Genomic DNA, 57,671 nt, shown 5'->3' with positions numbered 1-57,671 from the left:
CAGGTGATCAGCGCCATTGAACCGGGGTTGATGGCACTCGCCGATTTGCTTGAAGCTTTCTCCGGGCGGCCTTTGACCGATGCCGACGCGGCGCGATTGGCCGAGCGATTGGCGGCGTTTAAAGAGGGGCTGCCGGAGCGGGTGCGAAGTCTGCGTGCGGCGCTGGTCGAGACTCAACCTGCCGACGCGGACCTGCTGGATTTCCACACCGCCTATGAGCTGCTGTATCGGTTTGTCGATGACATGCACGGATACGCCCAGACTCATGCCTCGCTGGCCGATCACAACCATGTCCGTGAACAGTGGGATGAACCGTTTACCTCACAGACGAACTGGATGGCCGCTCTCGCCGCCGGTGTTCGAGCCTCGTTCGTCCTTTTGGTGCTGGGCAGCTATTGGGTTGCCACCGCATGGCCGAGTGGTTCCATCATGACCTTGGTCGCCGCCGCCACCATCGGCCTTTCAGCCTCGTCGGCGAACCCCAAGCGCATGGCCTTTCAGATGGCTTGCGGCACGTTTCTGGGAGCCATATTAGGCTTTATCGAAATGTTTTTCGTGTACCCGTTCATCGATGGCTTCCCCTTGTTGTGCCTGGTGCTTGCCCCGGTGTTGGTGCTCGGCTCGTTCCTCTCCTCGCGGCCGCAATTGGCGGGCTATGGCTTGGGATTGTTGATTTTTTTCAGCACCGGCTCGGTGCCTGACAACCTGACGATCTACAACCCTTACGGGTTCATCAATGACTACATCGGGATGGTGCTCGGCATGCTGGTCTGCGCAGCGGCGGGTGCAATTATTTTGCCGCCCAACAGCCGTTGGATGTGGAGCCGGCTTGAACAGGACTTGCGTCAGCAGGTGTTGTACGCCATCAGCGCGCCGTTGCGCGGTTTAGGGTCGAGCTTCGAAAGTCGTACCCGTGACCTGCTGCATCAAGCTTACGGCCTGGCGGCGGGGCAACCGGAGGTTCAACGCAATCTGTTGCGCTGGATGTTCGTGGTGCTTGAGGTCGGTCACGCCATCATCGAATTACGTCGTGAACAGTCAATCATGCCGGTGCACCCGTGCTATGCCGAGTCACAGTCCTGGCGTCTGGCGATCCGGGTGATGGGACGCTCGCTCATCCGCTTGTTTCTGCAGCCCAACCACAGCAACCTGGAACGTGCCCTGATCGCCGTCGATCATGCGATCAGTCGAGTGCAGGCCACTGATGAGCCCTTTGCCCGGCACTTCGACACGTCGGTATTGCGGCGCGTCCAGAGTTACTTGCACTTTATCCGCACTTCGCTGCTTGATCCGCAATCTCCCCTGGCCGCGTATGCCCCGTTACGCAAGCCGCAAGGACTGATCCATGCCTCGTGAAATCGCCTTCCACGGCGTCTATATGCCGACCATGACCTTGATGTTCCTGATCGCGGCAGTCATTGCCTGGACCTTGGGTCGGCTCTTGTCCGAACTCGATCTGTATCGGTTTTTCTGGCATCCGGCGCTGCTGCGTCTGTGCGTGTTTACCTGCATCTTTGGCGCTCTGGCGCTCACCGTTTACCGTTGATGCACTTTTTTTGAGAAACCCTGGATGAAAAAGCTCTTCAGTCTGATTGCTACCTTGCTGGTTCTGGCTCTGGCCCTGTGGATCGGTCGTACCCTGTGGATTAATTACATGGACACACCCTGGACCCGCGATGGTCGGGTGCGCGCCGATGTGATCAACGTCGCTGCCGATGTCTCCGGTGTGGTGGTGGATGTGCCGGTGCGCGACAACCAACTGGTGAAGAAGGGCGATGTGCTGATGCTGATCGATCCAGAGCATTACGAGATTGCCGTCAAACAGGCGCAGGCGTTGGTGGCTTCACGCAAGGCCACGTGGGAAATGCGCAAGCTGAATGCCAAGCGTCGCGCGGACATGGACAGCCTGGTGATTTCCAGCGAAAGCCGTGACGATGCGAGCAATATCGCCAGCTCGACGCTGGCCGACTATGAGCTTGCTCAGGCGCAACTGGACGCCGCCGAGCTCAACCTCAAACGCACCAAGGTGCTGTCTGCGGTAGATGGCTACGTCACCAACCTCAACGTGCACCGTGGCGACTATGCGCGGATCGGCGAAGCAAAAATGGCCGTGGTCGACAAGAACTCGTTCTGGGTGTACGGCTACTTTGAAGAGAACAAACTGCCGCATGTTCGCGTCGGTGATCCGGCCGACATGCAGTTGATGAGCGGCGAAGTGCTGAAGGGCCACGTCGAAAGCATCGCCCGTGGCATCTATGACCGGGACAACCCGCAAAGCCGCGAACTGACCGCCGACGTCAACCCGACCTTCAACTGGGTGCGCCTGGCCCAGCGTGTACCCGTGCGCATCCACCTGGACCAGGTGCCAGAGGGTGTGGTGTTGGCGGCAGGGATTACCTGCACCGTGATCGTGAATCCAGAGGACCATTGATCATCAGCGTTGATGGATGCAGTACCTACAATGTGCCACGCAATCCAAAGCGCTTTTTCAACGCGTAGTCCAACACGCCTTTAGGCAGCAGCCACGCCATCAGCGGCATGGCCCTGCTGCCATTACCCAACCGCAGCAAGCGCGGAGGGTTGTCTTGCGACAAGGCCTTGAGCAGGTCGCGGGCGAAGTCGGCTGCGGGGGTCGGGTTACCTTGTGACGCGTTGGCCCGGGCGCGAATAGCGTCACGCAGCGGCCACCAGGGTGAGGACTCACCGATCAACTGTTCGGCTTCGCGGCTGGCGTTGCTGGCAAAGCTGGAGGCGATGGCGCCAGGCTGCACTTCCATCAGTTTGATGCCGAACGGTGCCAGCTCCAGACGCAGGGCATCGCTAAGCGCATGCACGGCGGCTTTAGATGCGCAATAAGCGCCTGCAAACGGCGTGACCAGCACCCCCGAAACACTGCCGATATTCACTACCAGCCCTTTGCTGCGGCGCAATAACGGAAACAGCGCACGCGTGACGCCGACCACCGCGAACACATTGGTGTCGAACTGTCGGCGCATAGCCTCCACGCCACCATCGAGCAACGGCCCCATGGCGCCGTAACCGGCATTATTGATCAGCACATCAAGGCCGCCTTGTTGCTCAAGCTGTCCCGCCAATCGCTCAAGCGCCGCGCTGTCGTTGACGTCCAGTTCCACCGCGATGAACCCGGCAGCCTGCAACGCAGCGACATCTTCGGTTTTGCGGGCGGTGGCCCAGACTTGATAGCCAGCGGCTTTGAAGGCTTCCGCCAGTGCGCGGCCAATGCCGCTGGAACAACCGGTGATAAGGGCGATGGGCATGTATTTTCCTTAAAGGACCTAGTCCGAGAAACTGCCTTGTAAGTGCTCGGCACGAAACTCCACGGTTTGCGCGCGGTAACCCGGACGCAGCGGCGGCAGGGGTAAGCAGTCTTGCCAATCGCCACCGGCCTGCAATTCGCCAGGGCCGCGATAGCGAGGTGCCGCGTAGACGTTATCGGCCAGGTTGACCGTGTCCCCCGGCATATAAGCCGCAACACGCCACTGCAGGGAGAGCAGCGGCACGTCATTGCCATTGTGTAACTGGATCTGTAACGGACGGTCAGGCGGGCATTGTTGCGGCAAATAAGTCAATCGCAACTCCAGATGCTCCAACCGTCGCGTTTCGCGGCTGTCCTGCCATACCACCCATGCCGCCACGCTCCCCAAACCCAACACCGCCGCCAATGACACCGGCAACGCCTTGGCGGGGTAACGCAAGAGCAGAATCAGCCACGTTAGAATGAGCGCAATGCCGATCAGCATGGGGGGATACCTTGGTCACACAGATGTGGGCATCGTAGCGTTAGCTTCAGGCTTTGTATTGCGGCACTGACGCCTTTGCGAATGAATTCGCTCCTGCGCAGCCACAAATGTCACTGACTGAAGGCGATGTGACTGACATGAAAAAGCCCCCGTAACCCCTCTGCGGATGGGAAATACGCAGAGGGGTTACGAAGGCCAGAGTGTTACGGTTTAAACCGTATCAGCGTGCGATGGTTTTGGTCTTTATGCCCATTTCCACCACGTTATTGGAACGCCCGTAGACGTCTTCGAAACGTTCAATGTCGTCTTCGCCCAAGTAGCTGCCGGACTGGACTTCAATGATTTCCAACGGGATCTTGCCTGGGTTTCTCAAGCGATGGACCGAGGCAATCGGGATGTAGGTGGATTGGTTTTCGGTCAGCAGGAACACGTTTTCATCGCAGGTCACTTCGGCAGTGCCGGAGACGACGATCCAGTGTTCGGCGCGGTGGTGGTGCATTTGCAGGGACAGGCAAGCGCCCGGTTTAACCGAGATGTGCTTGACTTGGAACCGGCCACCCATGTCCACCGAGTCGTAGGAACCCCAAGGTCGGTAAACCTCACAGTGGTTCTGGGTTTCGCTACGGCCCTGTTCGTTGAGGGTGTTGACCATCTGCTTGACGCCCTGAACTTTGTCTTTGTGGGCAATCATCATCGCGTCTTTGGTTTCGACCACGACGATATTGTCCAGGCCAATGACCGAGACCAGTTTGCCGTTGCCATGGATCATGCAGTTGCGGCTGTCTTGGATCACCACATCGCCTTTGGCCACGTTGCCGTGGGCGTCTTTTTCCTGCACGTCCCACAGCGATGACCAGCAGCCGACATCATTCCAGCCAGCGGTGAGCGGAACCACGCAGGCGCGCTGGGTTTTTTCCATCACGGCGTAGTCGATGGAGTTGTCCGGGCAGCAGGCGAAGGTGGCGGCATCAATGTCGATGTTGTCGCCGTCGTGAATGCTGCGTTCGAGGGCCAGCATGCAGGTGTCGTAGATGTCCGTGTCGTGCTTTTTCAGCTCTTCGAGGTAACGGCTGGCACGAAACAGGAACATGCCGCTGTTCCAGAAATAACCGCCAGCGTTGACGAACTCGGTGGCGCGCTTTTCGTCAGGTTTTTCGACGAAGTGCGAGACGCGGCTCACACCCTCGGGCAGTAGCACATCGTGGGTCGACTTGATGTAGCCATAACCGGTTTCAGGTTTGGTCGCCGGTACGCCGAACAGCACCATTTCGCCGCGTTCGGCCGCGACGGTGGCCAGGGCGAGGGCGCGTTGCAGGGCTTTTTGATCGTCGATGACGTGGTCGGCCGGGAGCACCAACATCAGTTCATCACGGCCATCGCTGAGCAGCATCATCGCGGTGATTGCGACGGCCGGTGCGGTGTTGCGGCCGAAGGGCTCCAGCAAGATGGCCTGGGTCTCTAGCTTCAAGGTGTCCAGTTGCTCTGTAACGATGAAGCGGTGGTCCTTGTTGCAGACCACGATAGGGTCCTGCATGCCGTCGAACTTCAGGCGTTCGAGGGTTTGCTGGAACAGGGTGTGCTCACCGGTCAAGGCCAGGAACTGTTTAGGGAACTGTTTGCGCGAAAGCGGCCAGAGTCGTGAGCCGCTACCACCTGACAAGATTACTGGAATCATTTTACTTCTCCAAAAGTCTTCAAAAAGGCTGTACGTCGTTTTCTGTCGTTTCAGTCTTGTTTTTGTTCCGTGACAACCGGTCCTCTCCTGACTACGGAGCCCAGGACCGGCTGTCTCAATGGGTTAGCGCGTGGCGACCGGGGGTTTGACCCAGACCGGCGACACGTTGCTGCCGCTGCCGGTGACATACAGAACGGCGGCTTCACCACGTTCCAGGGCAATCGGTTTCAGATCGCTGATTTTCTTATCGCCGTCGAACAGCGCCAGGCTGACTTTCACCGGGTTGATTTCACGGTCGCCACGGCCTTTGGCGGCGACGGCCGGGATGACATCGGTCTTGCCATCGGCGGTTTTCAGGGTCAGCGCTTTGTCGGTGAGGTTCTGCACGCGCACCAGGGATTTCTGTTTGTTCTTGAACGGCGGCTCTTCCACCAGTTGTGGGGTGCCGCTGGTGTTGCTGACCAGGGTGTAATAGTGATCACTGGCCAGTTTCACCGGTACGGTCTGGCTGCCAACCTTGGCGCTGTAGTCGCCCTGGGGCATGAAGCTGAAGGCGCTGCTGGCCAACGGTGCGATTTCGTTGAGGTTGGTGTTGCCGACGCTGGCGCTGATTTCCGCGTTGCTGGCGTTGTAGACCCGGACGAAGGTCGAGCCTTTAGGGGCCGTCGGGCCATAGAGCGCAGAGTCGCCACCGGCAAAGGCTTGCAGGGAGAACAAGCCGAGGCCTGCAACCAGTGCGCAGGTTTTCAACAGGCTTTTTTTGGCAAAACGATTTGGAGTGGTCTGTAAGGTCATGAGATGTTCCTCTCAGTTTTGCGCCCGGTTGGGCGACTCGGATTTGTTGGCGTTAAGCGCCAGATTTTGTTGCGGGTCGCGAGCCTGTTTAAGTTCGGCGATCCACTGCGGATCGAACTCGCCAAGGTCGTTGTGGGCAGGCAGATAACGTTCTGGGAACTCCCAAATCAGCACTTGCGGCGGGCTGTTCTTGAAAGCATCGGTTTGCAGGTATTTGAGCATCGGCAGAATCGGGCCATGGCCGTCTTCGGCGTAATTGACCACGTCGCTGTGCAGTGCCTGTTTCAAGGCGCCCAGGAAGTTCCAGTTCGGGTTGGCGCTGTAGCTGGTGCCGACCAGTCCTACCGCGACTTCGTTGTCCGCGAACAGGGCATCGCCGCCGTTAGCCTCGGCCTGAGCCGGATTAGTGCTGCGTTGTTGCAGCTGATCGGGTTTAGGCAACAGGTTGCTGAACAGCGGGTCCAGTGGCAGGAAGCTGGTCAGGTCACCCTTGTACGGCGCGGTCTCTTTGGCTTCGGTGACGAACTTTTCAGGCTGGCCGCTCAACGGTGTTTCATTGCTGATGACCGTGCCCAGCTGTTGAGCGACGACTTCGGCACCCATCGGCGTCCAGTGCGTGTCGGTCCTCAGGAACACGGCACCGTTCTGTTTTGCGCTCTGCAGCGGCGTCAGCAGGTCAGGGGCAATAATGCCGGCCTTCGCCATCTGGGCATGGAACTGCTGATACAAATCGGCATGCAGCGCAGCCGGGGTGTTGTCGCCGATGTGCTCCGGGTACAGCCGGGTTTTTGCCGGCACGATGGCCAGCACCAACTGTGTGCCCTGTTTTTTCAGGGTGTCGCGTACACCTTGAATCAGCGCGAGGTTGTCGGCTTCGTTCTGCTCGCCGTTGGCCACAGGGTTGAACTCTTCATCGCTGTACAGCCACTGATCGCGGCCCAGCACGACACCGGGACGGCCTTCGTTGAACAGCTTGAAGTCCAGTGCGGCCCAAAGGTTGGTGCCCAGGCGTTTGATCGGGAACTCATCGTCGTAATGAGTCTCCGCCGCTTTGGTCCAGCGCCCGTTGAGCACGGTGGTCTCGGCGGAAGTCGAGAAGCTGCCGAAACTGCGCAGCGACCAGACACCCAACGCGAGCAGGATGGCGAGGAACAGGACGATGTAGAGGAAGCGTAATGATCGGGTCATGTCAGGCCCCTCAAAACTGGAAGTAAAGGAACGGCGAGAAACTTTGCGCCGAGAGCTTGAGGATCGATGCTACGAACAACAGCAACACCAAGGTGCGCATCGCATAACGCGGCCAGTCGGCGACCCAGAACGCAGGCTGTACCTGAGCATCGGTGCCGACGGTGTAACCCGGCAGGTGAATGCTGTTCGGCTGGTCGCCAGGGACTGCTTTGATCATGCCCGGTTGAGCGGTTGCGGGACCGTTGGCCTCGGTGCTCTCTTCGCCGGCAGCAGGTTTCACACCCTTGATCGCGTTGGCTTTAGGTCGGTTGGCGTAGAAGTCACGCAGACCGAAGAACGCCAGTGTCATGTACGCCACGATCAGTGTTGCCACTTGCAGGCCGGTGAGGCTGGCGCTGTTGAGTTCCGACAGTTGCCATTCGCTGAAGCTGAACATCGCGCCATACATCCGTGCAGCAACGTGCAGGTTTTCCGAGCGGAAAATAACCCAGCCCATGATCACCAGCAGGAAGGTCAGCGCCCAACGAATCGGATTGAAGCTGCGCTGATTGGTGTTCAGGCCCAAGGCTTTTTCGATCGCCAACCACATGCCGTGCCAGGCGCCCCAGACGATGTAGGTGATGTTCGCACCGTGCCACAGACCACCAAGCAACATGGTCAGGAACAGGTTGCGGTAGGTGGTCAAGGTACCGCCACGGTTACCGCCCAAGGTGATGTACAGATAGTCACGCAGCCAGGTGGACAGGCTGATGTGCCAGCGCCGCCAGAACTCGGTGATCGACTGGCTGATGTACGGCTGCTTGAAGTTCTCCATGAAGCGGAAGCCCATCATCAGGCCCAGGCCAATGGCCATGTCGCTGTAGCCGGAGAAGTCGAAATACAGCTGCGCGGTGTACGCCAGCGCACCGAGCCAGGCATCCCCGGTGGTCGGGTGCTGCAAGGCGAAGCAATGGTCGGCGACTACAGCCAGGGTGTCGGCGATGAACACCTTCTTGATGAAGCCCTGCATGAAGCGCGTGGCGCCTTCGGAGAACTTGTCCAGGGTGTGCGTGCGGTTATTGAACTGGTCGGCCAGGTCGCGGAAGCGCAACACGGGGCCGGCAATCAGGTGCGGAAAGATCGCGACGAACGCAGCAAAGTCGATCAGGTTACGGGTGGCCGGTGTGTCGCCACGGTAAACGTCGATGATGTAGCTGATCGATTCGAAGACGTAGAAGGAGATCCCGATCGGCAACAAGACGTGGGTCAGAATGAACGGTTCGAGACCTACCGAGGTCATCATCGCGTTGATGCTGTCCACGCCAAAGTTGGCGTATTTGAAGTAACCAAGGATGCCCAGATCCACCGCCACGCCGAGCAACAGCCAGCGCTGTGCCGGTTTGGTGCGCACGCCTGCCGCGCCGACTTTCAGGCCGATCCAGTAGTTCCACAGGGTCACGCCGATGAACAACGCCAGGAAGTCCACTCGCCACCAGGCATAGAACGCGTAGCTGGCAATCAGCAACAGCAAGTTGCGGTAGCGTTGTCCGCTCAAGTAGTACAAGCCGAGGAAGATCGGCAAGAACAAGAACAGGAACACATTGGATGAGAAAACCATCCTTATCCCTCCGTTGGTTCAACAGTCAAAGGCCGAAGCCCCCCCAAACCCCCCACAAAAAACAGGGGGTGTATTGCATGAAATTTACTGCCACTGCCGTCTGAAGGTCGTACCGACCTTATCGCAGACACGTCAGCTCCTACGGGGTTCGTGGTGCCTCAGGAACCAGAACCTTTATTGCCTTTTTCATGCGCCGGATCGAAAACCTTGGTCAGGTCGCCGCCAAGACGGAAGGTCTTGAACGGTTCCATCTTGTGTTTTTGATCCAGTACTTCGGCCTTGCAGGTGTAGAGCGAGCAGAAGGGTTCGAGCCAGGCGAACTTGCTGTCGATCTCGAGATCGGTCATGTCCTGTTTTTCGCCGTTGCGCTGGGTGAAACTGTCGGCATCCTTGATCCCGCTCAGCACCCGTTCACCCAGACGCTGCAATGCACCGTTGTTTTCCGGACGTACATCGACGCCATTGGCCTGGGCAAAACTGGCAATCATCGCCATCGGTGGCAGGGCGTAGTTGTGATACGCCAGGGCGCGTTGTTTGCGCTTGAGCTCGTTGGGCAGGAAGCCGTCCTTGTCGATCTGATTGGCGCCGACGCGGAACTCCTTCACCGACCAGTCGAACAAGTCACGTCGATTGGTCACCACCGACGTTGCCATCACCGACCAGGCAGCCCAGTAGGTGTGGTTGTTGTTCTTGTCCATCGGCAGGTTGTCCCAATCGCTGACCACCTGATCGGCCAGTTTGCTGAACCAGGCTTCGATGATTTGCGCTTGTTCCTGATGCGCGGCCAACGGGTGCGAGTTGGAGAACTTCAGGCGCAGGTAAGCCGAGGACATACTGCCCAGTGCCCATTTGCGCATTGACTTGCCGGTGTGGTTAAAGTCCTTGGACTCGAGCGCATCGGCCTTGGCCCAGGTGGTGAGCAGGTTCAAGGCGCAGTCGAGCTGTTCCGGACGACCGTCACGCATGTACTGCATGACGATTTTGCTGGTGTCGCGCTCCAGCTTGGTGATGTCGGCCGTGGCGTCCCTGAAGGCTTTTTCCGAGACCTCGTTGAGGGTCGAGCGGGCCTTGTCCGAGCCTTCGTATTTGCTGCGAAACACCAGTTTGTCGGTGTACGGTTTGGGAATCGCATCGCAGCTGAATTTATTGTCACCGGTTTTGACCTTCTCAATACCGGCGAAGTAGCCCTGTGGTGGAACCAGCGCCTGGGCAGCAGACGCGGCATCGGTCGCGGCCATCAGCGCCACGGCGAGCAGGGTGGGGAGCATCATTTTTCGAGTGTGCATAAAGGCCTCATAACCCGGCTTGCGCGGTGTTTTGCGCAGCTCGTGGGAACACGTTGCGTTTGCATATTTTCGCTTCAACTTGCTGAGGTGCAGCGCCCGCTTCCGGGCCCTGTACTTCCACGGCGAGCAATTGCTGGTCAGCCCAGTCCTTGTCGTCGCGCAGTTCAAAGGCGAAACGCCCGTCTGTATCGGATGTTGTCGGTTTTTCGATTTTCAGGTCTTCATGCCGGCCATTCATGTACCAGAGCGTGGCGTGCAAGGTTTTCACCGACGTGTCGGCGAAGCGGATGTCGACCTGATTACTGCCGTTGCGCACATCTTTGATGCCGTTTTTGCCATTGACCAGAAGCTCATTGGCCCCGGTTTTCAGTGTGGCGCTCTGGCTCATGATTGCAGTCTTGCCTTCGCAGCCGTTGTCGAGCAGAGACATCATCTGCCGGTAGATGGTCTCTTGGTCCAGGCGATACAGCGGCGAGAATTCCCAGATCAGGATTTTCGGCGGTTTCTTCTGGAAGTCGTCGCTGCCCAGGTATTGCAGCATTGAGCCTTCCAGGCCACCACCGGGGAAGGCGACGTTGAGAACGTCTGCGCCGATGTACTCTTCAAGGAAGCCGGAAAAGTTATAGTTCTTGCCGCTGTGACTGGTACCGACCAGGGTGATTTCCGGGTTGCCGGAATCGCCGAACAGGTCGCCGTCAGCGGCTTCGCCCTTGGGCTCGGTCACGAACTGATCCATGTACTGGATCGCGTAGGTATTGCCGCACAACTGCGCGGCCATGTTATGCAGGGTACCGGTCTTGCCCATGCGACCAGACTTGTGGCTTTCGAATTCACGTTTGGGAATGTCAGCGAACCCCGGTACTTGCTTGACCTTTTCGGCGACGATTTTCGCCGTGCGTTGAGCACCGTAAGGCGTCCAGTGTTGGTCGCCACGGAAGTAGAAATCGTGCCCTTGCTCGTCCTTGGTCGAGGGCTCATTGGTCAGTGGCGACAGGTCGGGCACCCAGTAACCCATCTGGCTGAAACGGCCGAGCATGGCCTGGTAGTTTTTCAGCGCCGTTTCGTAGTCGTACTTGGCGCGCTCAGTCGGGAGCAGCTTGTTTCGATCGACCAGGCCACGGGTGGGTTGGTACACCACGACCAGCTCGACACCTTTGCTTTTGAAGGCATCGTGCAGTTCTTTCATGCGCCGATAACCTTCGGGCGAGGTGTCGAATTGGGTCCGCAGGTCTTCCTGGGTACGGAACAGCCAGTCACCCTGGGCCTGTACCAGCGTGGTGAAGTTCTGCTGATAGCGCGTGGTGTAGTTCTTGGCGTCGAGCGCCTGCGGGCAAATGTTGCAGCAAGGCTCGGCGGTGAACGTCGGCGCGTGAGCGTCATCGGCGCGCACGCCGCTCGAGGCTGCGAAGATTGCTGCCGTGAGGCCCGAGAGGCTGAGTAGCTTGATCAATTGAGCGTGCATAAATAGGTTCCCTCAGTCCCGGAGATCGGTCTGGCGTTCGACCGGGTCGATCAACACGGCTTTCTTCTGGCGCACCAGCAGGTCGAGAATTTCGTCCTGACGTTCACCGAGAATCCCGTTGAAGCTGATCCCGTTGGATTTGGTCGGTGCGAGCATCGACACCCGATACAGCTCGACACTCAATGGTGAGTCGATGGACAGTGGGCCGGAACCGTTGGCGGCGAGTTCGCCACCGACAACGATCAGCGAGACCTTGGTGTCGAAGGGGTCAAGGGCGATGTCACGGTCGGTGTCGCTCAAGTCCTTGATGTGCCCGTAGACGCCCATCAGGCCATTGGCCATGGAGATGTTTTCGTACAACCGGATATTCACGCTGTTACGGACACGAATTCCGTGGCGACGGTTGTTGATCACACGGTTGCCCCAGATCAGGTTGTCGCCGCTTTCGTACATCGTGATGCCGTCGGAATGGTTCTGAAAAATCTCGTTGTAAGCGATCAGGTTGTTCACGCTGTTACGGTCGATCACTACGCCCGACAGGTTGTTGTCGTAGCTGCGGTTGCCGAAAATGAAGCTGTCGTTGACCTCACGGGAAATAATGATCCCGTGTTTTTTCTTGGTCCCGTAGACCGTGTTATCGGCAATGATCAGACCGTGTGAGCGGTCATGCGGGTCAATCCCGTAGACGATGTTGTCACGGTAGGTATTGCCCTTGATCACCACGTCACGCGCTTCATAGCAGTAGAAGCCGTACCACATGTCCGAGAACTCGGAACCGATGACCCAGCCGGTCGGTTCCGGGCGTTTCAGTACCTTGGCCATGTTTGGCGTGTACTGAGAAATACTCACGCCATAGGATTTGCTGTTGGCATAACCGAAGCTGGCGATTTTGCTGTTGACGATATAGGTCTCGGTACCGCCCCAGGACAGCAGGAACGGACGAAACTCATTCGGCTTGCGAAAGGTCGCCGGGCCGTTGTCGGCTTCGCGCCATCCGGTGATTTTGGTGTCCCGGACAAACAGCTGGCCATCGTTGATCAAGAACGAACCGGCTTCCTGCGACAAGCGCAGCTCTTGAGTCTTGTTATCGATTTCAAGAATGCCCTTGCGTCCAACGACAATCGGCAACCTGGCCAGGAATACACCGGGCGAGGTTTCGCTGAAGTACTGCTTGGGCAGGCTTTTGCTCAGGTCACGCAAGTTTATGTAACCGTCTTCGATAAAGATCGCCTGGGGGATGCCATGCTGGCGTGCCACCCATTCGGTCATCTTGTTATCGCCACCGATAAAATCTTTCAGGGCGTCTTCCTGCATCATGCGCCGGACTTTGATCTTGCCCGGTTTACTGCGCACGATTTTCTTGGCGACGGCTTCGGCGGTATAGCCGGAGATGTCGGGCAGTTCAGGCTTGGCCAGTTCCAGCGGCGCGGTGGGCGGGCTGGTCACGGTGTAGGTCTTGGCCTGCTGCAGGCCTTTGGCCGGAGCAGCAGGGTCGACCGCAGCAAACGCAGCGGCGCTGGCCAGCATCAAGGCGCTGGCCAACAGGCTGACGGAGCCTCTCATGGGTAGACTGTTCATCGTATCGCTCCCTTGGCAGCTTGCATCAGAAGCGCCAGATGACGTCGATAAAGGCGCGGTGCATATACGAATCCACTTCTTTACCGTAAGCATCGCCAGGTTTGAACACACCGCCACGGAACCGCACCAGTGCCGACGGCTCGTCGATGGACTGGCTCAGTGCCGCAGGCAGCAGGCCCTGTTTGAAGTACTTGGTGACGACCAGATCCATCTCTTGACCGAGGTCTTTTTTACCGTCCATCAAGGGCAGAGAGGTACTGGACTCAACCGCGCCGTCAGCGTTGTAGGAGTTTTCCACGGCATTGATGCCGGTGGTGCCCACGGCCTTGTTGCCGTCGACGCGCCAGAACTTGTGGTAGACCAGGCTGGCGTCATAGTCGTCGCGCAGCATCCAGGAACCGAACAGGGTGCCGGTTTGTACGTTGTTCATGCTGCCGCGAAAGGCCTCGCCGAAACGATGGATCCGCGAGCGGGTGCCGGTGTAGTTCGAGCGGTTGCTTTCCAGGCCGTTCTGTTCGTAGTCGCCGCTGGCGCGGGCATAGGCCGCACCGACTTGCCAGTTAGGGTCCAGCCGCAGACGAATCCCCATGTCAGTGGCCCAGCCGTTGACGTTGCCGCTGGTTTTCTCGCCCGCAGTGCTTACACCGTTCACGGTCGAAGGGTGGATCGAGTCGCGGTCGCCGCTCATCCCGGTCAGGCTGGCCCAGTAATTGATGGTATTGGTGTTGCGGTAGTTATAGGCATCGCTGTTGGCTTCGACACCCAGCCAGGTCAGGTCACCGTTTTGGGTTTTATCCAGGGAGTCGACCTGATCGAGGCCACTCTTGAGTTTGCCGTCATCATGGGTGTGATGGGCGCGCACGCCGGCCCACTGGCCAGGTCTCCACTGCGCCGAAATATCGCCAAACAGGTGCAGGCGATCTTTGTCTTTAGGCGACAGTTCGGAGAGGTCGGTGCGGTATTCGCTGAAGCGTTCCGCTGCGCCAAGGTTGGCCCGGAGCAAGGTGGTGTCGAAGGTCCAGTTCAGGGCTTCGATATTGGCGTCACGCCACATGCCATCGTCGTTGCGCAGGCGCTGACGACCCAAGCGCAGTTCCTCGCCAGGGTAAGGGGTCAGACCTTTGTAGCCGATCCAGAACTCACGCAAGGCCAGGTAGTTTTTGTCGGGCTTTCGATCATTGCTGGCGCTGGAACCGTTGTCGGTATTTGGCTGTTGCAGGGTGTCGGTTTCGATAATATCCGTCGAAGTGACCGCCTGGCCCATGGCGTAGGCGCTCCAGTTGCCGCGCTCGCCGTAGGCCCATGGGCGCAGGTCCAGACCGACACCGTTGACACTGCCGCCTGAGCGGGTGCCCAGGTCGCGGTCGTCTTCGGACTGGCCGGTGACTTTAACTTCCAGACCGAAGTTCTTGGTCTCGGTCAATGCTGCTGCCAACGCCGGAGTGGCCGAGAGCAGAGAAAAGCTCAGGCCCAGGCCAGCTGTCATCCAGTGATTCAACTTCATAAAGCTTCCTCGGCGTCTTCTTGTTGCAGAGCATGCAGGGCCAGATTGTTCTGGGCGGACGTGCCACGTATCTGTTGCTCTTGTTGCAACAGACGTTGGGCTTCGGCGCGCTGTGCAGGCAGCAGTTGGTCATTGATTTGTTGTGCAAGTTCGGTCGCTTCCGGGGTCGGAGCGTCCTGCTTTAGCGCCAGTTGGCTGAACACGTAGGCGTTGACCGGGTTGGGCAAGGTGCCCTTACCTTGGGAGAACAATTGCGCGAGGGCGTAGTCGGCGCTGTTCTGACCGCCGCGAGCGGCTATCAGTAATTGTTCGACGGCCTTTTGCGGGTAGACCTGGCCGAGGTAGCCCCGGCGGTAGATCTGACCCAGGTAGTAGTGCGCGGCAATTTCGCTGCCGGCGGCTTTCTGCAGATGAGCTTCGGCTTGTTTGGCATCGGGCAGGACCCATTTGCCTTCGTAATAGAGTTTGCCCAACAGCAGTTCGGCACGCGGTTGATCCGCTGCGCGACCGTTGTTCAGGTACTCCATCATCGTGTTCACGTCGCCCAGTTCCGGGAAGTCATAGAGCAACTTCGCCAGGCTGACCCAGGAAACCGGATAGCCAGGTGCGACTTTTTCCAGCAGTTGCTGAGCTGTTTTTTCATCAGGCTTGCCAAGCTCGGTATCGCTCAATACACGCGCTACACCGTCAACCCGTTGCGCTGAAACCTTGCCGAGTTCATAAGCGCTTTGCAGTTGGGCAATCAGAGCGGCCTGTTGATCCACTTGCGCGCGTTTCTGGTAAACGGTGGCCAGTTCGACGTAGCAGATGTCGGTGGCGAGCAGGGCTTTCTTGCAGATGCTTTCGATTTCATCCAGATGCTGATCGTAGGTGTTCTGCGTGCGATAGAGCAGCACCTGAGCCAGGCCCGCTTCCGGGTAGCCGGCGGCGCGCCATTGCTCGATCTGCCGTTGCGCATTGACCTTCGGGAAGGTCTGCGGGTATTGCAGGTACAGCATCGCCAGCGGGATCAATGTGCCGCCTTCGCCATTGGCAAAGGCCTTTTTCAGCAGGACCTCGGCTTCATGGTGTTCGGCTTCGGTGGCGTCTGGCCGTGCAACCAGCAAGCGACCCAGCCGGGCCTGAGCCCGGGGCGATGTGTCGGCGGCTGCGCGGTAAGTGGCTTCAGCTTGTTTGAGCTGTGCGGGGTCATGGGTTTCGACCTGAATATCCGCCAGGCCGACCTGTGCATCGCTATAACCCAGGTCCGCCAGTTGCCGATAGTTCTGCTGTGCCATCGCGGTATCGCCGCGTTTGAGGGCTTCGTTGGCCAAGCGCTGATCGGGCAGGCCAGCGCAACCGCTAAGGCCGATCGCCACGGCGAGGCCCAGCAGGGTAGGGGTCGACAGCTTTCGTAGTGGGCTAGCCATGTTTAGAGACCCACGGCCATGGCTTTGTCGATCAGCCAGTTCAATGAAGGGCCACGATCGCTGGTGACTTCCACCGGACGGCCGGACAGGCTGCTGCTCAGAGCTTGGTCAGGCTTGATCTGCACGCGAATGTCGGTCGACAGGTCGGTGCTGCTGTTGTTAGTGCTGCTGACGATCTTGCCGTGACGGATTTCATCTTCGCCTGCGACCTGGAAGTTCACACGGGTACCGGGGCGCACGTCAGCGAACTGGCGATAGCTGAAGCGAGCGTCGACTGTGGCTTCGGTGTTGCGTGGGACCAGTTGGAAGATCACTGCGCCTTTGCCGGCGAACTGGCCGTCAGCGACCAGTTGTTTGGCGATGATGCAATCACAAGGGCTGGTCAGGGTGCCGCTCAATTGCCGGGCGAATAGGTCTTCGACCTTGGCCGGTTGCAGTTGCGCGTCATCCAAGTGGTCTTTGAGCATTTCCAGCATGCTGGTGCTGAACGAGGCCAGTGGTGCACCTTTGGCGACCACGCCATCAGTACCCGCCAGGCTTTGCACGGTCCCTTCGCGAGGCATGGTCACGTCCATGCTTGGCACGCTGACCACGCCGGCGGTTGCATGGCTGACGAAGTACAGACCATAAACCGACTTGAAGATAAAGCCGAACGCGACCAGGCCGACGATGAAGATCCCCAAGCTGAAGATCACGGCGCGCATACGGCCGAAGAACGTCATGCCGCTGCCGCCGTCCTTGACCTTGCGTGCCTTGGTGAAATTGTCGCGCTGCAAGGTGGCGAGTACTTCGCCCATGGTCACAATGTCACCGCTCAAGTGCGAGGTGATCAGGTGGCGCAGGGTGGCGATGTCTTGTTGTTCCAGGTTCTGGAACTGGCAGCCGGCACGGCCGGTACGAGCATCAAAGGAGCGAACCTGCAGTTCAACGTCCATGGCCAGGCCAAGGTTATCGATGACGAATTGCAGGCGGCCTTTCTGTACTTCCCCGACTTTCAGGGGCTGCCGGCCGGCGTTGAAGCACAGACCGCCGGCAGACAGGTCTTCGACCTGGGCAATATGGGCGGTACCGTCGCTGCCGAAGAAGCGCAGTTTGGCCGGTATTTTGACCCGAGCGTGCTGGCGCTGAGCTTCAGATTCATGCACTACATTCACATTCACGGCGGTATTCATGGCGGTAATTCCTACTTAATCAATTGATCCATTGGCCCGGTGGTCAGACCATCGTCAGCAGCACAGCGACGAACACGCTGCCTGCGGAGAAGGTCATGGTCCGAGACGACCAGGTGTTGAACCAACGTTGGAAGCTGGCCAGGTCGCGAGTGAGTTTGGTGTCCTGGCGAGTCCAGGACTGTTGATCGAGGCGGAAGAAAACGTAGATTTTCACCAGCGCACCGACGATCTGGTTGTAATAGAGAATCACGGGGTAAGCGGGGCCGATGGTGTGTCCGGTGCAGGACAGCAACAGCGTCAGGATCAGGCGGGTGATACCGATCCACAGCAGGTACATCAGGATGAACGTCACGCCATATTTGAAGCTGGCGATCAGGGCGACGGTCAGCCCCAGAATCGAGGTCCACATCGACACGCGTTGATCGAACAACACCACGCTGGTGAACAATCCCAGGCGCCTTACACCCAGGCCCAACGCACGGGAGTTCTGCCGCAGGTTGTTGCCGTACCAGCGGAACATCAGTTTGCGGCTGGCCTTGATGAAGCTCTTTTCCGGCGGATGTTCAACGGTGTTGATCGAGGCGTCCGGCACGTAGAACGTGTCGTAACCCAAACGCATCAAACTGAACCAGCTGGACTTGTCATCGCCGGTCAGGAACTTGAAAGTGCCCAGACGCCAATGGTGCAGGGAGTCGCTTTCGACGTCGGCGATGAATTCCGGGTCGGTAACCACTTCGGCACGGAACACAGACATCCGGCCGGTCATGGTCAGCACGCGCTTGGACAGGGCCATGGAACACATATTGAGGTGACGTTGGGCGAAGCGCAGCTTGTGCCATTCGCTCATGATGTAGCCGCCACGGACTTCGCAGAACTCATTGGTGGTCAAGCCGCCAACGTTGCCGAACAACTGGAACCAAGGCACGGTCTTGCGCACGACACCCGGGCTGAGCACGGTGTCGCCATCAATTACCGCAACCACGGCGCGGGCATCGGGCATGTGCCGGGAAATGGCGCGGAAGCCAAAGGCCAGGCCGTCGCGTTTACCGGTGCCTGCGATACGCACGAAGTCGAGCTTGACCCGCTCAGGCGGATTGAGTCTGGCCCACATGCTCTTGACCAGCAGCTCGTCGGACATCTCTACCAGGGAGCAGACAATCGTTGTCGGGTAGCCGCATTCAATGGCTTCGCGAATCACCGAGCTGTACACCTGAGCGGTGGTCAGGGCATCGATTCGAAAACTGGTGACCATCAGAAACACATGGGATGGATCTGCCGCGCTGCCGAGCTTGCGCACTTTGCGGCGCAGGTGCGGATAGACCACGTACAGAAACAGCATGCCGCGCAGAAAGTGCGTGGCGCCCATGGAGTAGCGCCAGATGCCGACAGCGCCAATCAGGAACAGAAAGTTCTTCGACTGAGAGTCGAAGATACTGGAAGGCAGCGCCAAAGCGAGGCCCATTAATATACTGAGATAAAACAGCCAACCTGCGGCCTGAAGTAGGCCGTGCTTTAGCCTGTGCATAATCTGCATCCGTCTCGATATCGGGAGAGCCTTTTGGGTTGGCCCGAATGGGTTAAGGCAGGCATGTGTAGCTGATGCCCGTCAGTTAAGGTGAGGGGGACGTGTGGGAGCGGATTCGCTCCCACAGACCTTGACTGACGCTGTCAGGGCAGCTGGATTACCAGCAGATACCTTCGGTCCGGCCACTTGTGCTTGTGGCGTTGGACATGAAACCGACCAGGTCGATAACCTGTTTGCCGGCCGGGGCTTTGTCTGCCAGGGCGCGGAACTTCTCGTCACGGTTGCCGAGGATGATCACGTCGGAGTTGTTGATCACTTCGTCAAAGTCCGAGTTGAGCAAGGACGAGACGTGAGGGATCTTCGACTCGATGTATTCCTTGTTCGCGCCGTGCATGCGGGCATATTCGACGTTGGTGTCGTAGATGCTCAGGTCGTAGCCCTTGCCGATCAGCATTTCTGCCAGGTCCACCAGCGGGCTTTCGCGCAGGTCATCGGTGCCGGCCTTGAAGCTGAGGCCGAGCAAGGCGACTTTGCGTTTGTCATGGCTGGTGATGATGTCGAACGCGTTCTGCACTTGCGAAACGTTGCTGCGCATCAGCGAGTTGAGCAGCGGCGCATCAACGTCCAGCGAGCCGGCACGGTAGGTCAGGGCGCGAACATCTTTGGGCAGGCAAGAGCCGCCGAAAGCGAAGCCTGGACGCATGTAGTACTGGGAAAGGTTGAGTGTTTTGTCCTGGCAGACCACTTCCATCACTTCACGCCCATCGACGCCCACCGCTTTAGCGATGTTGCCGATCTCGTTGGCGAAGGTGACCTTGGTTGCATGCCAGACGTTGCAGGTGTACTTGATCATCTCGGCGACAGCGATGTCCTTGCGGATGATCGGTGCGTCGAGCTCTTCGTACAGCGCTTGCAGCACGTCACCGGAGGCTTTGTCGAACTCGCCGATCACGGTCATCGGTGGTAGATCGTAATCCTTGATCGCAGTGCTTTCACGCAGGAACTCAGGGTTGACCGCGACACCGAAGTCGACACCGGCTTTTTTGCCGGAGCAGTCTTCGAGGATCGGAATCACTACGTTGGCGACAGTGCCCGGCAAGACGGTGCTGCGCACGACGATGGTGTGACGGGTGGTCTTGTCACGCAGGACAAAGCCAATTTCCCGGCAGACGGATTCGATGTAATCGAGTTCCAGATCGCCGTTCTTTTTGCTGGGCGTGCCCACGCAAATCATCGACAAATCAGTGTCGCGAATAGCGGCAGAGAAGTCCGTGGTGCCACGCAGTTTCCCGGTTTTGATGCCTTGTGCCAGAAGCTCTTCCAGGCCCGGTTCAACGATAGGCGATTTGCCATTGTTGATCAGGTCAATCTTGGCACTCGAGATGTCTACACCCACTACATCATGACCACGTGCAGACAGGCAACCGGCACATACTGCACCGACATAGCCCAAACCAAAGATGCTGATACGCATCGTATTCTCCTTATTTATTCACGCCATAAGTTGGCTGGATATTGAGGTTGAGCCGCAATAATCATCCGCCCAACAGTGTGACGCTTAGAGCGTCACAGCGCGGACGTAGGCATAGTTAAGTTGTGAGGGCCTAATAAGGGGCGCACTCAATGACGCTGATAAGGGCTGTACGTGGCCTATTGTCAGGCTCTGGCCCGTGGGGCTTGGCAAAGCATTTCAGGACGCGTTGCCGGCAAGCGCGGAGCGCACAGGTCTTGGTTCAAGGCCTTGATGTGCGTGACCTGACAATTGCCACAAGCACTGGAAAGGTGCTTTTCCTGATCGTATTAAGATACCCGGTATTGCGTGATCTCCTGGGCTAACTCATCGACCCTGCGGTCGAACTTGCTAGTGGGTGATTTCCCGGATCGTCTTGTCACTATGTACGTCATCGCTTACATAATTGGCGAGAATTGTTACGATGACTAAGAGCCTCTGATTTTGATATTAGTTCCGGGCTAGCGGTATTCATTTCGAAACTAAGCTACCTAAAATCTGCAGAAAGCGTACTTGCATATTAGTGGCACTTTTTGGCAGAGCCATAATGAATGGGGAGTTGCGGGCAGGAGACACGTATAGGCCACTACTTTAAATAGGGGGTCTAACGGAGTGAAAAAAAGCTGTAATTTTTTTGAGAAATTTGGATTTAAATTTTACACGCCATTTTACTGGCGTCATTTAATTGTCCAAATGTACCAGTCAATCGGCTGGGAAGGGTGACAATGTGCACGCTTTCGAATAAGCCGTGCACCTCATCATGCAATTACTGATCGGCTGTCTCCCGTAGGAAAACCAGGGTGTCTGCTTTCGAATGCGCCGGGCTGTAACAATAGCCGTGCTCATTGAACTGTTTTAGTGCATCGGGATTGTCGATGCGCTCTTTGATCACAAAACGGCTCATCATTCCCCGGGCTTTTTTCGCGTAGAAACTGATAATTTTGTACTGCCCGTTCTTCCAGTCGCGGAATTCGGTGTTGATGATCCGCGCATTGAGGGTAGAGCGCTTCACCGCCGAGAAGTACTCATTGGAGGCCAGATTCAGCAACACGTCATCGCCTTGGTCGGCCAGCGCCTGGTTCAGCCACTCACTGATGTGCGTGCCCCAGAACGCATAGAGGTCTTTGCCGCGGTCGTTGCTCAGTTTGGTGCCCATCTCCAGCCGGTAAGGCTGCATTAGGTCCAGCGGGCGCAACAGGCCATAAAGGCCGGAGAGCATGCGCAGATGGTCCTGGGCATAGGTGAAGTCGGCGTCGGTGAAATTTTCGGCTTGCAACCCGGTGTAGACATCCCCCTTGAACGCCAGCAGCGCCTGCTTGGCGTTCGCTGGGGTGAAAGCCGGCGTCCAGCTACCGAAACGTGCGGCATTAAGCCCCGAGAGCTTGTCCGATAGATGCATCAGTTCGCCGATCTGCACGGGGGTCAACTCACGCAGTTGAACCATCAGTTCCTGAGAGTGATCCAGGTACTGCGGCAACGTGAAGCGTGCGGTTGCCGGCGGGGTTTCGAAATCGAGGGTTTTGGCTGGGGAAATCACCATCAGCATAAAATCGTCTCCTTTAATCGTGGCGCGATTCTAGGGGGTGGGAGGTGTGGACTCCAGCTATAGTGCGTCGCGGGGATTTTCTGGGGATTTGATTGTGCGCATTGTTTTATTCATCTCGGTCTGCCTGTTCTGCTTCAACGCTCAGGCGGCCGGGCCTGCTGTGCCCGCCATGCTGGATCGCAGCGTATGGCCTGAGCATTTGACCTCGCCGGTCTTGTTCGATGTCGCCTCGCGCGCCGAGATTCTGGCCTTTGCGCATGCCTTGCTGGTTAGCGAAAGCCAGGATGAAACGGGCCTTAAAGCGCGTCTGGGGCTGAAGAAAATCAACATGGTTTCGCTGAATTTGATCCGCCAGCGTCTGTGGGCGCGCTTGTTGGAGAATTACCAGTTTGCGCAACAGAGCTGCGAGCAGGACGCCTCTTTCTGCGTACTGGTCGAGGACATGGAGATGTTGCGCGAGCGGGCCGACAATTTTCAGGTCGCCGATGATTCGTTCTATGCGGCCTGGGCGGTACCGAGCCGGGCGTTTCACGAGCGCTACCTGAACGAGCTGCTGCGCATGGCGGCCTTGTTCCCGCTGGTCAGCAGCGAAATCGAGCGTTACAACTCAGACGAACTCACGGGCGATGAACTCAATGACCGGGCATTTCTGCTCACCTTCGACAGTGGCCCGACAGTCGTCGGTGGCACCACGGATTGGTTAACCGAGTACCTACGCCAGCAAAAGCTCAACGCTGCTTTTTTCGTACTGGGCAAAAACATGCAGATGCGCCTGGAAAAAAGCTCCGTGCCGGAGGTACAGGGGCTCTATAAGCAGCAATGCGTGGGCTTGCAGGGCTGGGAATACCGTTCACACAGCCAGTGGTCCGACTGGCAGAACTCGGTTCAGCGCAGCGCCGTGCTGTTGCAGCAGGTGTTGCCCGACAACTACCTGCCGTTGTTCCGTCCCCCTTACGGTCACCGCCGGGCCGACAGCGCCGAATATTTCCGCGCCCAGGGGCTGAAGGTTTCGCTGTGGAATATCGATTCTCAGGATTGGAACCGAAACATTTCCGCCCAACAGGCCAGCGAGCGGGTCTTGACCCTGATGCTGCTGTGGCGACGCGGGGTCATTGTATTTCATGACATCCACAATAAAGTCGAGACGGCGTTGCCTTGGCTGATCGCCAATACGGCACAAAGTGGACTTCGATGGCAGGATTGTCACGACTACCCCTGAAAGGCCCGTGGAGCAAAGGAATGCAGGCATTTGAAGGGCGGGATGCGATGGATTTTTTCGACAATTCGGGTCAGGCAGACTCCTGACTGTAACGGTGCTTTACGGTCTCGCCAAGCGCTATTCGTCATGCTGAAAAATAAACTTCAAAAAAACGTCAAAGTGCTTTTTTCTGTCATGAGTTTTGCGGTATTACCAATACAGACCGCCGAAACCTGCAACACAGGTGGCGTCATCCCAGACCCATCTTGAGCATTTTTTCCTCTGCCTGAAGAGGAGAGCTACGGCGGCCTTTCCGTGGCGCAGAACTGTTGTTGTATTGCGTTGCTTGGCTTCTAAAAAGGTGAGCGAGTATGGATGATCACGGACGCACCCCTTCTTCTAACCAGCCAATCCTTTACGTGCTCGATACCAACGTATTGATCCATGATCCAAACGCACTGCTGAATTTCGAAGAGCATCACGTCACTATCCCCATGACCGTCCTCGAAGAGCTGGACAAGCTCAAGGCCGGCAAGCATTCGGTTGCTGCCGAGTGCCGTCAGGCGATTCGTCTGATCGACAAGACACTGGGCAACGCGACACCGGAGGAGGTTGAACAGGGCGTACCGATCGATCGTGGCACAGGCATCTGCAAAGGCTTTCTTTCGATCCTGATGAACAAGCGGGCCGAGCCCAACAGCTTGTTGCCCGAGCACCTGAACGACAACATCATCATTAACCAATTGATCGACCTGCACGTGCGCAATAAGGACTTGCCTGTAGTGCTGGTGACCAAAGACATCAACATGCGCCTCAAGGCGCGGGCGTGTGGGATCGCCGCAGAGGATTACAGCACCGACCAACTGGTCGACGACGTGTCCATGCTGTCGCGCGGCTACCACACCATGACCGGCTCCTTCTGGGACCGTGTCAGCAAGGTCGAAACTCGCCAGGATCACGGCCGCACATGGCATCGGGTGCAACTCATCGACAACCTGCCGGCAGTGCACATCAATGAGTTCATCATCGATGCGCAAGGTTTTGTCGGCTGGATCAAAGGTATCCAGGCCGATGAACTGCTGATTCTCGACATGCATCAGGAGCCTTTGTTGCACCAGGAAGCCTGGGGCCTGAAGCCACGGGACATCTACCAAGGCCTGGCGTTGTTTGCCTTGCTTGATCCAGACATCCATCTGGTCAATCTGTCGGGCGCAGCCGGTTCGGGTAAAACCATTCTCGCCTTGGCGGCAGCCATCGAGCAGACCATGGTCAGCAAGCGCTATCGGCGCATTATCGCCACCCGCAGCGTGCAGGGGCTGGATCAGGAGATTGGCTTCCTACCCGGCACCGAAGCAGAAAAAATGGAGCCGTGGCTCGGCGCCATCACTGATAACCTGGAAGCGCTGCACATGGATGACGAAAACACCCATGGCAGTGTCGACTACATCCTCAGCAAAGTGCCGTTGCAGTTCAAATCCCTCAACTACATCCGTGGACGCAGTTTCCAGCAAAGCCTGATCCTGATCGACGAATGCCAGAACCTCACACCGCACCAGATGAAAACCATCATCACCCGTGCCGGTTCCGGTTCCAAAGTGGTCTGCCTGGGTAACCTGGCGCAAATCGATACCCCGTACCTGTCGGCCACCAGTTCTGGCCTCACTTACCTGACGGAGCGTTTCAAAGACTTCCCCAATGGTGTGCACATCACCCTGCAAGGGGTGCCACGTTCGATCCTCGCTGAGTATGCGGAGAGCCATTTGTAACGCTTGATTGAGAGCTGTGGATGAACCTGCAGGAGCGAACATGTTCGCTCCTGCAGTTAATGAGGTAGTTCCAGTTTTAGGTTTACAATCCCCACTCCTATTCAGGAGTAACGCTGTGCTAACTCATCTCGATTCCCAAGGTCGCGCCAATATGGTCGACGTCACCGACAAAAACGTGACGTTCCGTGAGGCTGTGGCCCAAGCGTTTGTGCGTATGCGCCCTGAAACCCTGCAAATGATTGTCAGTGGTGGTCATCCCAAAGGGGACGTGTTCGCCGTGGCACGTATTGCCGGCATTCAAGCGGCAAAGAAAACCTCGGATTTGATCCCGCTGTGTCATCCGTTGCTGCTGACCGGCGTCAAGGTCGAGTTGAGCGCGGACGGTGAAGATGCGGTGCGCATCGTCGCCCGCTGCAAACTGTCCGGGCAGACCGGCGTGGAAATGGAAGCGCTGACGGCGGCGAGTGTCGCTGCGCTGACTATCTATGACATGTGCAAGGCGGTGGATCGCGGCATGATCATCGAAAACGTCCGCCTGCTGGAAAAGCTCGGCGGTAAGAGTGGTCACTTCATTGCTGAAGAGCCGGTGGACGCGCAATGACCTTTAAAGTCCTGTATTTCGCTCGTTATCGCGAGGCCTTGGGGCTGGATACCGAAACGGTAGACGGCGAGTTCGCCACCCTCGACGCACTGCGTACGCATTTGGTACTGCGTGGTGGTGTGTGGCAGGTGTTGGCCGAACAAAACCTGATGTGCGCCCGCAACGAGGAGCTGTGTCAGCTCGACGAGCCGCTGGTATCAGGCGATGAAGTGGCGTTCTTCCCTACCGTGACCGGAGGCTGAATATGGCAATTCGGGTGCAGACAGCTGCGTTCGATCCGGGCGTCGAAGTGAATGCCTTGCACGCTGCCAATGTGGGGGTTGGTGCGGTGGTCAGCTTCATTGGCTATGTGCGCGACTTCAACGAGGGGCGGGAGGTCGCGGGGATGTTCCTGGAGCATTACCCCGGCATGACCGAAAAGGCGCTTGGCAAAATCGCCGCTGAAGCCGAACAGCGCTGGCCTTTGCTCAGGCTAGAGGTACTGCACCGGGTGGGCGCTCTAGAGCCTGGCGAGCCAATAGTCTTTGTCGGCGTTGCCAGTGCTCACCGGCAAGCGGCATTCGATGCCTGCGCGTTCGTGATGGACTATCTAAAAACCCGCGCACCGTTCTGGAAGAAAGAGACCTCCCTCGACGGCCCACACTGGGTCGAAGGCCGCGACAGTGATCACGCGGCGGCGGGGCGTTGGGTCGATAAGACCTGATCCCGAACTGGCTTCTTTGCGAATACATGGGCTCCTGATTTCACGGAGCAAAAAAAAGCGCATCACCGAAACCGGGATGCGCTTTTTTTTATGATGCAGTGGTCTTTTACAAAGGCTGAGCGCTCTTGCGCACCACCGGTTTCAACAACTCGGTTGGTGGCGTTTCGCAGCTGATCTTGCGGCCTAACAGCGCTTCGATCGAAGGCAACTGATAGGAGTCATCTTCCCCGGCAAAGCTGATCGAGACACCGCTGGCGCCAGCACGACCGGTACGGCCGATGCGGTGCACATAATCGTCCGGCACTTCGGGCAGGGTGAAGTTGATCACGTGGCTGATGCCGTCGATATGAATCCCGCGACCTGCGACATCGGTGGCCACCAAGACACGAATTTTACCTTCGCGGAAGCCTTCCAGGGTCTTGATGCGTTTGTGCTGCGGGACATCGCCGGACAACTGCGCGGCGTTTACGCCATCACGCACCAGACGCTCTTCGATGCGCCGCACTTCATCCTTGCGGTTGGCGAAGACCATCACGCGTTCCCAGTTGTTCTCGGTTACGAGGTTGTAGAGCAACTTGTACTTGTCGGCGGCGGCCACGGCATAGATATGCTGCTCGACCATTTCGCTGGCCACGTTTTCCGCTTCGATTTCGACGATGGCCGGATCGGTGGTCCACTGCTTGGCGAGGTTCATCACGTCTTCGGTGAAGGTCGCGGAGAACAGCAGGGTCTGGCGTTCGCCCTTGTGTGGGGTCTGGCGAATAATCTGGCGCACTTGCGGGATGAAGCCCATGTCGAGCATGCGGTCGGCTTCGTCCAGGACCATCACTTCGACCATGTCCAGGTGCACTTCGCCGCGCTGGTTGAAGTCCAGCAGACGGCCCGGTGTGGCCACCAGAATGTCGCAGTGGCGGGCTTCGAGCTGCTTGAGCTGCTTGTCGAAGTCCATGCCTCCGACGAATGTCATGACGTTGAGGCCGGTGTATTTGGTCAGGCTGGCCGCATCCTTGGCGATCTGCACCACCAGCTCGCGGGTTGGGGCGATGATCAGGGCACGCGGTTCGCCCATGTAGCGCTCTTTGGGTGGCGGGGTCTGTTCCAGCTGCGTAATGATCGAAATCAAGAATGCGGCGGTTTTGCCGGTGCCGGTTTGCGCGCGACCGATGGCGTCTTTGCCCGCGAGGGTAAAGCCCAATACTTCGGCCTGGATTGGCGTGCAATACGGGAAACCCAGGTCGTGGATGGCGTGCATCAGTTCGGGCGACAGGTTGAAGTCGTGAAAGCGGGTTTTGCCTTCCTGTGGCTCTACGACGAAGTCTTCAGGCTTCCAGGCGATGACCGGTGGTTTTGGTGCGCGTTCACGGCGCGGGCGCTCGGCCTTGGGTTGTTCGACTTTTGCGGATTCGATGTGCGTGTGCTGATCCTGGACAGGCGTGCTGGCAGGTACCGATTTTTTTGCGTTGTGTGGCCGTTGATCGCCCTCGGTTGGGCCGATAGCAGCAGGCGAAGGAGCGATGGGGCTGGGCGCGAGCTGCTCAGCCTCGCTTTTACCGAACATCTTTTTGAGTGCTCTGAGCACGGTCATCTCGTCAATTGATTAAGGAATATACGACAGGCAGTGTAAAGCAAGAACCGGGCGCGGCGTAGTGCCATGCCAAATGCCCTACACGACATGTCAAATCAGGGCTTCTCAGCGCGCTTCAGGTGGCATTTGTCCGCTCTGATTGAACGATTAACGCAGCTTTTGCGCCAACCAAACGCCAATGTCGGTAATTTCCTGCGGTAACACTTCGTGGCCCATTGGGTATTCCTGCCATGTTGCGGTGACGCCCAAGGCTTTCAGGTACTCATACGCGGTGCGCCCCATGGAATTTTGCACCACATCATCATAGTGCCCGTGCAAGCAATACGCGGGGGTCCGTTGTTGGCTCGCAGAAAGGGTCAGTTGATCACTGAAGGTAGGCGCGTAAGTGGACAGCGCAAGCACACCGCCCAATGGCCCCTGCCAGCGCAGGAATGCGGTGTGCAATACCACCGCGCCACCTTGGGAGAAACCGGCCAGGAAGATTCGTGCCGGGTCGATGCCGCTGTCGCTCTGCTCTTCGATCAGGTTCAGGAGCATCTGAGCCGATGTCTCAAGCTGCTCGTGACTGATGGCCCGGGCCGGGCTCATGGCCAGAATGTCGTACCAGCTGGGCATCTCGTAGCCACCATTTATGGTGACTGCGCGGGTCGGGGCCTGGGGCAAAACGAAGCGTGTTGTCAGCAACGTCGCTTGCAGCGTTTCAGCGACAGGCATGAAATCGTAACGGTCGGCGCCCAAGCCATGTAACCAGATGACGCAGGCATCGGCGGTCTTTACGGGTTGGAGGGTCAAAGGGGTGGTCATGGCTGCTCCATTAGTGTGCGTGCGCTCTTTCGCAGTGCGTTAGTACAGGGCGCATTCAAAAAATAGGTTTGGACGATGTCGCAAGGTTACAAGTTTTGCCGTTGATGTGTCGCTAATTCGACATTGCCAGCATGCTGGTACGGGCTTTGCTATACAACCTTCGGAGTGAATGCGCTCACCCCGGACGGTAACACTATCAGGCGACTGATGGCCGCGGGGGAGCTTGTAACCCATGTATCAATATTCTGCGTACGGTTCGTTCTGTACCGGACTGGTCCAGCGGACATCATGGGGGCTTCAGTCCATTCGGCCGATTGACGGGCTGCGGGTCGGTGGTGTCGGGTAGATCTCGCGCCAGACTCGTGGTCCAGGTCTTACGTTGCGTGACCCAAAAATAAGCCAGCACGGGTCATTAACGCCTCACAAGGGTGCGACGGGACTCAAGCTCCTACACAACAAAGAGCAAACTGGAGGTTTGAATGAAGATGTTGAAATCCACCCTGGCTGTACTGACGGCGGCAGCGGTTCTCGGTGTTAGCAGTTTTGCTCACGCAGGCGCGACCCTCGACGCCATTCACAAAAAGGGTTTTGTTCAGTGCGGTGTCAGTGATGGCCTGCCAGGTTTTTCGGTTCCAGACTCGACAGGCAAGATCCTGGGTATCGACGCTGACGTTTGTCGCGCTGTCGCTGCTGCTGTCTTTGGTGACGCTACCAAGGTCAAGTTCAGTCAGTTGAACGCCAAAGAGCGCTTCACTGCGCTGCAATCGGGCGAAATCGACGTGCTGTCGCGTAACACCACCTGGACCAGTTCCCGTGACGCGGGCATGGGCCTGGTGTTTGCCGGCGTGACGTACTACGACGGCGTTGGCTTTCTGGTAAACAAAAAGCTGGGTGTTAAAAGCGCCAAGGAACTGGATGGCGCGACCATCTGTATCCAGGCCGGTACTACGACTGAGCTGAACGTTTCCGACTTCTTCCGCGCCAACAAGCTTAAGTACACCCCGATCACGTTCGACACCTCTGACGAAAGCGCCAAGTCGCTGGAAAGCGGTCGTTGTGATGTGCTGACCTCCGACAAATCGCAGCTGTTCGCACAGCGTAGCAAACTGGCGAGCCCAGACGATTACGTGGTAATGCCTGAGACCATCTCCAAGGAGCCACTGGGCCCTGTCGTGCGTAAGGGCGACGAAGACTGGTTCTCCATCGTCAAGTGGACCCTGTTCGCCATGGTTAACGCTGAGGAAATGGGCGTTACGTCGAAAAACGTTGTAGAAGAAGCCAAAGCCAGCAAAAACCCGGACGTTGCTCGCTTGCTCGGTACTGACGGTGAATACGGTAAAGACCTGAAACTGCCGAAAGACTGGGTCGTACAGATCGTTAAACAGGTCGGTAACTACGGCGAAGTCTTTGAGAAGAACCTCGGACAAAGCACTCCGCTGAAGATCGACCGTGGTCTGAACGCGCTGTGGAACAACGGCGGCATTCAATACGCACCTCCAGTGCGCTGATAGGCCCTGCGCTCGGTAACCTTTAACCGTTACCGAGCGTTGTTCTGTTCCAATCTTCATGGGGCACTTCATGCAAAATCAAATCGGCGCACCAAAGCAGAGGTTTTCCCTCAGCGATCCTAAAGTGCGTGCGTGGCTATTCCAGATCATCACGATTGGCGTGGTGATCTTCATGGGTTGGTATCTGTTCGATAACACCCAGACAAACCTTCAGCATCGCGGTATCACGTCCGGGTTCGGCTTCCTTGATCGGAGCGCCGGTTTTGGCATCGCTCAACATTTGATCGATTACACCGAATCCGACACGTATGCACGGGTGTTCGTTATCGGTCTGCTGAACACTTTGCTGGTGACGGTCATTGGTGTCGTGCTGGCGACGCTGCTGGGCTTCATCGTTGGCGTTGCCCGGTTGTCACCTAACTGGATGATCAGCAAGCTAGCCACGGTTTACGTCGAGGTTTTCCGTAATATCCCGCCATTGCTGCAAATTCTGTTTTGGTACTTCGCCGTCTTCCTGACCATGCCGGGTCCGCGCGGCAGCCATAGCATTGGCGGTATGTTCTTTTTCAGTAATCGCGGCTTGAACATGCCGGGCGCGACCCTGACCGACGCTTTCTGGCCGTTTCTGGGCAGCGTGGTGGTGGCCGTCGTCGCCGTCATTCTGATGGTCCGCTGGGCCAACAAACGCTTCGAAGCCACCGGCGTGCCTTTCCACAAGTTCTGGGCTGGCTTGGTCTTGATGCTGGTGATTCCGGCGCTGTGCGTTCTGATATCGGGCAATCCGCTGCACTGGGAAATGCCAGAACTCAAGGGCTTCAACTTCGTCGGCGGCTGGGTAATGATCCCGGAACTGCTGGCCCTGACCATCGCCTTGACCGTGTACACAGCGGCGTTTATCGCCGAAATCGTGCGTTCCGGGATCAAGTCGGTGAGCCACGGTCAGACCGAGGCGGCGCGCTCGTTGGGCCTGCGCCCTGGCCCGACCCTGCGCAAGGTCATCATCCCGCAAGCCCTGCGGGTGATCATTCCACCGCTGACCAGCCAATACCTGAACCTGGCGAAGAACTCTTCGCTGGCAGCCGGTATCGGTTACCCGGAAATGGTTTCGTTGTTTGCTGGCACGGTGCTCAATCAGACCGGTCAGGCTATCGAGGTGATTGCGATCACCATGAGCGTTTACCTGGCGATCAGTATCAGCATTTCGCTGCTGATGAACTGGTACAACAAGCGCATTGCGCTGATCGAACGGTGAGGAAAAGCGCATGACAACCCATACTTTCAAACCCGACATGCCACCCCCCACGCTAAGCGTGGGTGTCGTGGCGTGGATGCGGGCCAACCTGTTCTCCAGTTGGCTCAATACCCTGCTGACGCTGTTTGCTTTCTACCTGGTCTGGTTGATCGTTCCGCCTTTATTGGGATGGACGATTTTCGATGCCAACTGGGTCGGTACTACCCGCGCCGACTGCACCAAGGCCGGTGCATGCTGGGTGTTCATCGAGCAACGTTTCGGCCAGTTCATGTACGGCTACTACCCCGTCGAACTGCGCTGGCGCATCGACCTGACCGTGTTGTTGGCGGTTATCGGTGCCGCGCCCTTGTTTGTCTCGAAGTTCCCACGCAAGGCCGTTTACGGGCTGTGCTTTCTGGTGATCTACCCGACTGTGGCGTACTTCCTGATGCACGGCGGCACTTTCGGCCTGGCCAACGTGGCGACCAGCCAATGGGGCGGCTTGATGCTGACCCTGGTCATCGCCACCGTAGGCATCGCCGGCGCTCTGCCACTGGGTATTGTGCTGGCCTTGGGTCGACGTTCGAAAATGCCGGCGATTCGTGTGGTCTGCGTGACGTTCATCGAGTTCTGGCGCGGCGTTCCGTTGATTACCGTGCTGTTCATGTCCTCGGTGATGTTGCCGTTGTTCCTGCCCGAAGGCATGAGCTTCGACAAGTTGCTACGGGCCTTGATCGGGGTGATCCTGTTCCAGTCGGCCTATGTGGCTGAAGTGGTGCGCGGTGGTTTGCAGGCCATCCCCAAAGGTCAGTACGAAGCGGCCGCTGCCATGGGCCTGGGTTACTGGCGCAGCATGGGTCTGGTGATTCTGCCGCAAGCGTTGAAACTGGTGATTCCGGGCATCGTGAACACCTTTATTGCCCTGTTCAAGGACACCAGTCTGGTGATCATCATTGGCTTGTTCGACCTGCTCAACAGCGTCAAGCAAGCCGCCGCCGACCCGAAATGGCTCGGTATGGCCACCGAAGGCTATGTCTTCGCGGCCCTGGTGTTCTGGATCTTCTGTTTCGGCATGTCCCGCTACTCCATGCATTTGGAGCGTAAGTTGGACACAGGCCACAAGCGTTAGGAGTTTTGTGATGAGTGAAGCAATCAAACAGCCTCTGGGCGCTGAAGGCATGATCCAGATGCAGGGCGTGCACAAGTGGTACGGCCAGTTCCACGTGTTGAAAGACATCAACCTGAACGTCCGGCAGGGCGAGCGTATCGTGTTATGCGGACCTTCGGGTTCGGGCAAGTCGACCACGATCCGCTGTATCAACCGTCTGGAAGAGCACCAGCAGGGTCGCATCATTGTCGACGGCACTGAACTGACCAACGATCTCAAGCAGATTGAAGCGATCCGGCGTGAAGTGGGCATGGTGTTCCAGCATTTCAATCTGTTCCCGCACCTGACCATCTTGCAAAACTGCACGTTGGCGCCGATGTGGGTGCGCAAGATGCCTAAGCGCAAGGCTGAAGAAATCGCCATGCATTACCTGGAGCGGGTGCGGATTCCAGAGCAGGCGCACAAATACCCTGGCCAGCTTTCCGGTGGTCAGCAGCAGCGTGTGGCGATTGCTCGTGCCCTGTGCATGAAGCCGAAAATCATGCTGTTCGATGAGCCGACCTCGGCCCTCGATCCAGAAATGGTCAAGGAAGTGCTCGACACCATGGTCAGCCTCGCAGAAGACGGCATGACCATGCTCTGCGTAACCCACGAAATGGGCTTTGCCCGCACCGTGGCAAACCGGGTGATCTTCATGGACAAGGGTGAAATCGTCGAAGAGGCCGCGCCAAACGACTTCTTCGACAACCCGCAAAGCGACCGCACCAAGTTGTTCCTGAGCCAGATTCTGCATTGATTTGGTGACAGGCAGCATAAAGAAACCCGGGCTTTGGTCCGGGTTTTTTATGGCTGTTGCATTTCCCCAAGGAGCGTGTCGATTACAGAATCCCAAGGTCCCTCATGCCCATGAGAGTAATGACACTGAAACCCCACAAGCAAAGCCCCAGCAGCATCCACGCGTAGTTAAGCAGCGTAAATCTGGCATTGCTCTCACCCCGTGAATCATCCTCCAGATAATTGATGGCCCGTTGCGCGCCGATCAGCAGGTAGGTCTCGGCACATAGCAAGACCAGGGACACCGCCGCGCTCAGCCCGAAGCCGGCAAGCAGACCCTGGCCCATCCCAATCAAGGTCAACCCTATCAGAGCAATAGCACGAAATTTGGGAAACCAGGCCAAATGACGACCGGAATGTTCAATGCCTTGATTGATACGCTGAAAAAGCACATACACAAAAAATATATTAAATAATCCTCTGGCACCTGGCCAAATACTGGCACCCGTCGAGTCCTTATAAATCTTCCAGTTTTTATATGACCAGTAAACATAATAAAGCCCGGACGTCATGATGAACATTATGGCTAGCTTTGTTATCGATACGACGAAAAAAGCCGACTCGTCCTCTTGAGTGACTTCCAGTGCGGACTGCGGCGTAGCATAGGGATTGGCAGACATCGAACCTCCTTGGCGTGTTTAGCGCGATAATTAGCGCCACGTTTAATAACACCCTGCCAGACCCATGGAAGCCGGCCATTTCCGTTATCTATGTAAGAAACTTCCGCGTAGACCGGACCCAGACCATCGTAGGAGACAGACTTGTCTGCGAAGGCCACGGGGAGGTATGTAGGACGTTTCTGAGTTTCATATATTTATGCGCGATGGCGGTATATCTGACACGCCGCGTTAAGGGATTCGAAGGCAAGCCCACAGATTGACCAACCTTGTGTTCTCTGTCGTTCTCCAACAGGATGCCCGGTCTGATCCAGAACCTGACCAGAGAATCAAATGACGACTAAGGCGCCTCAGGCGAGCACAGGCCCCCGTGACATCAATGAACTGCTGATCGATGCCGAAGCTGACGATGAGCAGGTGCAGCAACATCATCCGGTACTAATACGTCCCTGGCTGTTGTTACTGGGGCTGGTATTGGTCGCCTTGAACCTGCGTCCGGCGTTGTCGAGCATGGCGCCGATGCTCAGCGACGTCTCGAAAAGCCTGGGCCTGTCGGCGGCTAAAGCCGGATTACTGACTACGTTGCCCGTGCTGTGTCTGGGATTGTTCGCGCCGCTGGCGCCGATTCTGGCGCGGCGTTTTGGCAGCGAGCGGGTGGTATTGGGCATTTTGCTGACGCTGGCGGGCGGGATCATTCTGCGCAGTTCATTCGGTGAAACGGGGCTGTTTGCAGGCAGTATTCTGGCCGGGGCGAGCATCGGCATCATCGGTGTGTTGCTGCCGGGGATCGTTAAACGGGATTTCGCCAAACAGGCCGGGACCATGACGGGCGTCTACACCATGGCCTTGTGTCTGGGCGCAGCGATGGCTGCCGGCTCGACCGTTCCGTTAAGCCAGTATTTCGACAACAGTTGGGCGACGGGCCTTGGTTTCTGGATCATTCCAGCAATGCTCGCGGCTGTGTTCTGGTTACCCCAGACACGTCAGGAGCATGGTCTGCACCGAGTCGCCTACCGTGTGCGTGGATTGCTGCGTGATCGACTGGCATGGCAAGTCACCCTTTATATGGGCCTGCAATCATCGCTGGCATACATCGTGTTTGGTTGGTTGCCATCGATTCTGATCAGCCGTGGTCTGTCCCCGACCCAAGCGGGTCTGGTGTTGTCCGGTTCGATCATGGTGCAACTGATCAGTGCCCTGACTGCGCCTTGGCTGGCGACACGCGGGAAGGACCAGCGGCTGGCGATTTTGGTGGTGATGCTGCTGACGCTCGGCGGTTTGTTCGGTTGCCTCTATGGGCCGCTCGACGGTCTGTGGGGTTGGGCAATTGTTTTGGGCCTGGGGCAGGGCGGGACCTTCAGCCTTGCGCTGACCCTGATCGTGTTGCGCTCGCGGGATTCACATGTCGCGGCCAACCTGTCGAGCATGGCTCAAGGCTTCGGTTATACCCTCGCTTCCCTGGGGCCGTTCGCGGTGGGTATCGTTCATGACTTGACCGGTGGCTGGAATGCCGTTGGCTGGATTTTCGCTGTTGTCGGTCTGGCCGCGATCGTTTTCGGGCTGGGCGCCGGGCGTGCGTTGTACGTACAGGTCCACAGCGAGAAAGTCTGAGCGACGGTATTCTCGTCGCGAATGCAGATAGTCAGGGCATGGGTTGCAGGCTATCGTGCAGGCATCTTTCGTGAGCCATGGAACCGGACTGTATGAGCGAAGCAACACGCCTGAGTGATGCCAACAACGCAGTGATCACGGAGTTTTACCAAGCGTTCAACCGGCTGGACGCGGATGCTATGAGCGCCTGCTACACCGAGGACGTTCTGTTCAGTGATCCGGTGTTTGGCGAGCTGCGCGGACGGCAAGCCGGTGACATGTGGCGCATGTTGACCTCACGGGCCAAAGAGTTTTCCGTGGTCTTCGATAACCTCCGTGCGGACGAGCGTACCGGCGGCGCACATTGGGTCGCGACTTACCTGTTCAGTCAGACGGGCAATACGGTGGTCAATGATATCCAGGCGCGCTTTGTGTTTCGCGACGGCAAGATCTGCGAACACCACGACCATTTCGACCTGTGGCGCTGGTCGCGTCAGGCCTTGGGCACCAAAGGCTTGTTATTGGGCTGGACGCCGTTTGTGCAGAATGCGATTCGGGCTCAGGCGCAGAAAGGCCTGAAAGCTTTCCAGGCCGGGCGCTGACGCTCTGCTAAGATCGTTCACTCGCTCTAACTGCCTGCGTTCATGACCACCATGCAAGAAGCTTCCCTGACACCGGCCGACGATGCGCTGGTGACGATCAATGCCAGCAAGCCCTGGTTCGTCTATCTGGTGCGTGCAGCCAACGGTTCGTTGTACTGCGGCATCAGTGATGATCCCCAGCGCCGTTTTGCCGCCCATCAAAGTGGCAAGGGTGCGCGGTTCTTCTATTCCAGCCCGGCGGTCGCGCTGGTCTACACCGAAGCCTGCTGTGATAAGCGTGAAGCCTTGCGTCAGGAACGCTTGATCAAGCAACTGAAAAAAAGCGCGAAGGAAGCCTTGGTGTTGAGTGCAGTTGTTAATCCATCGGCGTGATGAGCGGTTATCAAACTGACCGGGTAGGCTCGCAGGACTCAGGCAGGTAAGCTGCTGACTTTCCATCTGAAGGGCGACCGAACATGACAGAGCTGATCCTGCACCATTACCCAGCCTCGCCGTTTTCCGAAAAGGCCCGTTTGATCCTGGGCTTCAAAGGGCTGTCGTGGCGCTCGGTGATGATTTCACCCGTCATGCCCAAGCCTGACCTGACCGCATTGACCGGGGGGTATCGCAAGACGCCGGTGCTGCAAGTGGGGGCCGATATCTATTGCGACACGGCCTTGATGGCTCGCCGTCTGGAACAGCAGAAAGCCTCACCCACGTTTTTCCCCGAAGGCCAGGAATTCACCGTGGCAAGTTTCGCTGCCTGGTCCGATTCGATCATGTTCCAGCATGCCGTGAGCCTGGTGTTCCAGCCAGAATCTATCGCCCTGCGTTTTGCCAAAGCACCGCCGGAGGCGGTCAAAGCCTTCATCGCCGACCGTACCGAGTTGTTCAGTGGCGGCACCGCATCACGCCTGACGCTGGAGCAGGCAAAGCATCAATGGCCGACCCTGATATCCCGGCTGGAGCTGCAACTGGAGCGCAATGGTGACTTCCTGTTCGGTGAGGCCTCCATTGCCGACTTCTCCCTGGCCCACACCCTGTGGTTTCTCAAGCAGACCCCCGTCACCGCACCGTTTGTCGATGCCTACCCGGCGGTGTCGATGTGGTTGAATCGAGTGTTGGGTTTCGGTCACGGTGCGTTCAGCGACATGAGTGCCACAGACGCTTTGGAGATCGCTCGCAACGCTACGCCTGCAGCGCTGCCGGACGAGGTCTTTGAGGACCCGAACGGCTTCACCCCTGGCCAGAAAGTGGCCATCTCCGCCGTCGACTACGGCGTCGATCCGGTGGAAGGCGAGTTAGTCTTTGCGGGTCGTGAAGAGCTGATTCTGCGTCGCGAGGACGAGCGCGCGGGTGTGGTGCATGTGCACTTTCCGCGCTTTGGATTTCGGATCGAGGCGCGCTGAGCTGAGGGGCCTGCGCCTGCTTTCGGGCACGGCTGACATCATTTCAGCGCTGCCAGGATCGCTTCCGGGCTGAATCCCCTGATCAACGTACCGTTCACGTCGATCAGCGGGATGCCGCGTCCACCCAGGGCTTCATAGGCCTTGCGCCCTTCGGCTGACTTCTCGATATCAAACTCTTTGTACGGGATGCCTTTGCTGTCGAGAAAACGTCGGGTCTTTTTGCAGTAGCCGCACCAGTCGGTGGCGTACAGCACGACGTTGGCCTGCGCTTGACGTTGGGTCGCGACTGTCGAGGACGGCGAGAACAGGTGCTCGATCTTGCCCCAGTTCTGGTAAGCCACAACCACCAGCATGATCAGCAGAAACTTTTTCAGCGTGCGCGTCAGCATCTGCCAGATCCCTGTTTAACCATCACCGGCGCTTCAACTGGTCAGTGAGTTGGGTGGGCAGACCTTTGATGATCAAGGTGCCAGCCTCTTCGTCGTACTCGATCTTGTCGCCCAGCAAATGGGCTTCGAAACTGATCGATAGGCCCTCTGCGCGGCCGGTGAAGCGACGGAACTGATTCAGGGTGCGCTTATCCGCCGGGATCTCCGGAGACAGGCCGTAGTCCTTGTTGCGGATGTGCTCATAGAATGCGCGTGGACGCTCTTCGTCGATCAGCCCTGAAAGCACTTCCAGGCCCATCGGCTCGCCGATCTTGCTTTGGCTGCTGGCGTAGTCGACCAGCGTCTTGGTTTTCTCGCGGGCGGACTCTTCCGGCAGATCTTCGCTCTCCACGAAGTCGCTGAAGGCCTTGAGCAGGGTGCGGGTTTCGCCGGGGCCATCGACACCTTCCTGGCAGCCGATGAAGTCACGGAAGTATTCCGAAACCTTTTTCCCGTTCTTACCCTTGATGAAGGAAATGTACTGCTTGGACTGCTTGTTGTTCTGCCACTCGGAAATATTCACCCGTGCGGCCAGGTGCAATTGGCCCAGGTCCAGATGGCGCGACGGCGTCACGTCCAGTTCGGCATTCACCGCCACGCCTTCACTGTGGTGCAACAGGGCGATGGCCAGGTAGTCGGTCATGCCTTGTTGGTAGTGGGCGAACAAAACGTGACCACCGACCGAGAGGTTGGATTCTTCCATCAGCTTCTGCAGGTGCTCGACGGCAACCCGACTGAATGCGGTGAAATCCTTGCCGCCTTCCAGATATTCCTTCAACCAGCCGCTGAAAGGGTGCGCGCCGGATTCGGCATGGAAAAAGCCCCAGGCTTTGCCTTGTTTCGCGTTATAGCTCTCGTTGAGGTCGGCGAGCATGTGCTCGATGGCCTGGGACTCAGCGAGTTCGGAGTCGCGCGCATGCAGGACTGCTGGCGTACCGTCGGGTTTTTTGTCGATCAGGTGGACGATGCAATGACGGATCGGCATGGGCTTCTCGGCTGGGGTAAACGGATGATGAAGAGCTGCGTTGGAGCCCGCGCTCAATTCAAGGTCGGGCAGTGTAACGCACCTTGGGCACTGCCAGAACGCCTCGCAAGACACGGGTTTTGGCCTGAATCAGACGTTTGCCCTGTATTTTTCATGCTCTAACGCTCTAAAGCTGACCAAATGGGTAGGTAGGTGCGGATATTTGAGCGTCTCTGTGCTAGTTTTGCCCGGTCTTGCGCACTTGAAGGGCGCTAAGCATGCAGTTTGTAAGCGTCAGGTCGAACCAAAGCCCGGTTTCAGTATCTACATTTCGCGATTAATCGTGGCTGCTACTGGAGGGCCGGATTCATTGTCTGGCCCCGGGCCGATGCCGCATTCTGCAATCCACATGAATTTGATAGGGAAGGAACACCACCATGGCTCTGACTAAAGACCAATTGATCGCCGATATCGCTGAAGCTATCGACGCGCCAAAAACCACCGCGCGTAATGCTCTTGAGCAATTGGGCCAAATTGTTGCTGACCAACTGGAAAATGGCGCTGAAATCACTTTGCCTGGCATTGGTAAATTGAAAGTGACCGAGCGTCCAGCTCGCACTGGCCGTAACCCGTCGACGGGCGCTGCCATTGAAATCGCTGCCAAAAAAGTGATCAAGTTCGTACCTGCTAAAGGGTTGACCGATTCGGTTAACAAGTAAGCTGACGCGGCCTTAAGGGCCGTTTTACTTGCTGTAAAAAAGCCGTGCTCCGGATCACTCCGGGCACGGCTTTTTCAGGCCTGCGGTAAACCCATCCAGCATGAACTCAGCTTTTGGCAGATGCCCAGCGCTCTAGGCGCCATGCTTGCTGCTGTGCTTTATCGAGGAAAGTCCAGGCAACGAAGCGGCTCTGCTTCTGGCCTTGGGACATTTCCACCACGTGGCTTTCCACAACTCCGGCTTTTTTCAGCGTGCTTTGAATCGAGGCCAGATTGGAGGCTTTCGACACCAGCGTACTGAACCAGAATACTTGCCGCGGTACTTGCTTGCTCTCATTGATCAGTTGCGTCACGAAGCCAATTTCGCCGCCTTCGCACCACAATTCCTGCGACTGCCCACCAAAGTTCAAGACTGGCAATTTGCGCTTGGGGTCAGCCTTGCCGAGGGCGCGCCATTTGCGTTGACTGCCGCGCTGCGCTTCGTCGATTGAGGCGTGGAACGGCGGGTTGCACACGCTCAGGTCGAAACGTTCGTCGCTGCGCAGCAGATCCAGAAGGATATGCGAGCGATTGCTTTGCAGGCGCAGGCTGATGGCTTTGCTCAGGCCATTGGACTTGACGATGGCAGTAGCGGCCGCAACAGCAGTCGGATCGATTTCCGAGCCGAGGAACTGCCAGCCATAGTCGCTGTGACCGATCAACGGATAGACGCAGTTGGCGCCCATGCCGATATCCAGCGCACGAATCGACGCCCCGCGCGGGATAACGCCGTCGTTGCTGCTGGCCAACAGGTCAGCGATGAAGTGCAAGTAATCGGCACGCCCTGGAATCGGCGGGCAAAGATAGTCCGCCGGGATATCCCAGTGGGCAACGCCATAATAGGACTTGAGCAAGGCCCGGTTGAACACCCGCACGGCAGTCGGGTTGGCGAAGTCGATGCTTTCCTTGCCATAGGGATTGATGACCACGAATTCGGCCAGTTCCGGGCTGCTTTTGATCAACTGCGCAAAGTCGTAACGGCCTTGATGGCGGTTACGGGGATGCAGGGTCGCTTTTTCACGGGGCTCGGCGGGTTTGCTGGGTGCTTTAGGTGTGCGTGGAGCTGTCATGAGGAGTCAATTCTGTGGAGTGTAGGCGTAGCCCTGTAGGAGCTGCCGAAGGCTGCGATAAGGTTGAAACAACCTTCGCTTATTTAAGGTCACGACCGCTTCGCAGTCGATCGCAGCCTTCGGCAGCTCCTACAGGGTGCCACTGGCTCGCTTGCGAGCCAGTCTTACTTGTCGCCCTTACAAACTGGCGATCCGTGCGTGTTGCTCAGCCAGCTTGCCCAAAGCCTGTTCGGCTTCGGCCATTTTGGCGCGTTCTTTGGCGATGACTTCAGGTGGAGCCTTGTCGACGAAGGCGGCGTTGGACAGCTTGCCTCCGACGCGTTGCACTTCACCTTGCAGGCGCAGGATTTCCTTGTCCAGGCGCGCCAGCTCGGCGGCTTTGTCGATCAAGCCGGCCATCGGCACCAGCACTTCCATCTCGCCCACCAGCGCTGTGGCAGACAGCGGCGCTTCAACGCCCTCAGCCAACACGGTGATGGATTCGAGCTTGGCCAGTTTTTTCAACAGGTAGTCGTTTTCGGTCAGGCGACGCTGATCTTCGGCGCTGACGTTCTTGAGGAACAATTGCAGCGGCTTGCCTGGGCCGATGTTCATTTCCCCGCGAATGTTGCGGGTGCCGAGCATCAGGCCCTTGAGCCACTCGATATCGTCTTCGGCGGCCTGATCGATGCGTGCTTCGTTGGCCACTGGCCACGGTTGCAGCATGATCGTCTTGCCGCTCACGCCAGCCAGTGGCGCCAGGCGCTGCCAGATCTCTTCGGTGATGAAGGGCATGAACGGGTGAGCCAGACGCAAAGCGACTTCCAGTACCCGTACCAGCGTACGGCGGGTGCCGCGCTGACGCTCGACCGGTGCGGTTTCGTCCCACAATACCGGCTTGGACAGTTCCAGGTACCAGTCGCAATACTGGTTCCAGATGAACTCATACAATGCCTGTGCCGCGAGGTCGAAGCGGAACTGGTCGAGGTGTCGGGTCACTTCGCTTTCAGTGCGTTGCAGCTGGGAGATGATCCAGCGATCCGCCAGCGACAGCTCTACCGCTTCGCCGTTCTGGCCGCAGTCTTCACCCTTGTCCAGAACGTAGCGTGCGGCGTTCCAGATCTTGTTGCAGAAGTTGCGATAGCCTTCGACGCGGCCCATGTCGAACTTGATGTCGCGGCCGGTGGAGGCCAGCGAGCAGAACGTAAAGCGCAGGGCGTCGGTGCCATAGCTGGCGATACCGTCGGCGAACTCCTCACGGGTCTGCTTTTCGATTTTCTTCAGCAGTTTCGGCTGCATCAGCCCGGTGGTGCGCTTGGCGACCAGGTCTTCGAGTTCGATGCCGTCGATGATGTCCAGTGGGTCAAGGACGTTGCCCTTGGACTTGGACATCTTTTGACCCTGGCCGTCGCGTACCAGACCATGCACGTACACGGTCTTGAACGGAACCTGCGGCGTGCCGTCTTCGTTCTTCACCAAATGCATGGTCAGCATGATCATCCGGGCGACCCAGAAGAAAATGATGTCGAAGCCGGTAACCAGCACGTCGGTGGAGTGGAAGGTCTTGAGTGCTTCGGTTTTTTCCGGCCAACCCAAGGTCGAAAAGGTCCAAAGCCCGGAGCTGAACCATGTGTCGAGAACGTCGTTGTCCTGTTGCAGGGCGATGTCCGGGCCCAGGTTGTGCTTGGCGCGCACTTCGGCTTCGTCGCGGCCGACATAGACTTTGCCGGACTCGTCGTACCAGGCCGGGATGCGGTGGCCCCACCAGAGTTGACGGCTGATGCACCAGTCCTGGATGTCACGCATCCACGAGAAGTACATGTTTTCGTACTGCTTGGGCACGAAGGCGATGCGGCCATCTTCCACGGCGGCGATGGCCGGTTCGGCCAACGGCTTGGTGGAGACGTACCACTGATCGGTCAGCCACGGTTCGATAATGGTCCCGGAGCGGTCGCCCTTGGGCACTTTCAGCGCGTGGTCATCGACACTGACCAGCAAACCCATTTCATCGAGGGCGGCGACGATCTGCTTGCGCGCTTCGAAACGGTCGAGACCGGCGTAGGCTGCGGGCAGAGTGCCATCCACTTGATCGTTGAGTGTGCCGTCGATGTTGAACACCTGCGCGACAGGTAGCACGGCGGCGTTCTTGTCGAAGATGTTCAGCAGCGGCAGATTATGGCGCTTGCCGACTTCATAGTCGTTGAAGTCGTGGGCTGGCGTGATCTTCACGCAGCCGGTGCCGAATTCAGGATCGCAGTAATCATCAGCGATGATCGGGATACGACGGCCCACTAGTGGCAGTTCGACGAATTTGCCGATCAGGGCTTTATAGCGCTCGTCTTCCGGGTTAACCGCTACAGCGGCGTCGCCCAGCATGGTTTCCGGACGCGTGGTGGCTACGACCAGATAATCCAGGCCGTCAGCGGTTTGAGCGCCGTCAGCCAGTGGATAACGCAGGTTCCACAGGTGACCTTTCTCGTCGTGGTTTTCCACTTCCAGATCGGAGATCGCCGTGTGCAGCTTGGTGTCCCAGTTGACCAGACGCTTGCCGCGATAGATCAAGCCGTCTTCATGCAGGCGCACGAAGGCTTCTTTGACGGCATCGGACAGGCCGTCGTCCATGGTGAAACGCTCGCGGTTCCAGTCCACGGATGAACCCAGACGGCGGATCTGCCGGCTGATGTTGCCACCTGACTGATCCTTCCATTCCCAGATTTTTTCGAGGAATTTTTCACGGCCGAGGTCGTGACGGCTCAGACCTTGAGCTTCGATCTGGCGCTCTACCAGCATCTGCGTGGCGATACCGGCGTGGTCGGTACCCGGCTGCCACAGGGTGTTGCGACCCTGCATGCGGCGGAAACGGATCAGGGCGTCCATGATCGCGTTATTGAAGCCGTGACCCATGTGCAGGCTGCCGGTGACGTTCGGCGGCGGGATCATGATGGTGTATGCGTCACCCGTGCCTTGCGGAGCGAAATAGTTCTCGGACTCCCAGGTTTGGTACCAGGAAGTTTCAATAGCGTGCGGCTGGTAGGTCTTATCCATGCGCGGCGGGACCCTAATAGGCATTAATTCAGGAAAGCCGACAAGTATAACGGGGATGAACAGCGGGGCGTAGAGCGAGGCGATCACCAGCGGGATAAAAATGCCGGTTCATGGAATGTGCAGGCGCGGGCAAGCCCGCTCCTGCAGGGGTAAGCCGTTGCTCAACCTTGATATTGACTCAGCAACCGTTCCATCCGCGCATCAAGGCGGCGTTTGATTTCGGTTTCTATGTGCGGGGCGAAGTCGTCGATAACATCTTGCATGATCAATTGCGCAGCGGCGCGCAATTCGCTTTCCAGGTGCAACAGGCGATCTGGATTGGCGCTGACGGGTTCGGGTTGTGTCGCCGGAGGTTCTGGCGTCAGGGTTGGAATGTCCGCCTCGTCGGCATCGGAGTCGGTGTCATCCGTGTCGGTGTGTGCAGTCGCCTGAGCGCCCACCACGTTGAACAGTAACGGAATCTGTACGTCGCTGGCGACCGAGTCGGTCAGCAACGGCGGTTGCAAGGAGTCATCGCCGAGTAATTGGCGGATCGACTCAAGGTCATCCAGCAGATGTGCGGAGTCTTTCAGGGGTTTTTGAGTATCCATCGTGTGCTCAGAGACGCTGTAACCGGTGATCTTGCAGAGGATAGCCCTGTTCACGATAGAAGCGGAAGCTCTCTCGTGCGGCCTGACGAATCGCAGGGTCTTCTACCACGACTTCCGCCACGCGGGCAAAACGCTTGAAAAAATCGGGGATGCGCAGGTCCAGATTGACCAGCAGATCCTGATGGCGCCCAGGGTCATCGCCCAGGCCTAAAACGACGGGTGCGTCCTGATCGTCTTCCGCAGCGCCATGGGGCACGAAGCTTTCGCCCTTGAAGCGCCACAGCCGGGCGTCGAGATCGTCGCGCTGGGCGGCATCGCTGCAATGGATGTACACCCTGTGGCCCAAGCGCCAGGCTTTTTCGCTGAGTTTGCAGGCGAAGTCCAGGCGTGCCAGCGGGTCAGCGCTGGGCAGGATATAAAAGTCGACTTGAGTCATGTCAGCTCCAGAGCGCAGGGCGTATCAGCCAAACGGCCGATACGCCCTTAAGCGTTTTATACGCCAGCGCGGTCGAGCAGGTATTGAGTCAGCAGCGGAACCGGGCGGCCAGTGGCGCCTTTTTCTTTACCGCCGCTCAGCCATGCAGTGCCCGCGATGTCCAAGTGGGCCCAGTTATAGGCTTTGGCAAAGCGTGACAGGAAACAGCCTGCGGTGATCGAGCCGCCTTTAGGGCCGCCAATGTTAGCAATGTCGGCGAACGGGCTGTCAAGTTGCTCTTGGTACTCCTCGAACAATGGCAATTGCCATGCGCGGTCGTCGGCCTTCTTGCCAGCGTCGAGCAGTTGTCCGATCAGCGCATCGTTGTTGCCCATCAGCCCGGAGGTGTGGCCGCCCAATGCGACGATGCAGGCGCCGGTCAGGGTGGCGATATCGATCACAGCTTGTGGGTTGAAGCGTTCGGCGTAGGTCAGGGTGTCGCACAGCACCAGACGGCCTTCGGCGTCGGTGTTGAGGATCTCGACGGTCTGACCGCTCATGGTGCTGACAATATCGCCAGGACGAGTGGCGTTGCCGCCTGGCATGTTCTCGGCGCAAGCCAGCAGGCACACCAGATTGATTGGCAGTTTCAGCTCAAGCACGGCGCGCAGGGTGCCGAACACACTGGCGGCACCGCACATGTCGTACTTCATTTCGTCCATGCCTGCGGCAGGCTTGATGCTGATGCCGCCGGTGTCGAAGGTGACGCCCTTGCCGACCAGAACATGCGGCTGGTCGCTCTTCTTGCCGCCCTGATAATTCATCACGATCAGGCGGGGCGGTTGTTCGCTGCCCTGAGCCACGGCCAGGAAAGCGCCCATGCCCAGTTCCTTGAGCTTCTTCTCGTCGAGGATGTCGACTTTGAGATGCTTGTGTTCCTTGCCCAACGCTTTCGCTTCTTCGGCCAGGTAGCTTGGGTGGCAGACGTTGGGCGGCAGATTGCCCAGGTCGCGGGTAAAGGCCATGCCTGTGGCGATGGCGGCGGCGTGAGTTGCGGCACGCTCGGTGTCAGCCAGTGCTGCCTTGCTGGTCAGCAAGGTGATTTTTTTCAGGGCGCGGGGCTCGGCTTTCTGGCTTTTGAAACGGTCGAACACATATTCGCCATCAGCCAGGGTCTCTACCAGCAGGCGCACTTTGCCGTAGGTGTCGCGACTCTTGACCGCAAGATCGCCGAGGGCAATGACCGCATCGCTGCCGCCCAGGCCTTTAAGCACGTTTAGCGCGCCGGTGACGACTTTGCGGAACTGACGATCAGACAATTCAGTTTCTTTGCCCACGCCGACCAACAGCACGCGTTCGGCTTTGAGGTTGGGCAGAGTGTGCAGCAACAGGCTTTGGCCGACTTTACCAGGCAGGTCGCCACGTTTGAGCGCCGCAGTAATCGCGCCGCCGCTGAGGGTATCGAGCTTTGTTGCTGCGTCGCTGAGGGTGCGGTCTTCAGTGACGGCGACCACCAGCGTAGCGGTTTTCAAAGTTTCTGGACTAACGCTCTTTACAACAAATTCCATGTCGGGGTCCCCGAATAAACTGTGAGTTTTCGTAGAATAAGTGACATGCGCGGCCACAGAGAGGTATCTCGAATCTGTGGCGCCTGCTACAAGGCCCGCAGTTTGACCCTGACGCACGGACCCTGACAACCCTTCGCGCGATACGTTTACATGCAGTCCTGACGTTGTCGTATCGAGCGTATCAACCTTCTATAGAGAAGGCGCAGTGACAGGGACCCTCAATCACAGGATAATGCCGCATATTTTTTAGGCGGGTCGCTTCTGCGAGCCGGTTACCACTGTGGCTGATTCGCTTTCTTTGTTTGGCCGCCTGCGCCTGACAACCCTGGAGTGTCTGGTTTGATTGTCTTTCGTTATCTGTCCCGAGAAGTGCTGGTTACCTTGAGCGCGGTCAGCGCCGTGTTGTTGGTAATCATCATGAGCGGACGCTTCATCAAATACCTGGCTCAAGCCGCATCGGGAGCCCTTGACCCCGGTGTGCTGTTCTTGATCATCGGCTTTCGTCTGCCTGGCTTCTTGCAACTGATCCTGCCGCTGGCCTTGTTTCTGGGCATTCTGCTGGCATACGGTCGGCTTTATCTGGAAAGCGAGATGACTGTCCTGGCCGCCACCGGCATGAGCCAGCAGCGTTTGCTGTGGATCACCATGGCGCCAGCGACCGTGGTTGCGCTGCTGGTCACCTGGCTGAGCCTGGGGTTGGCGCCGCAAGGCGCAGCGCAGGTTTCTATGATCGTCAATCAACAAGACGCATTGACTGAGTTCGATACGCTGGTACCTGGCCGCTTCCAGGAGCTGCGCGACGGTTCGCGGATTACTTACACAGAAACGCTTTCAGACGACCGCGCTCGTCTGGGTGGGGTATTCATCTCCGAGAAACGCCCGACCCAGAATGGGGCCAAGGATCAAGGGATCTCCGTTCTGGTCGCCGAGAAGGGGCATCAGGAGGTCAGGGCTGATGGTAGTCGCTACCTGATTCTGGAGAATGGTTACCGTTATGACGGCAACCCCGGTGAGGCCAACTACCGCGCCATCAAATACGATACCTATGGCGCCCTGTTGCCAAAACCCGCGATCAGCGAGGAAATTACCGACCGCGAGTCGATTCCGACCCGTGATTTGTTCGGCAGCGACAACCCTCGCTACAAGGCTGAGTTGCAGTGGCGGCTCGCCCTGCCGGTCCTTGTGTTTATCGTGACATTGATGGCGGTGCCGCTGGCCAAGGCCAACCCGCGTCAAGGGCGTTTCCTCAAGCTGCTTCCGGCGATCCTTCTGTACATGGCGTACCTGACCATTTTGATTGCCGCTCGCGGTGCGCTGGAGCGGGGCAAAATCCCAATGGTTCTGGGCCTGTGGTGGGTGCATGCGTTGTTTCTGGGCATTGGCCTGTTATTGCTGTACTGGGAACCTCTGCGGTTGAAAATGGCGAGCCGCCGCACGGCGCAGGAGGTGGCCCGTGGTTAAAATCGACCGCTATATTGGCAAGAGTGTTCTAGTCGCGATCCTTGGCGTGCTCGGGGTCATTTTGGGGCTGGCTTCGCTGTTTGCTTTCATTGATGAAATAAAAGACATCAGCAACACCTACACCTTGGCCGATATTACTTCCTTCGTATTGCTGACTGCGCCGCGACGTGTCTACGACATGTTGCCGATGGCTGCACTGATCGGTTGTCTGGTTGGCCTTGGCAGTCTGGCCAGCAGCAGTGAACTGACCATCATGCGCGCAGCGGGTGTGTCCATCGGGCGTATCGTCTGGGCGGTAATGAAGCCGATGCTGGTACTGATGGTCGCTGGCTTGCTGGTGGGCGAATATGTCGCACCGCCCGCTGAGGACCTGGCTCAGTCCAACCGAGCCCTGGCCCAAGGCAGCGACGAATCGCAAAGCGGCAGGTACGGGGTGTGGCACCGTCAGGGCGAAGAGTTCATTCATATCAATACCGTACAACCCGATGGGGTGCTGTACGGCGTGACTCGCTATCGTTTCGACGATCAGCGGCACATGCAGTCCGCAAGCTTCTCGAAGAAGGCGAAGTTCGAGAATGATTCATGGATGCTGGAAGACGTGACCACGACGCTTTTCCATGCTGACAGCACCGAAGTCGTCAAAAGCCCGAATGATCGTTGGGACGCGTCCCTCAGCCCACTATTGCTCAGCACGCTGGTCTTGCCGCCGGACTCGCTGTCGATCACTGGCTTGTGGAGTTACGCACATTATCTTGCGGATCAGGGCTTGAACAATGGCCGTTACTGGTTGGCGTTCTGGACCAAAGTCCTGCAGCCGCTGGTCACAATGGCGCTGGTGTTGATGGCGATCTCGTTCATCTTCGGCCCGTTGCGCTCGGTGACCCTGGGTCAACGGGTGTTCACCGGGGTGCTGGTCGGCTTCACCTTCCGCATTGCCCAGGACCTGCTTGGGCCGTCTAGTCTGGTGTTCGGATTTTCGCCGCTGTTCGCGGTGCTGGTGCCTTCCGGGATCTGTGCCGTGGCTGGGGTCTGGCTGCTACGCCGGGCGGGCTAGAAAAAAGACAGACAAAAAAGCCGACGTCGAGTCGGCTTTTTTACAGGGTGCGCCAGGCATGCGCGTTGCGCGTAAGCAGTTCATCCAGAGCCACTATTTTTTCTGCTTGGGTACCTGCACCAGCTGGCTGTCGGAATATATGTCATGCCAGCTGCGTTTCTGCTTATCGAACAATACCCAGAAAAAGCCCAGTCCCACACATAGCCACGAACCGATAGCGACCACGAAACGCAACAGTGCCTGCCACAGGCTGATGGCAGTGCCGTCGGCGTTCTGCACACGAATGCCCCACACCTGCATCCCGAGGGTCTGGCCTGAATGGGTCCAGAACTTGGCGAAGAAACCGAACAGCACAAACACCAGAATCGTTGAAAGCAGCGGGTCGCTGTCCAGCGCCCCGGACTCGGACATCGCGCGTAATTGAGCCTCACCGATAAAGGCCATCAGGATCAGCTTATAAACGAAGGTGGTGACCATCAGCAGTGCGATGCACAGCAGGGCGTCATAGAACATCGCCGCAAGGCGGCGGCCCAAGCCTGCAACGGGAAATTCGCCTTGTGGGCGGAGCAGGTGTTTCGACATGGCGGGCTCTCGTTTGCAAAAAGAACCCATTTTACGGAATCCCAGCCATAAAAAAGCCCCTGATGTCAGCATCAGGGGCTTTTTTACTGATCGCTATTTAAGCTTCGGCTTGAACTTCATCCGCCTGCAAGCCTTTTTGGCCCTGCACCGCAATGAAGGTCACCTTCTGACCTTCTTTCAGGCTCTTGAAGCCGCTGCCCTGAATAGCGCGGAAATGGACGAACAGATCCGGACCGCTCTCTGGCGTGATAAAACCAAAACCCTTTTCGTCGTTAAACCACTTGACGGTACCGCTCTGACGATTCGACATTTTCTTATTTCCCTGGAACTTGAATTGATGACAGTCTCTTTCGCCTGAAAGAGTACTGGACTGGCTGCAGGTAGTAAGAAACGTCGAGCGGGATGTAGCAATACTTAGAGCTACTGCCCAGGTCACGGTTCAAGCGACCCATGCAAACACAGTTAAGAAACTCTACGCCAACCATGGCAGAAAAAACAAGCCCTGCTCAGGCGCAGGTTTCCGGCACTCTCCAGCTTTTTTGAACGGTGTGCCCGTCAGGCAAGATCGATGGTTTTTTACCCGTGTGCCTGGCTCTATGCAAAGTGCGCCGTGGACTAACAGCGCACTTTACAGCGGTATACATTGCGATTGCATGACGGCCAGTTGCCCTGTTTTTGGGTGTCCAGTTTACGGGCGGCCGCCTTTAACCTCGCCTGTTAACCACGGTAGTAACGCTGCGCCACGAATGGCATTTTGCTGACCCGCATCAGCACTTTCTTACCCCGCACGATGGCCCAGACTTCACTGTCCAGCGCGGTGTAAGCGCTGTCGAGGTAAGCCATGACCAGCGGTCCACCCAGAGTTGGACCGAACCCACCGCTGCTGACTGTACCAATGGGTTTGTCGTTGGCATCGACGATTTCTGCGCCTTCACGGACCGGCGTACGTTCCTGCGGCAGCAAGCCGACACGTTTGCGGCTCACACCGGCTTGCTGCTGAGCAAAGATCTGCTCCGCGCCGGGGAAGCCACCGGCACGTGCGCCGTCGGCGCGTCGAACCTTGGAGATCGCCCATAACAGGTTGGCCTCAACCGGTGTGGTCTCGGTGTTCATGTCGTGGCCATACAGGCACAGGCCTGCTTCCAGACGCAGAGAGTCGCGGGCACCGAGACCGATGGGGGCGACCTCTGGTTCGGCCAACAAACGGCGGGCCAATGCGTCGGCTTGATCGGTGGGGACCGAGATTTCAAAACCGTCTTCACCGGTGTAGCCGGAGCGGCTGACGTAGCAGTCGGCACCGAGCAACGTCGCTTTGGCAAACTGCATGAACGTCATGTTCGCCACTTCCGGAGCCAGACGTGCAAGGACGGTCACTGCCTCCGGACCTTGCAGGGCCAGCAGGGCGCGTTCTTCGAACAGGGGCTGGATGTCGCACCGCCCGGTCAGGTGCTGTTGCAAGTGCGCAAGGTCCTGGTTTTTACAGGCGGCGTTGACCACCAGAATCAGCTCGTCGTTGCCGATGTTGGCGACCATCAGGTCATCGAGAATGCCACCGCTTTCATTGGTGAACATCGCGTAGCGCTGCATGCCCACGGGCAGGTCGATGATGTCGACCGGCACCAGGGTTTCCAGCGCTTTGGCGGCGTTGGCGCCGGTCAGGCGAATCTGGCCCATGTGCGATACATCGAACAAGCCGGCATGCGCGCGGGTGTGCTGGTGTTCCTTAAGCACGCCAGCGGGGTATTGAACGGGCATGTCGTAGCCGGCAAACGGCACCATTCTGGCCCCCAGTTCGCGGTGTAAAGCGTGCAGCGGGGTAGTTAACAGCTGTTCGGTGGACATTCATGGCTCCTTGGAGTTTTCCGGCTTTCGCTTTGTAGGGAGGGCGAAAGCAGTCGATTTCATGAGGCTGTTTCAGCACTCGATAATGTTCACGGCCAACCCGCCTCGGGCGGTTTCCTTGTATTTACTTTTCATGTCGGCACCGGTCTGGCGCATGGTGCGAATCACTTTGTCGAGGGAGACGAAGTGCTGACCATCGCCGCGCAACGCCATGCGCACGGCATTGATCGCTTTCACCGAACCCATCGCGTTGCGCTCGATGCAGGGCACCTGCACCAAGCCGCCAATCGGGTCGCACGTCAGGCCCAGGTTGTGTTCCATGCCGATTTCGGCGGCATTTTCTACCTGCTGAACATTGCCGCCCAACACTTCGCACAACGCTCCGGCCGCCATTGAGCAGGCCACGCCGACTTCGCCCTGACAGCCCACTTCGGCGCCAGAGATCGAGGCGTTTTCTTTGTAAAGAATGCCAATCGCCGCCGCCGTGAGCAGAAAGCGCACAACCCCGTCTTCATTGGCGCCGGAGATAAAGCGCATGTAGTAATGCAGCACCGCCGGGACAATCCCCGCTGCACCGTTAGTGGGGGCGGTGACGACCCGGCCACCGTTGGCGTTCTCTTCGTTGACCGCCAGGGCGTACAGGTTGACCCAATCGAGCACTGACAGTGCATCACGCAGCGCCGCCTCCGGGTTGTTGCACAGCTGACGGTGTAGCGCTGCAGCCCGGCGTTTGACCTTCAACCCGCCCGGCAAAATCCCTTCATTGCGGCACCCCGCTTTCACGCAATCCTGCATGACCTGCCAGATGTTCAGCAGGCCTTTGCGGGTTTCCGCTTCCGGGCGCCAGGCGGCTTCGTTGGCCAACATCACCTGGCTGATAGACAGGCCATGCGCCGTGCAATGGCCCAGCAAATCCTTGGCGCTTTTGAACGGATAGGTCAGAGGAGTGCTGTCTTCTACGATCCTGTCAGCGCCGGCGGCGTCTTCATCGACAACAAAGCCGCCACCGACGGAATAATATTCGCGGCTACGAGTCTGCAAACCGGCGGCATCAAAGGCACGGAAAATCATGCCGTTTGGATGGAACGCCAAGGGTTTTCGGATCATCGCCAAGTGTTGTTTTTCGACGAACTCGATGCTGTGTTCACCGAGCAGGTTCAGGCGCTGACTGCTGCGAATCTGTTGCAGACGCGCAGAGATGGTTTCGGTATCGACGGTGTCAGGGTGTTCGCCTTCCAGGCCCAGCAGCACGGCCTTGTCGCTGCCATGGCCCTTGCCGGTAGCGCCCAGTGAGCCATACAGCTCGACCTTGACGCAGGCCGTTGTCGTCAGCAAATCGTCGCGGCGCAGACCTTCGGCGAACCGGGCAGCCGCCCGCATCGGGCCCACGGTATGCGAACTGGAGGGGCCGATACCAATCTTGAACAGGTCGAACACGCTCAGCGACATGGTTGCACTCCGGTTTTTTATTATAGACAGGGAGGTCGCGTTTAATTGTAGGAGCGAGCTTGCTCGCGATCGGACTGGCGTGGTGTCTCCGATACGCCGTAATCGCGGGCAAGCCCGCGCCTACCGGGTCATGCGTCGTATCAAGGATGGGGCTACTTTGCACAGTAGCCCCATCTCGATCAGGCGTCTTGATAGCTCTCGATGGACGGGCATGCGCAGACCAGATTACGGTCGCCAAACACGTTGTCGACGCGACCCACCGGCGGCCAGTATTTGTTCTCGATCAACGAGGCTACCGGGTACACCGCTTGTTCTCGGCTGTACGGATGGCACCATTCACCGACGATTTCAGCGGCGGTGTGCGGCGCGTTCTTCAACGGGTTGTCGTCCTTGTCCAGCGTCCCGCTTTCTACTGCGCGGATCTCTTCGCGGATGCGGATCATGGCTTCGCAGAAACGGTCCAGTTCTTCCCTGGATTCGCTTTCAGTCGGCTCAATCATCAGGGTGCCAGCAACCGGGAACGACATGGTCGGCGCGTGGAAGCCGAAATCGATCAACCGCTTGGCAACGTCATCGACGCTGATACCGCTGCTGTCTTTAAGCGGACGCAGATCGAGGATGCATTCGTGGGCGACAAGCCCGTTGCTGCCGGTGTACAGCACGGGGTAGTGCTCTTCCAATCGACGGGAAATGTAGTTGGCGTTGAGGATCGCCAGTTGCGACGCGCGCTTGAGGCCTTCGCCACCCATCATGCGGATGTACATCCAAGTGATCGGCAGAATGCTCGCGCTGCCAAACGGCGCTGCGCTGACAGCGCCTGTTTTGCGCTCCATCGTCCCGTGGCCCGGCAAGAACGGGGTCAGGTGCGATTTGACGCCGATCGGGCCAACGCCCGGGCCGCCACCGCCGTGGGGAATGCAGAAGGTTTTGTGCAGGTTCAGGTGCGAGACATCGCCGCCGAACTTGCCCGGTGCACAGAGGCCGACCATGGCGTTCATGTTGGCGCCGTCGATGTACACCTGGCCGCCGTTATCATGGACGATCCCGCAGATCTCGCGGATGCCTTCTTCGAATACACCATGCGTCGATGGGTAGGTAATCATCAGTGCGGCGAGGTGTTCGCGGTGCTCAATGGCCTTGGCGCGCAGGTCTTCGATGTCGACGTTGCCGCGTGCATCACAGGCAGTCACGATCACGCGCATACCGGCCATGTTGGCGGTCGCGGGGTTGGTGCCGTGGGCCGACGACGGGATCAGGCAGATGTCGCGACGATCATCGCCACGGCTCTGGTGGTAAGCACGGATAGCCAGCAGGCCAGCGTATTCGCCCTGGGAACCGGCGTTAGGTTGCAGCGAGATGGCATCGTAACCGGTCGCGGCGCAGAGCATCGCTTCCAGTTCGTCGGTCAGTTGCTGGTAGCCCAGGCTTTGCTCGGCGGGTGCGAAGGGGTGCAGATTGCCAAACTCGGCCCAGGTGATCGGGATCATTTCGCTGGCGGCATTGAGCTTCATGGTGCATGAGCCCAGCGGAATCATGGTGCGGTCCAGTGCCAGGTCCTTGTCGGCCAAACGACGCAGGTAACGCATCAGCTCGGTTTCGGAGTGGTAACGGTTAAACACTGGATGGCTGAGGATCGCTGACTGGCGTAGCAACGCGGCAGGCAGGCGTGATTCTACGCTGCTGGCCAACGCATTGAAGTCCGGCAGGCTTTGCCCGTTAGTGGCGAACAGCTGCCACAGGGTTTCGACGTCGGCCTGTTGGATGGTTTCGTCGAACGACAGACCAAGGCGCTGAGCATCGATTTCACGCAGGTTAATCTGTTGGGCGCGGGCTTTGACGTGCAGCGCAGCGGTGTCGGCCCCGGTGTTCAGGGTCAGGCTGTCAAAAAAGAACGCCTGATCAACGTTCAAGCCCAACTGCTTCAAGCCCTCGGCGAAGATCGCGGTCAGCTGGTGCGTACGCTTGGCGATTTGTGTCAGGCCGCGTGGCCCGTGATAGACCGCATACATGCTGGCAATGTTGGCCAACAGAACCTGCGCGGTGCAGATGTTGCTGGTGGCCTTTTCGCGACGGATATGTTGTTCGCGGGTCTGCATCGCCAAGCGGTAGGCTGGCTTGCCATGACGGTCGATGGAAACACCGACCAGACGGCCTGGCATATCGCGTTTGAACGCATCGCGTGTCGAGAAGTAGGCCGCGTGTGGCCCACCAAAGCCCAATGGCACGCCAAAGCGTTGCGCACTGCCGATGGCCACGTCTGCGCCGAACTCACCCGGAGGGGTCAGCAAGGTCAGGGCCAGCAAGTCGGCAGCCACGGCGACCAGGGCATGAACGGCGTGGAAACGTTCGACCAGTTCGCGGTAATCGAACAGGTCACCGTTGCTCGCCGGGTACTGCAGCAGGGCACCGAAATACTCGCTGACATCGCTCAGCTCGTTTTCGTCTGCAACGACGACAGTGATGCCCAGCGGTTCGGCACGGGTGCGCAGTACATCAAGGGTCTGCGGGTGGCAATGGCTGGAGGCGAAGAACAGGTGGCTGCTTTTGTTCTTGCTCAAGCGTTTGCAGAACGTCATGGCCTCGGCGGCGGCGGTGGCTTCATCGAGCAACGAGGCGTTGGCGATGGGCAGGCCGGTAAGGTCGCTGATCAAAGTCTGGAAATTCAGCAGCGATTCCAGTCGACCTTGGGAAATCTCCGGCTGATAGGGGGTGTAAGCGGTGTACCAAGCCGGGTTTTCCAACAGGTTGCGCAAAATCGGTGCCGGGGTGTGGCAGTTGTAATAGCCCTGGCCGATGTAGGTTTTGAACAGTTGGTTTTTGCTGGCGATGGCTTTGATCGACGCCAGGGCATCAGCTTCGCTTTGCCCGGCGGACAGGTCCAGAACACTGGTGTTCTTGATGCTGTCCGGGATGACGCTGGCGCTCAGCGCTTCCAGGGAGTCGAAACCCAGGGTCGCGAGCATGGCTTTTTCATCCGCCTGACGTGGGCCGATGTGGCGCGCAATAAACTCGTTGGCGGTGCTCAATTCGATACGGTCAGTCATGTTGGCTCCTCAGGCTTCAGCGCTGGCTTTGATCAGGCGGTCGTAAGCGTCCTGATCGAGCAAACTGTCGATGGCGCTGGCGTCTTCAGGGATGAAGCGGAAGAACCAGCCGGCGCCCAGTGCGTCTTCGTTGACCAGTTCAGGCGTCGCTTCGAGCGCTGCGTTGACTTCGACCACTTCGCCGGTGAGCGGCATGTTGATACTGCTGGCAGCCTTCACAGACTCAACCACCGAGGCTTCAGCGTGTTGTGTGTAAGTCTGCAATTCAGGAAGTTGCACGTACACCACATCACCCAGCGACTCTTGCGCGTAGGGCGTAATGCCGACGGTGACGCTGCCATCCGCTTCGGTACGCAGCCATTCGTGGTCGACGGTGAATCGCAACTCGCTCATAAAAACTCCTCAAGGGGCAAAGGCTCACGGCGCGCATGAGCGTAATGAGGAAAGACCATAGCAAGTTTGCGGCCAATATTATTTAGTCGATATATATCAATGACTTATATATATTTTGTGATGGCGAGGGGATAGGTGCTGTAGCGAAATCGTTACGGTTGGAGCGCGATAAAAAAGGCTTACAGGATCAAAGTCTTGCACACGGGGGGTGTCCGGAAGCTGTAGCGAAACCGTTCCGTTGTAGCGTTTTCGGTACAGGTTGATGGCCGTTCGCAGCTCAAGGAACTGACTTGTCTGCGAAGGTGGCCTGTCTGGTACGCCGTGTACCCGATGGGTTACACAAGACCAAATTCGACTACTGCAACCATTCCAAACAATACCAATAGAGGCACGCAGCCGCCCCAGTGCAATACAATCAATTTACGTTTAAGGTCGGCAGGGAAGCTCTTTAAATCCTCAGCGCTAGCCCCTCCATCGCGGAGATAGAGACGAGGGACGGTCATTAGTCCCATTATTGCACCCAGTACAAACAACCTTCCCGCAGGGCCGCCATTCTTAAAGGGGGCTCTGATCATAACGGCGGGACAGTTCTTCAAGTGGTCCAGCATCATATCCATTTTGGTGTAGGCGAGATGTAGCGCAATACCAAGGAAAACGAACACACCTGCAAAGCCACTTAAGCTGACACAGAGGAAAACTTTGTCAGCGGTACTCACGCTCATTGAGTGACCTCGTAAATAATTTCACCTGTCTTTTCACCAATCTTGCCGAGGGCAAGCCCAGCTGCCAAAGAACCACCTCCGACTACCACAATGCCGCATACAAGCGTTCCTACCCAAGCAGTGGGCACCCCCGAGAGCAACACAGATAGCGCCAGTCCCAGCAGCGCCTAAATACGCACCAACGGCAGCACCCCCTGTAACCCCGCCGATAAAACCTCCGCCTTCGGTGTATTTCACTTTTTCGCAAGCCTCGGCATTGCCAGCTGTGCACACGTCTTGAACTTTCATGTACGAGGCGCCACCGCCGACGGCGGTGCCGATCCAGCCACCGTTTTGACGTACTGGGAAGCCTTGGCCACGGCGCCTATGCGGGTGGCGTAGCCGGGATTCTGGCCGAATCCGCCCGCTCGCCCCGCACGATGCACCAGGCTGCGACTGGAAATACCCAGAGCAGTTTTCAGCTTCGGGTGGTCGGGTAAGCCGATGCTATTTTTTGGTCAGCGAGGTAAGTTGGGTATCGAGTTGGGTAAACAGGCGCTTGCGGTCGGCAAAGAACTCCGCTGAGCGCAGGTGTCCATGTTGCTCAAAGGTGCGCGTATGCAAGGCCTCTATCTCCTGCAGCAGAAATTTCACATCGGCCAGGTGCTTGGCGAAAATCGACTCGCCAATGCCGATCGCGGTGGCGCCGTGCGTGAGGAAGGATTCGATTTCGTCACGGTGGCGGGCCATGAAATCGGCCTCTTCCGGGCTAAGGTCCGCCAACGC

51 protein-coding genes and 1 pseudogene (1 of these 52 running past the window's edge) are annotated in these 57,671 nt (G+C 57.9%); 19 read left to right on the top strand and 33 right to left on the bottom strand.

Translation table 11 applies throughout. The features are described from left to right. The 3 genes in view from QN399_RS19630 to QN399_RS19620 are tightly spaced (at most 24 nt apart) and all read left to right on the top strand, a layout consistent with a single transcriptional unit that may run on beyond the window. Nucleotides 1-1,356 carry the 3' portion of an FUSC family protein gene (locus QN399_RS19630; RefSeq protein WP_322178002.1) on the top strand. Its footprint begins 840 nt before the window's first position, so only the last 1,356 of its 2,196 coding nucleotides appear in the window; the start codon falls outside the window, past its left edge; it ends in the stop codon at nucleotides 1,354-1,356. Then, nucleotides 1,346-1,546, top strand: a complete 201-nt coding sequence (locus QN399_RS19625; protein ID WP_219060898.1) for a DUF1656 domain-containing protein — start codon at nucleotides 1,346-1,348, stop codon at nucleotides 1,544-1,546. Before QN399_RS19630 ends, QN399_RS19625 begins: the two co-directional genes overlap by 11 nt. A 24-nt stretch (nucleotides 1,547-1,570) precedes the next feature. After that, nucleotides 1,571-2,431: an HlyD family secretion protein gene (locus QN399_RS19620; RefSeq protein WP_322178003.1), complete on the top strand. Its 861-nt coding sequence runs from the start codon at nucleotides 1,571-1,573 to the stop codon at nucleotides 2,429-2,431. Nucleotides 2,432-2,456: 25 nt separating this feature from the next. Here QN399_RS19620 and QN399_RS19615 read toward each other — a convergent pair whose 3' ends face one another. The 15 genes from QN399_RS19615 to yaaA form a co-directional block, all read right to left on the bottom strand. Further along, entirely contained in the window at nucleotides 2,457-3,278 is an 822-nt protein-coding gene (locus tag QN399_RS19615) for an SDR family oxidoreductase (protein WP_330201447.1), read from the bottom strand. Between the two features lie 18 nt (nucleotides 3,279-3,296). Continuing rightward, nucleotides 3,297-3,761 carry a multidrug transporter gene (locus QN399_RS19610; RefSeq protein ID WP_322178005.1) on the bottom strand — a complete coding sequence of 155 codons (465 nt, stop codon included), beginning with the start codon at nucleotides 3,759-3,761 and terminating at the stop codon, nucleotides 3,297-3,299. 220 nt (nucleotides 3,762-3,981) lie between these two features. Then, entirely contained in the window at nucleotides 3,982-5,436 is a 1,455-nt protein-coding gene (locus QN399_RS19605) for a mannose-1-phosphate guanylyltransferase/mannose-6-phosphate isomerase (protein ID WP_322178006.1), read from the bottom strand. 123 nt (nucleotides 5,437-5,559) lie between these two features. Beyond that, complete coding sequence (locus QN399_RS19600) at nucleotides 5,560-6,231, bottom strand: alginate O-acetyltransferase AlgF (protein ID WP_322178007.1); 672 nt, start codon at nucleotides 6,229-6,231, stop codon at nucleotides 5,560-5,562. Nucleotides 6,232-6,243: 12 nt separating this feature from the next. Continuing rightward, nucleotides 6,244-7,419, bottom strand: a complete 1,176-nt coding sequence (locus QN399_RS19595) for an alginate O-acetyltransferase (RefSeq protein WP_322178008.1) — start codon at nucleotides 7,417-7,419, stop codon at nucleotides 6,244-6,246. Between the two features lie 10 nt (nucleotides 7,420-7,429). Further along, the gene (locus QN399_RS19590; RefSeq protein ID WP_330201446.1) at nucleotides 7,430-9,016 is read right to left on the bottom strand and encodes an MBOAT family protein; all 1,587 of its coding nucleotides are present in this window, start codon (nucleotides 9,014-9,016) and stop codon (nucleotides 7,430-7,432) included. 158 nt (nucleotides 9,017-9,174) lie between these two features. Then, nucleotides 9,175-10,302 (bottom strand): mannuronate-specific alginate lyase, encoded by a 1,128-nt coding sequence (locus QN399_RS19585; RefSeq protein WP_322178010.1) that lies wholly within the window; start codon nucleotides 10,300-10,302, stop codon nucleotides 9,175-9,177. 7 nt (nucleotides 10,303-10,309) lie between these two features. Continuing rightward, nucleotides 10,310-11,764, bottom strand: a complete 1,455-nt coding sequence (locus QN399_RS19580; RefSeq protein WP_322178011.1) for an alginate O-acetyltransferase — start codon at nucleotides 11,762-11,764, stop codon at nucleotides 10,310-10,312. A 12-nt stretch (nucleotides 11,765-11,776) separates the two neighbouring features. Then, complete coding sequence (algG, locus tag QN399_RS19575; RefSeq protein WP_322278435.1) at nucleotides 11,777-13,342, bottom strand: mannuronan 5-epimerase AlgG; 1,566 nt, start codon at nucleotides 13,340-13,342, stop codon at nucleotides 11,777-11,779. Between the two features lie 25 nt (nucleotides 13,343-13,367). Then, nucleotides 13,368-14,846, bottom strand: coding sequence for an alginate export family protein (locus QN399_RS19570; RefSeq protein ID WP_322278437.1), 1,479 nt, complete (start codon nucleotides 14,844-14,846; stop codon nucleotides 13,368-13,370). Continuing rightward, entirely contained in the window at nucleotides 14,843-16,255 is a 1,413-nt protein-coding gene (gene algK / locus QN399_RS19565) for an alginate biosynthesis TPR repeat lipoprotein AlgK (RefSeq protein WP_322178014.1), read from the bottom strand. The genes QN399_RS19570 and algK overlap by 4 nt, the downstream gene beginning before the upstream one ends. Before the next feature lie 2 nt (nucleotides 16,256-16,257). Continuing rightward, nucleotides 16,258-17,427, bottom strand: a complete 1,170-nt coding sequence (locus tag QN399_RS19560) for an alginate biosynthesis protein Alg44 (protein WP_322178015.1) — start codon at nucleotides 17,425-17,427, stop codon at nucleotides 16,258-16,260. A gap of 43 nt (nucleotides 17,428-17,470) precedes the next feature. Continuing rightward, nucleotides 17,471-18,955 carry a mannuronan synthase gene (alg8, locus tag QN399_RS19555; RefSeq protein ID WP_322183030.1) on the bottom strand — a complete coding sequence of 495 codons (1,485 nt, stop codon included), beginning with the start codon at nucleotides 18,953-18,955 and terminating at the stop codon, nucleotides 17,471-17,473. Nucleotides 18,956-19,109: 154 nt separating this feature from the next. Beyond that, nucleotides 19,110-20,426: a UDP-glucose/GDP-mannose dehydrogenase family protein gene (locus QN399_RS19550; protein WP_322178016.1), complete on the bottom strand. Its 1,317-nt coding sequence runs from the start codon at nucleotides 20,424-20,426 to the stop codon at nucleotides 19,110-19,112. A gap of 802 nt (nucleotides 20,427-21,228) precedes the next feature. Continuing rightward, entirely contained in the window at nucleotides 21,229-22,008 is a 780-nt protein-coding gene (gene yaaA, locus QN399_RS19545) for a peroxide stress protein YaaA (RefSeq protein ID WP_322178017.1), read from the bottom strand. 94 nt (nucleotides 22,009-22,102) lie between these two features. On the opposite strand from yaaA, the gene QN399_RS19540 reads away from it, so the two are divergent. From QN399_RS19540 to moaE, 5 genes are all read left to right on the top strand, one after another. Continuing rightward, complete coding sequence (locus tag QN399_RS19540) at nucleotides 22,103-23,227, top strand: polysaccharide deacetylase family protein (RefSeq protein WP_330201445.1); 1,125 nt, start codon at nucleotides 22,103-22,105, stop codon at nucleotides 23,225-23,227. Between the two features lie 350 nt (nucleotides 23,228-23,577). Further along, nucleotides 23,578-24,972: a PhoH family protein gene (locus tag QN399_RS19535; RefSeq protein WP_322178019.1), complete on the top strand. Its 1,395-nt coding sequence runs from the start codon at nucleotides 23,578-23,580 to the stop codon at nucleotides 24,970-24,972. 115 nt (nucleotides 24,973-25,087) lie between these two features. Then, entirely contained in the window at nucleotides 25,088-25,573 is a 486-nt protein-coding gene (moaC, locus tag QN399_RS19530; RefSeq protein WP_322178020.1) for a cyclic pyranopterin monophosphate synthase MoaC, read from the top strand. Continuing rightward, nucleotides 25,570-25,815 (top strand): MoaD/ThiS family protein, encoded by a 246-nt coding sequence (locus tag QN399_RS19525; RefSeq protein WP_322178021.1) that lies wholly within the window; start codon nucleotides 25,570-25,572, stop codon nucleotides 25,813-25,815. Before moaC ends, QN399_RS19525 begins: the two co-directional genes overlap by 4 nt. A 2-nt stretch (nucleotides 25,816-25,817) precedes the next feature. Then, nucleotides 25,818-26,276, top strand: a complete 459-nt coding sequence (gene moaE / locus QN399_RS19520; protein WP_322178022.1) for a molybdopterin synthase catalytic subunit MoaE — start codon at nucleotides 25,818-25,820, stop codon at nucleotides 26,274-26,276. Nucleotides 26,277-26,382: 106 nt separating this feature from the next. On the opposite strand, the gene rhlB is transcribed toward moaE, so the two are convergent. Together rhlB and QN399_RS19510 are read right to left on the bottom strand one after the other, a co-directional pair. Next, a complete protein-coding gene (gene rhlB / locus QN399_RS19515; RefSeq protein ID WP_322178023.1) occupies nucleotides 26,383-27,861 on the bottom strand; it encodes an ATP-dependent RNA helicase RhlB in 1,479 nt (492 codons plus the stop codon). A 147-nt stretch (nucleotides 27,862-28,008) separates the two neighbouring features. Next, nucleotides 28,009-28,665: an alpha/beta fold hydrolase gene (locus QN399_RS19510; RefSeq protein WP_322178024.1), complete on the bottom strand. Its 657-nt coding sequence runs from the start codon at nucleotides 28,663-28,665 to the stop codon at nucleotides 28,009-28,011. 479 nt (nucleotides 28,666-29,144) lie between these two features. Here QN399_RS19510 and QN399_RS19505 point away from each other — a divergent pair, with 479 nt between their 5' ends. The 4 genes from QN399_RS19505 (at nucleotide 29,145) to QN399_RS19490 (ending at nucleotide 33,308) form a co-directional block, all read left to right on the top strand. Next, complete coding sequence (locus tag QN399_RS19505) at nucleotides 29,145-30,173, top strand: amino acid ABC transporter substrate-binding protein (RefSeq protein WP_330201444.1); 1,029 nt, start codon at nucleotides 29,145-29,147, stop codon at nucleotides 30,171-30,173. Nucleotides 30,174-30,243: 70 nt separating this feature from the next. Next, nucleotides 30,244-31,425, top strand: coding sequence for an amino acid ABC transporter permease (locus QN399_RS19500; protein WP_330201443.1), 1,182 nt, complete (start codon nucleotides 30,244-30,246; stop codon nucleotides 31,423-31,425). A gap of 10 nt (nucleotides 31,426-31,435) precedes the next feature. After that, nucleotides 31,436-32,533, top strand: a complete 1,098-nt coding sequence (locus QN399_RS19495; RefSeq protein WP_322178027.1) for an amino acid ABC transporter permease — start codon at nucleotides 31,436-31,438, stop codon at nucleotides 32,531-32,533. A 10-nt stretch (nucleotides 32,534-32,543) separates the two neighbouring features. Further along, a complete protein-coding gene (locus QN399_RS19490; RefSeq protein ID WP_322178028.1) occupies nucleotides 32,544-33,308 on the top strand; it encodes an amino acid ABC transporter ATP-binding protein in 765 nt (254 codons plus the stop codon). Nucleotides 33,309-33,390: 82 nt separating this feature from the next. On the opposite strand, the gene QN399_RS19485 is transcribed toward QN399_RS19490, so the two are convergent. Beyond that, nucleotides 33,391-33,966 (bottom strand): hypothetical protein, encoded by a 576-nt coding sequence (locus QN399_RS19485; RefSeq protein WP_322178029.1) that lies wholly within the window; start codon nucleotides 33,964-33,966, stop codon nucleotides 33,391-33,393. A gap of 330 nt (nucleotides 33,967-34,296) precedes the next feature. On the opposite strand from QN399_RS19485, the gene QN399_RS19480 reads away from it, so the two are divergent. The 4 genes from QN399_RS19480 to QN399_RS19465 all read left to right on the top strand — a co-directional run bounded on the left by QN399_RS19480 (nucleotide 34,297) and on the right by QN399_RS19465 (nucleotide 37,543). Beyond that, nucleotides 34,297-35,574 (top strand): CynX/NimT family MFS transporter, encoded by a 1,278-nt coding sequence (locus tag QN399_RS19480; protein WP_322215172.1) that lies wholly within the window; start codon nucleotides 34,297-34,299, stop codon nucleotides 35,572-35,574. Between the two features lie 110 nt (nucleotides 35,575-35,684). Continuing rightward, nucleotides 35,685-36,155 carry a nuclear transport factor 2 family protein gene (locus QN399_RS19475; RefSeq protein WP_322215188.1) on the top strand — a complete coding sequence of 157 codons (471 nt, stop codon included), beginning with the start codon at nucleotides 35,685-35,687 and terminating at the stop codon, nucleotides 36,153-36,155. A gap of 42 nt (nucleotides 36,156-36,197) precedes the next feature. Further along, nucleotides 36,198-36,527, top strand: coding sequence for a GIY-YIG nuclease family protein (locus tag QN399_RS19470; RefSeq protein ID WP_322178031.1), 330 nt, complete (start codon nucleotides 36,198-36,200; stop codon nucleotides 36,525-36,527). Nucleotides 36,528-36,610: 83 nt separating this feature from the next. Then, nucleotides 36,611-37,543: a glutathione S-transferase family protein gene (locus QN399_RS19465; protein WP_322215171.1), complete on the top strand. Its 933-nt coding sequence runs from the start codon at nucleotides 36,611-36,613 to the stop codon at nucleotides 37,541-37,543. Nucleotides 37,544-37,581: 38 nt separating this feature from the next. On the opposite strand, the gene QN399_RS19460 is transcribed toward QN399_RS19465, so the two are convergent. Together QN399_RS19460 and yejK are read right to left on the bottom strand one after the other, a co-directional pair. Next, nucleotides 37,582-37,932 (bottom strand): glutaredoxin family protein, encoded by a 351-nt coding sequence (locus tag QN399_RS19460; RefSeq protein WP_322178033.1) that lies wholly within the window; start codon nucleotides 37,930-37,932, stop codon nucleotides 37,582-37,584. A gap of 22 nt (nucleotides 37,933-37,954) precedes the next feature. Further along, entirely contained in the window at nucleotides 37,955-38,956 is a 1,002-nt protein-coding gene (gene yejK, locus QN399_RS19455) for a nucleoid-associated protein YejK (protein WP_219060934.1), read from the bottom strand. Nucleotides 38,957-39,372: 416 nt separating this feature from the next. Here yejK and QN399_RS19450 point away from each other — a divergent pair, with 416 nt between their 5' ends. Beyond that, entirely contained in the window at nucleotides 39,373-39,654 is a 282-nt protein-coding gene (locus QN399_RS19450; RefSeq protein WP_219060935.1) for an HU family DNA-binding protein, read from the top strand. Nucleotides 39,655-39,760: 106 nt separating this feature from the next. Here the strand turns inward: QN399_RS19450 and rlmF are convergent, their stop codons facing one another. From rlmF to QN399_RS19425, 5 genes are all read right to left on the bottom strand, one after another. Beyond that, complete coding sequence (rlmF, locus tag QN399_RS19445; RefSeq protein ID WP_322178034.1) at nucleotides 39,761-40,762, bottom strand: 23S rRNA (adenine(1618)-N(6))-methyltransferase RlmF; 1,002 nt, start codon at nucleotides 40,760-40,762, stop codon at nucleotides 39,761-39,763. A gap of 177 nt (nucleotides 40,763-40,939) precedes the next feature. Then, a complete protein-coding gene (locus QN399_RS19440) occupies nucleotides 40,940-43,786 on the bottom strand; it encodes a valine--tRNA ligase (RefSeq protein WP_219060937.1) in 2,847 nt (948 codons plus the stop codon). A 161-nt stretch (nucleotides 43,787-43,947) separates the two neighbouring features. Then, entirely contained in the window at nucleotides 43,948-44,376 is a 429-nt protein-coding gene (locus QN399_RS19435) for a DNA polymerase III subunit chi (protein ID WP_322178035.1), read from the bottom strand. A gap of 7 nt (nucleotides 44,377-44,383) precedes the next feature. Continuing rightward, on the bottom strand, nucleotides 44,384-44,812 hold the full coding sequence (locus QN399_RS19430) for a DNA polymerase III subunit chi (protein WP_330201442.1): 429 nt from the start codon (nucleotides 44,810-44,812) through the stop codon (nucleotides 44,384-44,386). 56 nt (nucleotides 44,813-44,868) lie between these two features. Continuing rightward, nucleotides 44,869-46,359, bottom strand: coding sequence for a leucyl aminopeptidase (locus QN399_RS19425; protein WP_322178037.1), 1,491 nt, complete (start codon nucleotides 46,357-46,359; stop codon nucleotides 44,869-44,871). A gap of 339 nt (nucleotides 46,360-46,698) precedes the next feature. Here QN399_RS19425 and lptF point away from each other — a divergent pair, with 339 nt between their 5' ends. Both lptF and lptG read left to right on the top strand, forming a co-directional pair. Then, entirely contained in the window at nucleotides 46,699-47,820 is a 1,122-nt protein-coding gene (gene lptF, locus QN399_RS19420; RefSeq protein ID WP_322178038.1) for an LPS export ABC transporter permease LptF, read from the top strand. Further along, the gene (lptG, locus tag QN399_RS19415) at nucleotides 47,813-48,874 is read left to right on the top strand and encodes an LPS export ABC transporter permease LptG (protein ID WP_322178039.1); all 1,062 of its coding nucleotides are present in this window, start codon (nucleotides 47,813-47,815) and stop codon (nucleotides 48,872-48,874) included. The genes lptF and lptG overlap by 8 nt, the downstream gene beginning before the upstream one ends. A 93-nt stretch (nucleotides 48,875-48,967) precedes the next feature. Here lptG and QN399_RS19410 read toward each other — a convergent pair whose 3' ends face one another. The 8 genes and pseudogenes from QN399_RS19410 to QN399_RS19375 form a co-directional block, all read right to left on the bottom strand. Further along, complete coding sequence (locus tag QN399_RS19410) at nucleotides 48,968-49,456, bottom strand: RDD family protein (RefSeq protein ID WP_323566301.1); 489 nt, start codon at nucleotides 49,454-49,456, stop codon at nucleotides 48,968-48,970. 97 nt (nucleotides 49,457-49,553) lie between these two features. Next, entirely contained in the window at nucleotides 49,554-49,766 is a 213-nt protein-coding gene (locus QN399_RS19405; protein ID WP_322178041.1) for a cold-shock protein, read from the bottom strand. A gap of 407 nt (nucleotides 49,767-50,173) precedes the next feature. Further along, on the bottom strand, nucleotides 50,174-51,298 hold the full coding sequence (gcvT, locus tag QN399_RS19400; protein WP_330201441.1) for a glycine cleavage system aminomethyltransferase GcvT: 1,125 nt from the start codon (nucleotides 51,296-51,298) through the stop codon (nucleotides 50,174-50,176). Between the two features lie 72 nt (nucleotides 51,299-51,370). Continuing rightward, entirely contained in the window at nucleotides 51,371-52,747 is a 1,377-nt protein-coding gene (locus tag QN399_RS19395; protein WP_322215166.1) for an L-serine ammonia-lyase, read from the bottom strand. 179 nt (nucleotides 52,748-52,926) lie between these two features. Beyond that, nucleotides 52,927-55,791 carry an aminomethyl-transferring glycine dehydrogenase gene (gene gcvP, locus QN399_RS19390; protein WP_322178044.1) on the bottom strand — a complete coding sequence of 955 codons (2,865 nt, stop codon included), beginning with the start codon at nucleotides 55,789-55,791 and terminating at the stop codon, nucleotides 52,927-52,929. A gap of 9 nt (nucleotides 55,792-55,800) precedes the next feature. Then, nucleotides 55,801-56,184: a glycine cleavage system protein GcvH gene (gcvH, locus tag QN399_RS19385; RefSeq protein WP_322178045.1), complete on the bottom strand. Its 384-nt coding sequence runs from the start codon at nucleotides 56,182-56,184 to the stop codon at nucleotides 55,801-55,803. Between the two features lie 335 nt (nucleotides 56,185-56,519). Beyond that, nucleotides 56,520-56,906, bottom strand: a complete 387-nt coding sequence (locus tag QN399_RS19380; RefSeq protein WP_322215164.1) for a hypothetical protein — start codon at nucleotides 56,904-56,906, stop codon at nucleotides 56,520-56,522. Nucleotides 56,907-57,392: 486 nt separating this feature from the next. Continuing rightward, nucleotides 57,393-57,671, bottom strand: a pseudogene (locus QN399_RS19375) (hypothetical protein); the annotation flags it as partial.

It is taken from the genome of Pseudomonas sp. 10C3, assembly GCF_036346185.1.
GTDB lineage: Bacteria > Pseudomonadota > Gammaproteobacteria > Pseudomonadales > Pseudomonadaceae > Aquipseudomonas.
This window is presented reverse-complemented; position numbering and strand designations above follow the sequence as displayed.

Bases quoted from the DNA above. Each gene is read 5' to 3' on its own strand.
- QN399_RS19625 (WP_219060898.1), top strand. From the start codon at position 1,346: ATGCCTCGTGAAATCGCCTTCCACGGCGTCTATATGCCGACCATGACC.
- QN399_RS19620 (WP_322178003.1), top strand. From the start codon at position 1,571: ATGAAAAAGCTCTTCAGTCTGATTGCTACCTTGCTGGTTCTGGCTCTG.
- QN399_RS19615 (WP_330201447.1), bottom strand. From the start codon at position 3,278: ATGCCCATCGCCCTTATCACCGGTTGTTCCAGCGGCATTGGCCGCGCA.
- QN399_RS19610 (WP_322178005.1), bottom strand. From the start codon at position 3,761: ATGCTGATCGGCATTGCGCTCATTCTAACGTGGCTGATTCTGCTCTTG.
- QN399_RS19605 (WP_322178006.1), bottom strand. From the start codon at position 5,436: ATGATTCCAGTAATCTTGTCAGGTGGTAGCGGCTCACGACTCTGGCCG.
- QN399_RS19600 (WP_322178007.1), bottom strand. From the start codon at position 6,231: ATGACCTTACAGACCACTCCAAATCGTTTTGCCAAAAAAAGCCTGTTG.
- QN399_RS19595 (WP_322178008.1), bottom strand. From the start codon at position 7,419: ATGACCCGATCATTACGCTTCCTCTACATCGTCCTGTTCCTCGCCATC.
- QN399_RS19590 (WP_330201446.1), bottom strand. From the start codon at position 9,016: ATGGTTTTCTCATCCAATGTGTTCCTGTTCTTGTTCTTGCCGATCTTC.
- QN399_RS19585 (WP_322178010.1), bottom strand. From the start codon at position 10,302: ATGCACACTCGAAAAATGATGCTCCCCACCCTGCTCGCCGTGGCGCTG.
- QN399_RS19580 (WP_322178011.1), bottom strand. From the start codon at position 11,764: ATGCACGCTCAATTGATCAAGCTACTCAGCCTCTCGGGCCTCACGGCA.
- algG (WP_322278435.1), bottom strand. From the start codon at position 13,342: ATGAACAGTCTACCCATGAGAGGCTCCGTCAGCCTGTTGGCCAGCGCC.
- QN399_RS19570 (WP_322278437.1), bottom strand. From the start codon at position 14,846: ATGAAGTTGAATCACTGGATGACAGCTGGCCTGGGCCTGAGCTTTTCT.
- algK (WP_322178014.1), bottom strand. From the start codon at position 16,255: ATGGCTAGCCCACTACGAAAGCTGTCGACCCCTACCCTGCTGGGCCTC.
- QN399_RS19560 (WP_322178015.1), bottom strand. From the start codon at position 17,427: ATGAATACCGCCGTGAATGTGAATGTAGTGCATGAATCTGAAGCTCAG.
- QN399_RS19550 (WP_322178016.1), bottom strand. From the start codon at position 20,426: ATGCGTATCAGCATCTTTGGTTTGGGCTATGTCGGTGCAGTATGTGCC.
- yaaA (WP_322178017.1), bottom strand. From the start codon at position 22,008: ATGCTGATGGTGATTTCCCCAGCCAAAACCCTCGATTTCGAAACCCCG.
- QN399_RS19535 (WP_322178019.1), top strand. From the start codon at position 23,578: ATGGATGATCACGGACGCACCCCTTCTTCTAACCAGCCAATCCTTTAC.
- QN399_RS19525 (WP_322178021.1), top strand. From the start codon at position 25,570: ATGACCTTTAAAGTCCTGTATTTCGCTCGTTATCGCGAGGCCTTGGGG.
- moaE (WP_322178022.1), top strand. From the start codon at position 25,818: ATGGCAATTCGGGTGCAGACAGCTGCGTTCGATCCGGGCGTCGAAGTG.
- rhlB (WP_322178023.1), bottom strand. From the start codon at position 27,861: ATGACCGTGCTCAGAGCACTCAAAAAGATGTTCGGTAAAAGCGAGGCT.
- QN399_RS19510 (WP_322178024.1), bottom strand. From the start codon at position 28,665: ATGACCACCCCTTTGACCCTCCAACCCGTAAAGACCGCCGATGCCTGC.
- QN399_RS19505 (WP_330201444.1), top strand. From the start codon at position 29,145: ATGAAGATGTTGAAATCCACCCTGGCTGTACTGACGGCGGCAGCGGTT.
- QN399_RS19500 (WP_330201443.1), top strand. From the start codon at position 30,244: ATGCAAAATCAAATCGGCGCACCAAAGCAGAGGTTTTCCCTCAGCGAT.
- QN399_RS19495 (WP_322178027.1), top strand. From the start codon at position 31,436: ATGACAACCCATACTTTCAAACCCGACATGCCACCCCCCACGCTAAGC.
- QN399_RS19490 (WP_322178028.1), top strand. From the start codon at position 32,544: ATGAGTGAAGCAATCAAACAGCCTCTGGGCGCTGAAGGCATGATCCAG.
- QN399_RS19485 (WP_322178029.1), bottom strand. From the start codon at position 33,966: ATGTCTGCCAATCCCTATGCTACGCCGCAGTCCGCACTGGAAGTCACT.
- QN399_RS19480 (WP_322215172.1), top strand. From the start codon at position 34,297: ATGACGACTAAGGCGCCTCAGGCGAGCACAGGCCCCCGTGACATCAAT.
- QN399_RS19470 (WP_322178031.1), top strand. From the start codon at position 36,198: ATGACCACCATGCAAGAAGCTTCCCTGACACCGGCCGACGATGCGCTG.
- QN399_RS19465 (WP_322215171.1), top strand. From the start codon at position 36,611: ATGACAGAGCTGATCCTGCACCATTACCCAGCCTCGCCGTTTTCCGAA.
- QN399_RS19460 (WP_322178033.1), bottom strand. From the start codon at position 37,932: ATGCTGACGCGCACGCTGAAAAAGTTTCTGCTGATCATGCTGGTGGTT.
- yejK (WP_219060934.1), bottom strand. From the start codon at position 38,956: ATGCCGATCCGTCATTGCATCGTCCACCTGATCGACAAAAAACCCGAC.
- QN399_RS19450 (WP_219060935.1), top strand. From the start codon at position 39,373: ATGGCTCTGACTAAAGACCAATTGATCGCCGATATCGCTGAAGCTATC.
- rlmF (WP_322178034.1), bottom strand. From the start codon at position 40,762: ATGACAGCTCCACGCACACCTAAAGCACCCAGCAAACCCGCCGAGCCC.
- QN399_RS19440 (WP_219060937.1), bottom strand. From the start codon at position 43,786: ATGGATAAGACCTACCAGCCGCACGCTATTGAAACTTCCTGGTACCAA.
- QN399_RS19435 (WP_322178035.1), bottom strand. From the start codon at position 44,376: ATGGATACTCAAAAACCCCTGAAAGACTCCGCACATCTGCTGGATGAC.
- QN399_RS19430 (WP_330201442.1), bottom strand. From the start codon at position 44,812: ATGACTCAAGTCGACTTTTATATCCTGCCCAGCGCTGACCCGCTGGCA.
- QN399_RS19425 (WP_322178037.1), bottom strand. From the start codon at position 46,359: ATGGAATTTGTTGTAAAGAGCGTTAGTCCAGAAACTTTGAAAACCGCT.
- QN399_RS19410 (WP_323566301.1), bottom strand. From the start codon at position 49,456: ATGTCGAAACACCTGCTCCGCCCACAAGGCGAATTTCCCGTTGCAGGC.
- QN399_RS19405 (WP_322178041.1), bottom strand. From the start codon at position 49,766: ATGTCGAATCGTCAGAGCGGTACCGTCAAGTGGTTTAACGACGAAAAG.
- gcvT (WP_330201441.1), bottom strand. From the start codon at position 51,298: ATGTCCACCGAACAGCTGTTAACTACCCCGCTGCACGCTTTACACCGC.
- QN399_RS19395 (WP_322215166.1), bottom strand. From the start codon at position 52,747: ATGTCGCTGAGCGTGTTCGACCTGTTCAAGATTGGTATCGGCCCCTCC.
- gcvP (WP_322178044.1), bottom strand. From the start codon at position 55,791: ATGACTGACCGTATCGAATTGAGCACCGCCAACGAGTTTATTGCGCGC.
- gcvH (WP_322178045.1), bottom strand. From the start codon at position 56,184: ATGAGCGAGTTGCGATTCACCGTCGACCACGAATGGCTGCGTACCGAA.
- QN399_RS19380 (WP_322215164.1), bottom strand. From the start codon at position 56,906: ATGAGCGTGAGTACCGCTGACAAAGTTTTCCTCTGTGTCAGCTTAAGT.